The 57671-nt window shown below is 54.0% G+C and carries 55 protein-coding genes and 1 riboswitch (2 of these 56 only partly in view); of the genes, 37 read left to right on the top strand and 18 right to left on the bottom strand.

Features of this window, described 5'->3' with window-relative positions:
- The 3 genes from AUQ41_RS18030 to ribB all read left to right on the top strand — a co-directional run.
- A protein-coding gene (locus tag AUQ41_RS18030) for an aminotransferase class IV (RefSeq protein WP_063089653.1) crosses the window boundary here: on the top strand, window positions 1–578 show its 3' portion. The gene continues 280 nt to the left of window position 1, outside the view; only the last 578 of its 858 coding nucleotides appear in the window; the start codon falls outside the window, past its left edge; the stop codon is at window positions 576–578.
- Window positions 579–634: 56 nt separating this feature from the next.
- Entirely contained in the window at window positions 635–1912 is a 1278-nt protein-coding gene (locus AUQ41_RS18025; RefSeq protein WP_063089652.1) for an EAL domain-containing protein, read from the top strand.
- 104 nt (window positions 1913–2016) lie between these two features.
- Window positions 2017–2167: riboswitch (FMN riboswitch) on the top strand.
- A gap of 132 nt (window positions 2168–2299) precedes the next feature.
- Window positions 2300–2968 (top strand): 3,4-dihydroxy-2-butanone-4-phosphate synthase, encoded by a 669-nt coding sequence (gene ribB, locus AUQ41_RS18020; protein ID WP_063089650.1) that lies wholly within the window; start codon window positions 2300–2302, stop codon window positions 2966–2968.
- An 83-nt stretch (window positions 2969–3051) separates the two neighbouring features.
- Here ribB and xth read toward each other — a convergent pair whose 3' ends face one another.
- Together xth and erpA are read right to left on the bottom strand one after the other, a co-directional pair.
- On the bottom strand, window positions 3052–3831 hold the full coding sequence (gene xth / locus AUQ41_RS18015; RefSeq protein ID WP_063089649.1) for an exodeoxyribonuclease III: 780 nt from the start codon (window positions 3829–3831) through the stop codon (window positions 3052–3054).
- Between the two features lie 91 nt (window positions 3832–3922).
- Window positions 3923–4264 (bottom strand): iron-sulfur cluster insertion protein ErpA, encoded by a 342-nt coding sequence (gene erpA, locus AUQ41_RS18010; RefSeq protein WP_008890980.1) that lies wholly within the window; start codon window positions 4262–4264, stop codon window positions 3923–3925.
- Window positions 4265–4497: 233 nt separating this feature from the next.
- Between erpA and argS the strand changes: the two genes are divergently transcribed.
- From argS to AUQ41_RS17940, 14 genes are all read left to right on the top strand, one after another.
- A complete protein-coding gene (gene argS, locus AUQ41_RS18005; RefSeq protein ID WP_063089647.1) occupies window positions 4498–6249 on the top strand; it encodes an arginine--tRNA ligase in 1752 nt (583 codons plus the stop codon).
- 3 nt (window positions 6250–6252) lie between these two features.
- Window positions 6253–7137 carry an SPOR domain-containing protein gene (locus tag AUQ41_RS18000; protein ID WP_063089645.1) on the top strand — a complete coding sequence of 295 codons (885 nt, stop codon included), beginning with the start codon at window positions 6253–6255 and terminating at the stop codon, window positions 7135–7137.
- Complete coding sequence (gene nagZ / locus AUQ41_RS17995) at window positions 7124–8194, top strand: beta-N-acetylhexosaminidase (protein WP_232308447.1); 1071 nt, start codon at window positions 7124–7126, stop codon at window positions 8192–8194. Before AUQ41_RS18000 ends, nagZ begins: the two co-directional genes overlap by 14 nt.
- Entirely contained in the window at window positions 8191–8874 is a 684-nt protein-coding gene (locus AUQ41_RS17990; RefSeq protein WP_063089642.1) for a site-2 protease family protein, read from the top strand. Before nagZ ends, AUQ41_RS17990 begins: the two co-directional genes overlap by 4 nt.
- Window positions 8875–8907: 33 nt before the next feature.
- Entirely contained in the window at window positions 8908–9777 is an 870-nt protein-coding gene (locus tag AUQ41_RS17985) for a ScpA family protein (RefSeq protein WP_008890985.1), read from the top strand.
- A gap of 18 nt (window positions 9778–9795) precedes the next feature.
- Entirely contained in the window at window positions 9796–10632 is an 837-nt protein-coding gene (gene scpB / locus AUQ41_RS17980; protein ID WP_063089640.1) for an SMC-Scp complex subunit ScpB, read from the top strand.
- Window positions 10633–10737: 105 nt separating this feature from the next.
- Window positions 10738–11781, top strand: a complete 1044-nt coding sequence (locus tag AUQ41_RS17975; RefSeq protein ID WP_063089639.1) for an ABC transporter ATP-binding protein — start codon at window positions 10738–10740, stop codon at window positions 11779–11781.
- 174 nt (window positions 11782–11955) lie between these two features.
- Window positions 11956–12192 (top strand): twin-arginine translocase TatA/TatE family subunit, encoded by a 237-nt coding sequence (gene tatA / locus AUQ41_RS17970; protein WP_044829067.1) that lies wholly within the window; start codon window positions 11956–11958, stop codon window positions 12190–12192.
- A gap of 35 nt (window positions 12193–12227) precedes the next feature.
- Window positions 12228–12626: a Sec-independent protein translocase protein TatB gene (tatB, locus tag AUQ41_RS17965; protein WP_063089637.1), complete on the top strand. Its 399-nt coding sequence runs from the start codon at window positions 12228–12230 to the stop codon at window positions 12624–12626.
- A 2-nt stretch (window positions 12627–12628) separates the two neighbouring features.
- A complete protein-coding gene (gene tatC / locus AUQ41_RS17960; protein WP_232308476.1) occupies window positions 12629–13624 on the top strand; it encodes a twin-arginine translocase subunit TatC in 996 nt (331 codons plus the stop codon).
- A gap of 100 nt (window positions 13625–13724) precedes the next feature.
- Window positions 13725–14999 carry a serine--tRNA ligase gene (gene serS, locus AUQ41_RS17955; protein WP_063089634.1) on the top strand — a complete coding sequence of 425 codons (1275 nt, stop codon included), beginning with the start codon at window positions 13725–13727 and terminating at the stop codon, window positions 14997–14999.
- A gap of 12 nt (window positions 15000–15011) precedes the next feature.
- Complete coding sequence (gene surE, locus AUQ41_RS17950) at window positions 15012–15779, top strand: 5'/3'-nucleotidase SurE (protein ID WP_063089633.1); 768 nt, start codon at window positions 15012–15014, stop codon at window positions 15777–15779.
- A complete protein-coding gene (locus AUQ41_RS17945) occupies window positions 15776–16429 on the top strand; it encodes a protein-L-isoaspartate(D-aspartate) O-methyltransferase (protein WP_008890993.1) in 654 nt (217 codons plus the stop codon). Before surE ends, AUQ41_RS17945 begins: the two co-directional genes overlap by 4 nt.
- 81 nt (window positions 16430–16510) lie before the next feature.
- Window positions 16511–17566: a peptidoglycan DD-metalloendopeptidase family protein gene (locus AUQ41_RS17940; RefSeq protein ID WP_232308446.1), complete on the top strand. Its 1056-nt coding sequence runs from the start codon at window positions 16511–16513 to the stop codon at window positions 17564–17566.
- A 59-nt stretch (window positions 17567–17625) separates the two neighbouring features.
- Here AUQ41_RS17940 and AUQ41_RS17935 read toward each other — a convergent pair whose 3' ends face one another.
- A complete protein-coding gene (locus tag AUQ41_RS17935; protein ID WP_063089630.1) occupies window positions 17626–18489 on the bottom strand; it encodes an ATP-binding protein in 864 nt (287 codons plus the stop codon).
- Between the two features lie 235 nt (window positions 18490–18724).
- On the opposite strand from AUQ41_RS17935, the gene yajC reads away from it, so the two are divergent.
- From yajC to AUQ41_RS17910, 5 genes are all read left to right on the top strand, one after another.
- On the top strand, window positions 18725–19102 hold the full coding sequence (yajC, locus tag AUQ41_RS17930) for a preprotein translocase subunit YajC (RefSeq protein WP_063089628.1): 378 nt from the start codon (window positions 18725–18727) through the stop codon (window positions 19100–19102).
- A 142-nt stretch (window positions 19103–19244) separates the two neighbouring features.
- The gene (gene secD, locus AUQ41_RS21080; RefSeq protein WP_063089626.1) at window positions 19245–20810 is read left to right on the top strand and encodes a protein translocase subunit SecD; all 1566 of its coding nucleotides are present in this window, start codon (window positions 19245–19247) and stop codon (window positions 20808–20810) included.
- Between the two features lie 19 nt (window positions 20811–20829).
- Window positions 20830–21759, top strand: a complete 930-nt coding sequence (gene secF / locus AUQ41_RS21075; protein WP_008890998.1) for a protein translocase subunit SecF — start codon at window positions 20830–20832, stop codon at window positions 21757–21759.
- A 152-nt stretch (window positions 21760–21911) separates the two neighbouring features.
- Window positions 21912–22823 (top strand): DMT family transporter, encoded by a 912-nt coding sequence (locus tag AUQ41_RS17915; protein WP_063089624.1) that lies wholly within the window; start codon window positions 21912–21914, stop codon window positions 22821–22823.
- Between the two features lie 53 nt (window positions 22824–22876).
- Entirely contained in the window at window positions 22877–23257 is a 381-nt protein-coding gene (locus AUQ41_RS17910) for an Mth938-like domain-containing protein (protein WP_063089623.1), read from the top strand.
- Between the two features lie 3 nt (window positions 23258–23260).
- Here AUQ41_RS17910 and AUQ41_RS17905 read toward each other — a convergent pair whose 3' ends face one another.
- Window positions 23261–24610, bottom strand: a complete 1350-nt coding sequence (locus tag AUQ41_RS17905) for a hypothetical protein (protein ID WP_063089621.1) — start codon at window positions 24608–24610, stop codon at window positions 23261–23263.
- Window positions 24611–24718: 108 nt separating this feature from the next.
- Here AUQ41_RS17905 and AUQ41_RS17900 point away from each other — a divergent pair, with 108 nt between their 5' ends.
- The 3 genes from AUQ41_RS17900 to AUQ41_RS17890 all read left to right on the top strand — a co-directional run bounded on the left by AUQ41_RS17900 (window position 24719) and on the right by AUQ41_RS17890 (window position 27470).
- Window positions 24719–25891 (top strand): mechanosensitive ion channel family protein, encoded by a 1173-nt coding sequence (locus tag AUQ41_RS17900; protein WP_063089620.1) that lies wholly within the window; start codon window positions 24719–24721, stop codon window positions 25889–25891.
- Window positions 25892–25896: 5 nt separating this feature from the next.
- A complete protein-coding gene (locus AUQ41_RS17895) occupies window positions 25897–26742 on the top strand; it encodes a phytoene/squalene synthase family protein (RefSeq protein WP_063089618.1) in 846 nt (281 codons plus the stop codon).
- A gap of 146 nt (window positions 26743–26888) precedes the next feature.
- Window positions 26889–27470 carry a hypothetical protein gene (locus AUQ41_RS17890; protein ID WP_232308445.1) on the top strand — a complete coding sequence of 194 codons (582 nt, stop codon included), beginning with the start codon at window positions 26889–26891 and terminating at the stop codon, window positions 27468–27470.
- A 61-nt stretch (window positions 27471–27531) separates the two neighbouring features.
- Here the strand turns inward: AUQ41_RS17890 and trmFO are convergent, their stop codons facing one another.
- Window positions 27532–28878, bottom strand: a complete 1347-nt coding sequence (gene trmFO, locus AUQ41_RS17885) for a methylenetetrahydrofolate--tRNA-(uracil(54)-C(5))-methyltransferase (FADH(2)-oxidizing) TrmFO (protein ID WP_063089615.1) — start codon at window positions 28876–28878, stop codon at window positions 27532–27534.
- A 203-nt stretch (window positions 28879–29081) separates the two neighbouring features.
- On the opposite strand from trmFO, the gene AUQ41_RS17880 reads away from it, so the two are divergent.
- Window positions 29082–30062, top strand: a complete 981-nt coding sequence (locus tag AUQ41_RS17880) for a hypothetical protein (protein WP_063089613.1) — start codon at window positions 29082–29084, stop codon at window positions 30060–30062.
- A gap of 39 nt (window positions 30063–30101) precedes the next feature.
- Here the strand turns inward: AUQ41_RS17880 and uvrA are convergent, their stop codons facing one another.
- The 3 genes from uvrA to nagA all read right to left on the bottom strand — a co-directional run bounded on the left by uvrA (window position 30102) and on the right by nagA (window position 35524).
- Complete coding sequence (uvrA, locus tag AUQ41_RS17875) at window positions 30102–32930, bottom strand: excinuclease ABC subunit UvrA (RefSeq protein WP_063089612.1); 2829 nt, start codon at window positions 32928–32930, stop codon at window positions 30102–30104.
- 209 nt (window positions 32931–33139) lie between these two features.
- Window positions 33140–34219 carry a class II fructose-bisphosphate aldolase gene (gene fbaA / locus AUQ41_RS17870; RefSeq protein WP_063089611.1) on the bottom strand — a complete coding sequence of 360 codons (1080 nt, stop codon included), beginning with the start codon at window positions 34217–34219 and terminating at the stop codon, window positions 33140–33142.
- A 156-nt stretch (window positions 34220–34375) separates the two neighbouring features.
- The gene (gene nagA / locus AUQ41_RS17865; protein WP_063089609.1) at window positions 34376–35524 is read right to left on the bottom strand and encodes an N-acetylglucosamine-6-phosphate deacetylase; all 1149 of its coding nucleotides are present in this window, start codon (window positions 35522–35524) and stop codon (window positions 34376–34378) included.
- A gap of 574 nt (window positions 35525–36098) precedes the next feature.
- On the opposite strand from nagA, the gene AUQ41_RS17855 reads away from it, so the two are divergent.
- From AUQ41_RS17855 to AUQ41_RS17825, 7 genes are all read left to right on the top strand, one after another.
- Window positions 36099–37397 (top strand): extracellular solute-binding protein, encoded by a 1299-nt coding sequence (locus AUQ41_RS17855; RefSeq protein WP_008891010.1) that lies wholly within the window; start codon window positions 36099–36101, stop codon window positions 37395–37397.
- 84 nt (window positions 37398–37481) lie between these two features.
- Entirely contained in the window at window positions 37482–38360 is an 879-nt protein-coding gene (locus AUQ41_RS17850) for an ABC transporter permease subunit (RefSeq protein WP_063089606.1), read from the top strand.
- Window positions 38361–38374: 14 nt separating this feature from the next.
- A complete protein-coding gene (ugpE, locus tag AUQ41_RS17845) occupies window positions 38375–39229 on the top strand; it encodes a sn-glycerol-3-phosphate ABC transporter permease UgpE (RefSeq protein ID WP_008891012.1) in 855 nt (284 codons plus the stop codon).
- Window positions 39230–39286: 57 nt separating this feature from the next.
- Entirely contained in the window at window positions 39287–40357 is a 1071-nt protein-coding gene (locus AUQ41_RS17840; protein ID WP_063089605.1) for a sn-glycerol-3-phosphate import ATP-binding protein UgpC, read from the top strand.
- Window positions 40358–40501: 144 nt separating this feature from the next.
- Entirely contained in the window at window positions 40502–40975 is a 474-nt protein-coding gene (locus AUQ41_RS17835) for a GAF domain-containing protein (RefSeq protein WP_008891014.1), read from the top strand.
- A 59-nt stretch (window positions 40976–41034) separates the two neighbouring features.
- On the top strand, window positions 41035–41562 hold the full coding sequence (ssb, locus tag AUQ41_RS17830) for a single-stranded DNA-binding protein (protein WP_008891015.1): 528 nt from the start codon (window positions 41035–41037) through the stop codon (window positions 41560–41562).
- Window positions 41563–41764: 202 nt separating this feature from the next.
- Window positions 41765–42193 carry an NUDIX hydrolase gene (locus AUQ41_RS17825; RefSeq protein WP_063089603.1) on the top strand — a complete coding sequence of 143 codons (429 nt, stop codon included), beginning with the start codon at window positions 41765–41767 and terminating at the stop codon, window positions 42191–42193.
- Here the strand turns inward: AUQ41_RS17825 and AUQ41_RS17820 are convergent.
- Entirely contained in the window at window positions 42190–42687 is a 498-nt protein-coding gene (locus AUQ41_RS17820) for a YchJ family protein (protein WP_063089600.1), read from the bottom strand. The two genes, AUQ41_RS17825 and AUQ41_RS17820, sit on opposite strands and share 4 nt — an antisense overlap.
- Window positions 42688–43268: 581 nt before the next feature.
- Here AUQ41_RS17820 and rpoH point away from each other — a divergent pair.
- On the top strand, window positions 43269–44138 hold the full coding sequence (gene rpoH / locus AUQ41_RS17815; RefSeq protein ID WP_008891018.1) for an RNA polymerase sigma factor RpoH: 870 nt from the start codon (window positions 43269–43271) through the stop codon (window positions 44136–44138).
- Window positions 44139–44228: 90 nt separating this feature from the next.
- Here rpoH and AUQ41_RS17810 read toward each other — a convergent pair whose 3' ends face one another.
- Window positions 44229–44681 carry an NUDIX hydrolase gene (locus AUQ41_RS17810; RefSeq protein ID WP_063089598.1) on the bottom strand — a complete coding sequence of 151 codons (453 nt, stop codon included), beginning with the start codon at window positions 44679–44681 and terminating at the stop codon, window positions 44229–44231.
- Window positions 44668–44937, bottom strand: coding sequence for a hypothetical protein (locus AUQ41_RS17805; protein WP_063089597.1), 270 nt, complete (start codon window positions 44935–44937; stop codon window positions 44668–44670). Before AUQ41_RS17805 ends, AUQ41_RS17810 begins: the two co-directional genes overlap by 14 nt.
- A 201-nt stretch (window positions 44938–45138) precedes the next feature.
- Here AUQ41_RS17805 and AUQ41_RS17800 point away from each other — a divergent pair, with 201 nt between their 5' ends.
- Window positions 45139–46011: a DUF502 domain-containing protein gene (locus AUQ41_RS17800; protein ID WP_008891021.1), complete on the top strand. Its 873-nt coding sequence runs from the start codon at window positions 45139–45141 to the stop codon at window positions 46009–46011.
- Between the two features lie 65 nt (window positions 46012–46076).
- Here AUQ41_RS17800 and recG read toward each other — a convergent pair whose 3' ends face one another.
- The gene (gene recG, locus AUQ41_RS17795; protein WP_063089595.1) at window positions 46077–48164 is read right to left on the bottom strand and encodes an ATP-dependent DNA helicase RecG; all 2088 of its coding nucleotides are present in this window, start codon (window positions 48162–48164) and stop codon (window positions 46077–46079) included.
- A 226-nt stretch (window positions 48165–48390) separates the two neighbouring features.
- On the opposite strand from recG, the gene AUQ41_RS17790 reads away from it, so the two are divergent.
- Together AUQ41_RS17790 and mfd are read left to right on the top strand one after the other, a co-directional pair.
- Window positions 48391–48663 carry a succinate dehydrogenase assembly factor 2 gene (locus AUQ41_RS17790; RefSeq protein ID WP_063089593.1) on the top strand — a complete coding sequence of 91 codons (273 nt, stop codon included), beginning with the start codon at window positions 48391–48393 and terminating at the stop codon, window positions 48661–48663.
- 7 nt (window positions 48664–48670) lie between these two features.
- Window positions 48671–52168 (top strand): transcription-repair coupling factor, encoded by a 3498-nt coding sequence (gene mfd, locus AUQ41_RS17785; protein WP_063089592.1) that lies wholly within the window; start codon window positions 48671–48673, stop codon window positions 52166–52168.
- Between the two features lie 58 nt (window positions 52169–52226).
- Here the strand turns inward: mfd and AUQ41_RS17780 are convergent, their stop codons facing one another.
- The 6 genes from AUQ41_RS17780 to AUQ41_RS17755 form a co-directional block, all read right to left on the bottom strand.
- Window positions 52227–52913 carry a DsbA family oxidoreductase gene (locus AUQ41_RS17780; protein ID WP_063089590.1) on the bottom strand — a complete coding sequence of 229 codons (687 nt, stop codon included), beginning with the start codon at window positions 52911–52913 and terminating at the stop codon, window positions 52227–52229.
- 6 nt (window positions 52914–52919) lie between these two features.
- Window positions 52920–54143, bottom strand: coding sequence for a phosphopentomutase (locus AUQ41_RS17775; RefSeq protein ID WP_063089589.1), 1224 nt, complete (start codon window positions 54141–54143; stop codon window positions 52920–52922).
- 59 nt (window positions 54144–54202) lie between these two features.
- Window positions 54203–55036, bottom strand: coding sequence for a deoxyribose-phosphate aldolase (gene deoC / locus AUQ41_RS17770; protein ID WP_232308444.1), 834 nt, complete (start codon window positions 55034–55036; stop codon window positions 54203–54205).
- A 181-nt stretch (window positions 55037–55217) separates the two neighbouring features.
- Window positions 55218–56357 (bottom strand): succinylglutamate desuccinylase/aspartoacylase family protein, encoded by a 1140-nt coding sequence (locus tag AUQ41_RS17765; protein WP_063089587.1) that lies wholly within the window; start codon window positions 56355–56357, stop codon window positions 55218–55220.
- Window positions 56358–56472: 115 nt separating this feature from the next.
- Window positions 56473–57219, bottom strand: coding sequence for an ABC transporter permease (locus AUQ41_RS17760; protein ID WP_063089586.1), 747 nt, complete (start codon window positions 57217–57219; stop codon window positions 56473–56475).
- A gap of 3 nt (window positions 57220–57222) precedes the next feature.
- Window positions 57223–57671, bottom strand: the 3' portion of a protein-coding gene (locus tag AUQ41_RS17755; protein ID WP_008891030.1) for an ABC transporter permease. The gene runs 244 nt beyond the window's last position; the window shows 449 of its 693 coding nt (coding positions 245–693); the start codon falls outside the window, past its right edge — the gene reads right to left on this strand; the stop codon is at window positions 57223–57225.

Below are 57671 nucleotides of genomic sequence, written 5' to 3'. Positions count from 1 at the left end.
CACGCGGCCCGGGCGAACGTGGATTGTTGCCACCGGGTTCGCCGGATCCGACCATCCTGATTACCGCAGAGCCCTTTGATCCGCTTGACCCGAATATCGGGCTGACCCTGGCGACGTCGCAGAAAGTGCGCCGAAACCCGCATTCGGTCGCGGGCAGCATCAAAAGCACCAACTATATGGACAACATCGCGGCTAAACAGGAAGTACAGAAATACGGTGCACAAGACGCGCTTATTCTGTCGGCTGACGGCCATGTGGCAGAAACGACGGTTGCCAATCTGTTCGGGATCACCGGGGAAACCCTTTGGACGCCGGATGAGGATACCGGGATCCTTTGCGGGCTTGCCCGCGATTACGTGCTGCAAGTTGCCGAAGAATCCGAGATTGAGGTGACTTTCGAGCCGAAGGCACCAGAAGAGCTCAAAGAGTTCGATGCCGTGTTTACCGCCAATGCACTGCAAGGATTGCGTGTTGTTGACCGAATTGATGGCTATGTTGTCGGTGTGCCGGCGAAGACGTTCTTTACCGACCTTGCCCTAAGGGTGGAGGCGGAACTATGCGATGGTATAGTAATTTAGGTTGAATTCACCACTTTAGTGACGTATGTTCAGCTGCAATTCAAACTGGAATGCATATGAACGCGCACACCACCAAACCACCTGTCACGATCAATCGCTTTGTCGAAAGCCTGCGTAAAAACGCGGCCAAAGGCAAAGCGATTTCGTTTGGGATCCTGAATATTCCGGCTGACTTGCGTCTTGGCACCGATGACTATCAGGCCATTACCCGGGATGCTTTCCACAATCTCCCCGAGAACACCAAGGTCCATCGCCTGGAAAACGGCATGGTGGCTTTTGTACATGCAGGATCGTGGACAAACGACGACAACACCTTTGTCGAGCATATCCGAGAAATTCTGACCGATGTCCTGAACCGTCAGGGCCTTGGCCATATTCCAACCAATCTCTGGAACCGCTTTGAATGGCCCAAAGATCAGGAGAAGCTGGCAGATTTACTCGGCATCACACTTGCAGAAAGACCAAGTAGTGACATTTCCGTGCGTTTCGATATGGCTGATATGCTGCGTGGCGCGATCACCACAGAGGCTGTCTTTGACTCATGTCGGCGCCAGGCCATCGTCTGTTTTGATGACACCCGACGCGAGGTGTTAGGCCACGAAATCTATTGTTCGCTTGATTACCTGCGCCAAAACCATCTTGCCAGTTTCCTGTTGGAAGGGCCGGGCGAGATCGAAATCCTGTCGCGTGTTCTCGATGAAAAAGTCATGGATGTTACGGCAGCACTGGCACCGTCCATTTTGCCAGACCGACTGCATTTGAACATGCAAATCCAGACGGTTCACAGCGACAAGTTTACCGATTTCATCGCCGAACATGACGGTAAACTGATCGAAAACATGGCCATCGAGTTTTCCATGGAGAACGCGATCGCAAACTGGTGGGAATTTGAAGACGCTTGCGAATTCCTGCATTCCTTGGGGATACAGGTTGGTCTGGACCGTATCACGTTGCCAGCACTCGAATTTTTGTCGCCACGCAAAATGAATGTCGATTTCATCAAGGTCATATGGGACCAGAATATCGTCGGATCGCGTCGCGCGGAAGTCGCCGAACGACTGCGGGAGTTTGCTGTTTTGTTTGCCGACCGCAGCCTGATCCTTACGCGTTGCGACAGCCGAACGGCGTTACGCATGGGCCGCAGTCTGGGTGTGGATGTCTTTGAAGGCAGCTATATCGACGCGATGCTTGGCGGCTATCTTCATCGGGAATGTAAATTCAAAAGCAGATCATCGGACAAAAAATGTGCCGTTTGCCAATGGGCGCCGCGCGAAGCCCGCAATAACGGATGCGATTTCCATTTCCGTGCAGGCAAATTGCTTTCAGACATTTAAACCACAAGGTTTTAAGGGTTTTATGGCGTTTGACAACACTGGCGCGCTTTCATAAAGTGCGCGTGTTGATCAATTGTGGTTAACGTTTGTCGTTGAAACACGGCGCTTATTCTCAGGGCAGGGTGAAAATCCCGACCGGCGGTAAACCAGTTTTGGTAAGCCCGCGAGCGCCCACAGGTCGCAAGACTTTTGGGGTCAGCAGATCCGGTGAGATTCCGGAGCCGACGGTAACAGTCCGGATGGGAGAGGATAAAGCGTGACGGTCGTGACAGTAACGCCTTGGCGTGACTGGTATGCCGTCTGCCTGCGACCGCATTGTGACATTTGTCGCAAAGCGGGCCTTTCTTTGTTGCCCTGGTTCGTAAGCCCCATCCGTAGAGGACGGTTATGAATCAGAGTATTGAAAAACAATCCGATCTTTCGATCTTTGGCGATCCGCATGCGCGCATGGAACGTGCGCTTGATGATCTGCGCCAGGGAAAAGGTGTTCTGGTTGTTGACGATGAAGATCGCGAAAATGAAGGCGATCTGATCTTTTCAGCAGAAAATCTGACCAATGAACAAATGGCGATGCTCATCCGCGATTGTAGCGGTATCGTCTGCCTTTGCCTGACCGACGAGAAGGCAACTGAACTTGAACTGCCGCCCATGGTTGCTGACAACACATCCAGCATGGGGACCGGTTTCACGGTTACCATCGAAGCCAAGGTTGGTGTCACAACCGGTGTATCGGCCGCAGATCGTGTCACCACGGTAAAAACGGCCATCGCCGATGATGTCAAACCGGACGATCTGGCGCGTCCGGGCCATGTCTTCCCGCTGCGCGCCCGGCCGGGTGGTGTTCTGGAACGTCGCGGCCATACCGAAGGCACGGTTGATCTGATGCGCCTGGCAGGGTTCAAGCCCGCTGGTGTGCTGTGTGAAGTCACCAATCCGGATGGCACAATGGCGCGGCTGCCGGAACTGATCGAATATGCCAAGACCAACGATATGGTCGTAATCAGCATCGAAGATATCGTCGCCTATCGCATGGCGATGAAGCAGGCGGCTGAATAAAGCCAATCTGTTGCCATTGATAAAAGAAAAGGGCCGCATCCTGATAGGTGCGGCCCTTTTGCTGTTTTGGTGATCGAACGCGATCAGTCGTCAATCATGCACCAGACTGGTGTGTGATCAGATGCCTTTTCCTTGCCGCGTGGCTCCCGGTCGATATCCGATGCGCTCAGTCGGTCTGCCGCCGCCGGGGTCAGAAGGAGGTGGTCAATACGAAGACCGTTATCCTTGTTCCACGCACCGGCACGATAGTCCCACCAGCTATATTGATGACCTTTCGGGTTGAAGGTCCGGAACGCGTCGGTAAAGCCCATATTCATCATGGTGCGCAAACGTTTACGTTCAACCGTCGTGCACAGCACCGTTTCGCGCAGTTTCACGGGGTCATAAACGTCCATGTCGTCGGGGGCGATGTTGTAGTCCCCGCCCATGACCGCAGCGTCACCACTGGCACGAATTTTCTCAAACCGGGTGATCAGGCGATCCAGGAAGTTCAGTTTGTAATCAAACTTCTCGTCGCCAACGGCTGTTCCCATTGGAACATAGATCGATGCAACCCGGATCGGACGATTGGATCCGATGGTTGCCTCGATATAGCGGGCTTGTTCGTCATCATCATTGCCGGGCAGGCCGCGTTCGACATCTTCGATCGGGAATTTGGAAAGGATCGCAACGCCGTTATAAGTCTTTTGACCGTGAATGGCGATGTTGTAGCCAAGGTCCTCGATCTCCATCGCCGGAAACGCATCATCAACCGTCTTGGTTTCCTGTAACAGGACCACTTCGGGTTTCCCGTCCTGCAGCCAGTCAAGAATGTTTGGCAGGCGTGCCTTGATCGAGTTGACATTCCAGGTGGCGATTTTCATTCGGGCCTCGGTTTTTTTGGGGTGTTTGGTCAAACAAAACGGGGTTCGCCAATAACGAACCCCGTTTTATAAATCGGTTTGTCGATCCGGATCAAATCGAGAAACTTGATCCGCAGCCGCATGAAGAGGTGGCATTCGGATTATTTACACGAAAAGCTGAGCCAACCAACTCACGCACGAAATCGATCTCTGCACCGCCGAGAAGATCCAGCGATACTTCATCAATCACCATTTTCGCACCGTGGTTTTCGAAGATACGATCTTCGTCAGTGGTGTCTGAATCGAGCGAGAACTCATACTGGAACCCACTGCAACCGCCGCCAGACACCTGCAAACGCAGCATGGTGTTCGCAGCACCTTCGCTGGCAATCAGTTCCTGAATGCGTTTTGCAGCACTTTCAGTCATTTGAACTTGCCGAGAAGAATCGGTCATTCAACACTCCTTGGTCTTGTCCTGCCGGGGCAGGTGTGTTTGCGATCCTTGATCACATCATAGCATGATCCGAACGCAGTATTTGAGTCAGTATTTAGCGCGCATGGCTGAAATGTCAAAACCTGTAATGTCTCTAAATACGGGTGACTTGCGTTTTGAGGTGAAATGGCTCAAAACAGGCGCCAGTCAATTGGCCGGTCCGGTCAGAACCAGAAATTACAAAGTTCCAAGTCATGAATGTTTTCAGCCTGTTGAAAAGCGACATCGAGAACCAGATTCTCGCCCTTGAAAAAGACGGTGTTCTCCCTGCGGGAATAGACACTTCGCGTGTCACGGTGGAGCCGCCGCGCGATGCGTCTCATGGGGATGCCGCAACAAATGCGGCGATGTTGCTTTCAAAGGCTGCTGGCATGAAGCCACGTGATCTAGCGGAAAAGCTGGCTGAAAAACTGCGTGGCCTTGATCACATTGAAGAAGTCGAAATTGCTGGCCCGGGTTTCATCAATCTGCGGATGGCCGAGCGGTTCTGGCTTTCACAAATCAGCCAGATCCTTGAAGTCGGCACTGCCTATGGCAATAGTGACCTTGGCAAAGGCGAAAAGATCAACGTCGAATATGTTTCGGCAAACCCGACCGGCCCGATGCATGTTGGCCATTGCCGCGGGGCGGTTGTTGGTGACGTACTTGCCAACTTGCTTGCAAAGGCGGGCTACGCCGTTACCAAGGAATATTACACCAATGATGCCGGTGCGCAGGTGGATGTGCTCGCACGCTCGCTTCATTTGCGCTATCGCGAAGCTCTTGGCGAAGAGATCAGTGAAATTCCGCAAGGCCTGTATCCGGGTGATTATCTTGTCGCGCCGGGCAAAAAGCTGGCGGAACGCGATGGTAACAAGTGGCTGAATGCCCCGGAAGATGAATGGCTTGAAGAGTTTCGTGCTTTCGCCATCGTCGAAATGATGGCCCTGATCAAGGAAGACCTTCGTCTTCTTGGTGTTTCCCATGATGTCTTCACATCCGAAGACGGCTTGGTTAAGGCGGGCAAGGTCCAGTCGGCCTTTGAACATCTTGAGAAAAAAGGCGACATCTATGTCGGCGTTCTGGAACCGCCAAAAGGCAAGAAGCCTGATGACTGGGAACCGCGCCCGCAAACCTTGTTCCGTGCAACAGAATTTGGCGATGATGTCGACCGGCCTTTGAAGAAGTCCGACGGTAGCTGGACCTATTTTGCGTCCGACATTGCCTATCACTTTGATAAGTACGAACGCGGCTTTAACCTGATGATCGACATCTTCGGTGCCGACCATGGTGGCTATGTCAAACGCATGAAGGCGGCCACCAAGGCGATCACGCACGGCGAGGGCGACCTTGATGTCAAGCTTTGCCAGCTGGTCAGCCTGTTTGACAATGGTGAACCGGTCAAAATGTCGAAACGTGCCGGAACGTTCGTCACCCTGCGTGATGTGGTTGAACGCGTTGGCAAGGATGTCGTGCGTTTCATCATGCTGACCCGCAAAAATGATGCCGCGCTTGAATTCGATTTTGCCAAAGTGACCGAGCAGTCCAAGGACAACCCGGTTTTCTATGTTCAGTATGCGCATGCACGCGTGAATTCAGTCTTCCGTCAGGCCGCAGAAGCCTTCCCGGGACAGGATCTGTCGGAGAAAACGCTGGCGACCGCGGACCTGTCACTGCTGAGTTCGGAAGATGAAAAGCTTCTGGTGCGCCGTATGGCCGAATGGCCGCGGATTATCGAACAGGCGGCCGTTGCCCATGAACCGCATCGCATTGCCTTTTTCCTGACAGAAATTGCCGCAGAATTCCATGCATTGTGGAACAAGGGACGTGACAACACCGCGCTGCGCTTCATCATTGCCGATGATTTGCCTGCGACTCTGGCACGTCTTGCGATGATCCGTGCCGTTGCCACGGTCATTGCTTCCGGTCTTGAGGTTGTGGGCGTTAAGCCTGTCGAGGAGATGTAAGAGATGAGCGAAGAACACGGTGCCGACCTTCATGCAGAGCGTGCAGATCACTATGGATCAGAAAAGCCCGCCAGCAAGAGCATGATCAAAGGGCTGGCTACCGTGTTTCTTGGCGTTGTCGTGGTTGGTGGCGCGCTGGGCGGGGCAGGTTACTGGTTTTACAATCAGGGCCAACCCATTCAGGACGATGGCAATTTGCCGATCCTGCTTCCTGATCCATCACCGATCAAAATTCGCCCGGAAGATCCGGGCGGAATGGAAGTACCCCACCGTGAGACGACAGTCTACGACCAGCTAAGCGACGTTGATCCGGATGCAAATGTCGTGTTGCAGGAACTTCCCGATATGCCGCGCGCACCGGAAGTCTCCGCAACGCCCAAGGCAACCCAGCCAAATCCAACGGCCGAGGCGCCGGCAGATGCGGGCGCAACCGAAACAGCGGATGCACGGCAAAACGCCGAATCTGACGGCAATGCAGAGCCTGCTGTTAAAGCACCGGAAATTGCAGCTCCTGAATTGACTGACGCCGAGAAGGCGGTTGCCGCTGCTGAAAACCGCACGGCCGAAGCCCCGGCCAAGGAACAAGCAGCAGCCGAACCGGCGCCAGCACCGCAAACGACGACCGCACCAGCCGCGTCTGGCGCGTTCCGTGTCCAGCTGGCCTCTGTCCGCGAAGAAAGCGGCGCGGCAGCAGAATGGAAACGGTTGTCATCGAAAAACAAAGACTTGCTTGGCAATCTTGAGATGTTTGTGCAACGTATTGAGATCGAAGGCAAAGGTGTCTTCTATCGGTTGCAGGCAGGCCCACTTGGTGATGCCGGGGCTGCCGAAAAGCTTTGTGCGGATTTGAAAGAACGCAATGTGGGGTGCCTCATTGTCCGGCCTTGAAGTCAAAAAGCCACGTGCCTGCATTCTTGGTGTTTCGGGAACGGAACTCAGCAATTGGGAAAAAGGCTTCTTGCGTGAAGCCGATCCGTTCGGGTTTATCCTGTTTGCCCGCAACATCGAAAACCGTAATCAGGTCCGTGCCCTGACCAACGCACTGCGCGAAACCGTTGGCAACACCAATGTGCCGATTCTGGTCGATCAGGAAGGCGGCCGCGTGATGCGTTTAAAACCGCCACATTGGCGCAGCATTGCGCCGGCAGGTGTGTTTGGTGATCTGTTTGATCGAAACCCGGATGATGCACGCGAGGCGGCCTATACCAGTGCGCGGTTGATGGCCATGGACCTGCGCGAAGCCGGTTTTAATACAACCTGCGCCCCTGTTCTTGATCTTCGTCTGCCGGGTATGAGTGACGTGATCGGTGACCGGTCATACGGGGCAGAGGTCGGCAAGGTCGTGATGCTGGCCAGTGCCGTGGCCGCAGGCCTTCTGGATGGCGGTATTGCACCGATCATCAAGCATATCCCGGGACATGGCCGCGCGACGGTAGACAGTCACAAGGACCTGCCGATTGTCACCGTATCGCACGAGACACTGTCCGAGTTCGATTTTGCGCCCTTTGCGCACATGAAGGACGTGCTGGCGGCAATGTCGGCCCACCTGCTGTTTACCGCCATCGATGATCAACGGCCCGGCACAGTTTCCTCGACTGTTATTCAGGACATTATTCGTGGCGAGATCGGCTTTGAGAACCTGCTGATCAGTGATGATCTGTCCATGGAAGCGCTGGGTGGGTCCATCGCCAGCCGGACGCATGAATGTCTGCGTGCCGGGTGTGATATTGCGCTTCATTGCAATGGCAAACGCACCGAGATGGAAGAGGTGGTCTCAATGGCAACGCTTTTGACCGGTACGTCCTTGCAGCGCGCACAGAGCTTTACCAATCAAATTGCCACCTTCAAACACGACGCGCCAAGCAGCACCCAGATTACCGATTGGCAGGCCCGGCTTGCCGATCTTCTGGCGCCGGTTTGGTCCGCAGGAGATGATCAGAAGTGAATGACACCATTGACCTGATCGTTTCGGCGACAACCTGGATCATTCCGGTTTTGCTTGCTGTGACGTTGCACGAAGCAGCCCACGGTTTCGCAGCCAAGCTGTTCGGTGATGATACGGCCCAACGCATGGGGCGGCTCAGCCTGAACCCGATCCGTCATATTGACCCGGTCGGCACCATCCTGATCCCGGGTTTGCTTTTGATAACGGCTGCACCGTTCCTGTTTGGCTATGCCAAGCCGGTGCCCGTGGCGTTTCACCGCCTGCATCCGCAGCGTTTGGGCGTGATTGGTGTTGCGATTGCAGGTCCGGCGACCAACGTGGCACTCGCCATTGTATCAATCCTGCTTCTGGTGTGGCTGCCAAGCTTCTCGCCAGCGGTCAATGACTGGCTTGCGACCATGCTTAATCAGTCACTTTGGCTGAATTGCATTCTGGCGGTGTTTAACATGTTGCCGATCCCGCCACTTGACGGTGGGCGGGTTCTGACCGCAATTTCACCGATTCCGATTGCACGGGTCTTGGCGCGTATGGAAAAAACCGGCATGATCATATTGATCGGATTGGTCTTTCTGTTGCCCTATGTCACGACGCAACTTGGTATAGACCTGCCGGTGTTCCAGTGGTTGGTGCTTGAACCGGCCAATGCACTGGTCAGGCTTCTGGCAGATATCTTTGCCTGAACGCCGACAGACGCGGGGGATAGTCGGGGATAGATGGCAGACCAGTTCGAATTCGAAATTCCAGATGATGTGTTTGACAAGAAGCCGGTCGATGAAGAACCGAGCCTTGCCGAACGCCTGATTCTTGATCTGGACGGGTTCGAGGGGCCGCTTGATGTCTTGCTTGAACTGGCACGCGACCAAAAGGTCGATATCATCAAGATTTCCATTCTCGATCTTGCCGAGCAATATCTTGAATTCATCAATACCGCACAGGGTTTGCGCCTTGAACTGGCGGCTGATTATCTGGTGATGGCCGCCTGGCTTGCTTACCTGAAATCCCGCCTATTGCTTCCAAAACAGGAAAGTGACGAGGAAGAACTCAGTGCCGAGGAAATGGCAGAACTTCTTGCCTTCCAGCTAAAGCGCCTTGAGGCGATGAAAGCGGCCGGTGAGAAACTACTGGAACGCCCCAACTTGGGACGTGATTTCTTTGGTCGCGGCGATCCTGAGGAAGTCCGCGTTACAACGGCGTCTGTCTATGACGCGTCGCTTTATGACCTGCTGAAGGCTTATGCGCGGATCATGCTGACATCGGAAAGCAAAACGCTTGAGATCGAGGCATTTGATCTTTACGCGATGGATGACGCCATCCAACGATTGCGCGATTTGTTTGGCCGTCGCGTGGTGCCGACATGGACACGGCTGCTTGAATTCATGCCGCGCGGACTTGGAACGCCGCTTAAGGCACGCTCGGCACTGGCGGCACACTTTGTTGCCAGTCTTGAAATGTGCCGCGATGGCGAACTGGAAATCTCACAAGAAGAGACCTTTGGGCCGATTCTGCTGCGATCACCACAGACTGTGCGGGAAGGGGATCTGCCGCGCAATTATGACTACGACGCAGACACGTTTAAGAAATAAGTTGGGCAGGGGCACGCAATGAGCGAAGAAACGCAGCTTGAAATCGAAGGCGTCGAATCCGGTCCGGAGATTGACTTTCAACATATTCGCATTGTTGAGGCCGTTTTGTTCGCCTCTGCCGAACCGGTCAGTGAACGGGTGATTGCCGCGCGCTTGCCCGAGGGCACGGATGTTGGCGCCATCATGCACGCGCTTGCCGAAACCTATGAGCCGCGTGGCGTCAACCTTAAACAGATTGGCGACAAGTGGGCATTTCGTACCGCGATGGACCTGGCTGGGGACCTTCATATCGAGGTCGAAAAGGCCAAGAAACTGACGCGTGCGACATTGGAAACCCTTGCCATCATTGCCTATCACGAACCGGTCACAAGATCTGAGATCGAGGAAATCCGTGGAGTTGCGCTGTCCAAGGGGACACTTGATATCCTGCTTGAATCCAAATGGATCCGTCCGCGCGGGCGCAAACGGGTGCCGGGGCGGCCGGTTCTTTGGGCGACAACAGATAACTTCCTTGATCACTTTGGGCTTGAAAGCCGTGACGACCTACCGGGGCTGGCGGATCTCAAGGCGGCAGGGCTGCTTGATAGTCGACCGGGTATGGGCCGTTATGGTGCAAGTTCGGATGATGAAGCCTTGCCCGACCTGATTGACGATGGTGAGGTCACCGATTCTGTCGTCGAAGAGGCCCTGACCACCCGCAATCTCGAAGATCTGGATGAAACCATCTATTCAGACAATCCGAACCTGTATGACGATGATGAACAGGTGCCGGGCAGGGCACGTCAAAGCGACTTTGAGGACCTTGGGGACGACGAAGACGCCCCAATGAGCGATCACGATCACGAAACCAGTTGATCCATCTTCTTGCATCACACGGGCGCTGACCTTAAGTTCCACGAAAGATTTCGCAAATCATTTGCACCTGCGGGTGCCCGATCCCTGTTGTAAGAAGAGTTTTCGATGACCGACGGCCTGAAGATGTCGCATGTTTCTCACCTTTTCGGCGAGAACCGCGTTTTGCGCGATATCAGCTTTGATGTCGCCCCCGGCGAGTTGGTGTGTCTACTTGGCCCGTCGGGGTGCGGCAAGACCACAGCACTTCGTTTGGCTGCGGGCCTTGAAAAGCTTCAGGTTGGTGCGATTTCCGTAGATGATCAGATTGTCGCCCAGCCGGGTGGCTATGTAGAGCCAGAAAAGCGCGGTGTTGGCATGGTCTTTCAGGACTATGCCCTGTTCCCGCATTTGAATGTGGCGAAGAATATCGGCTTTGGCCTGCGTCATTTCAGCGAAACCGATCGCATGAGTGCAATCAAGGCCGCACTCGAACAGGTCGGCATGTCCGAATACCTGAATGCCTATCCGCACGAGCTTTCTGGCGGTCAGCAGCAGCGCATCGCCTTGGCGCGTGCGCTTGCGCCGAAGCCGCGGATCATGCTGCTTGATGAACCTTTTTCCGGTCTTGATGTCGCACGACGCGCAGATTTGCGCGATACCACCTTGCACGTTCTGAAGGATGCCGGGATCGCCACTGTGATGGTCACCCACGATCCGCAGGAAGCCATGTATATGGCCGACCGGATCATCATCATGAATGAAGGGCAGATCATGCAGGACGGATCGCCGGAAACACTGTATTTCCGGCCAGAAAACCGTTTCGTTGCCTCATTCTTTGGTGAGGTAAACCGTTTCCCGGGGACAGTTGTGGATGGCAAGGTTGCAACACCGTTTGGTGATGTCGATAGCCAAAGCATCGAAAACGGCACTGAGGTGGAAGTCCTGATCCGGCCAGAAGGCCTGCATATCGGCGAAGCGCTGAACGGGCATGACGTTCTGGCGCATGTCGATGCGGTGCGGGTCCTAGGTGAAGTCAATCTGGTTCACCTGACACTTGAGGCAGGTGCGCACATTCACGCGCGTGTCCCGCGACGCTTTTCACCGATTAATCAGCCATCTGTCGCTATTACGCTTGATCCCGACATGGCCTTCGTGTTTCCTATGACCTGATGCGTCGTCGCGGACCGGGTTTCGGCCTGGTTCGACAGACAGAAAGACGCACATTAAACAGGTATTTTGCACTGCATGGTTATTAACCAACCGTCGCATTGCACAGTGGGGGGCTTTCTGCCATTATCCGGGCAAGTCGCCGGCAGGCAGAATGGATCTTTGGAGATTTAAGTTATGGGTATTGGCGTTTGGCAAATCGTTCTGATTCTTGCGATTGTCCTGATCATCTTCGGCGCAGGCAAGCTTCCGAAAGTGATGGGTGACATGGGCAAAGGCATCAAGAGCTTCAAAGCGGGCATCAACGAAAAAGAAGAAGATGCGGGCGCTTCGGCCAAGACCATCGAAAACACGACCTCTGCTTCGGTTTCCTCCGAGAGCAAGGACAATGAAAAGGATTCTGTGAAATCCTGATCGTCTGTCGGATTTCCTTCAGATAGGCGTGTCATATGTTTGATATCGGCTGGACCGAAATGGCTCTTGTGGCCGTCGTCGCACTGTTTGTCGTCGGCCCCAAAGAGTTACCGCATCTGCTGTACAAATTGGCGGGCTACTGGAAAAAAGTGCGCGGTATGGCGCGCGAATTCCAGAGCGGAATTGATGACATCATCCGTGAAGCGGAACTTGATGATCTGCGCAAGCAGGTCAACAGTTCGCATAGCAATCCGACCGATTTTCTGGAAAACAAAATCTCAAGCCCCAAAAGCGACGGCAAAAAGACCGAGTCCAAGCCGAAAGCAGAGAAACCGGCCGAAAAGGCTGATACCCCTGCTGCAAAACCGGCAACGACAACGGGTGCGCCCGCAGATGACAGCAAGAAAAAAGATCAGCCGGAGAGCCAGGCGTGAACATGCAATCGCATGACAAACAGATGCCGATCATGGAGCATCTGATCGAGCTGAGAAACCGCCTGACTTGGGCGGTTCTTGCTTTGTTTATTACCTTTGGTGTCTGCTATTACTTTGTCGAGGATATCTACGGGTTCCTCGTCCAGCCGCTTGCAGAAATCATGGGGCCCGACAGGCGCATGATTTATACCGCCTTGACCGAAGTGTTCTTCACTTACGTCAAGGTATCATTCTTTGCGGCCTGTTTTGTCTCTGCACCAGTATTCCTCGGACAGTTTTGGGCGTTTGTCGCGCCGGGTCTTTACAAGAATGAACGTTCGGCGTTCATGCCGTTCATCTTTGCGACCCCGATCCTGTTCCTGATGGGCGGCGCACTGGTCTATTACCTGATCATGCCGCTGGCTTGGAAGTTCTTCCTTAGTTTCGAACAGGCGGGTGGCGCGTCAAACCTTGCGATCCAGCTTGAAGCCAAGGTGGGTGAATACCTGTCACTGGTCATGAAGCTCATTTTTGCGTTCGGGCTTTGCTTCCAGCTGCCGGTACTGCTGACGTTGATGGCGCGTGCTGGCATCGTCACCGCGGATGGTCTTGCACGGCGCCGGAAATACGCAATCGTCATTGCATTCGGGTTTGCCGCTGTTCTGACCCCGCCGGATCTGATTTCCCAGATCGGGTTGGGCATTCCGATTATCATTCTTTATGAAATCTCGATCATCATGGCGCGCATTTCCGAGCGCAAGCGTGCGAAAGCCGCCGCGGACGATGACGCGGATGAGGATGACGAGACGGACTCAGATGATGACGACGGAGAGGCAGAGGCCGGAACCGCAGTCGCAACGGCGCAAGACGGTGTCGACGCACAAGGTGAGGCGGCTGCATCCTATGATGACGGTCAGACTTCCTTGACCCGATCCTCTGACGATGAGGGGGATGCGCCCAAGCTGTCCGGACCGTCTAACAATGATGACGGCGAGGATGATTTCAACAACGCCCGTTGATTGAAATCCCCCGCCTAAACCGTCCGATTTGACGGGGTGGACCTTGTGTCCACCCCATCGTATAAAGCCACAAACAGATAGACTGACAGGGTGCTCTTCGATGCACGACATTAAATGGATTCGGGACAATCCCGAGGCTTTTGACGCAGCAATGACTGCGCGTAAACAGGACGTTACCGCACAGCGTCTGATCGATATCGACGTTGAACGCCGCAAACTGATGACTGAACATCAGGAAATGCTGGCCCGCCGCAAGACGATCTCTGGTGAAATCGGCAAATTGCGCAAGAATGGCGAAAATGCCGACGACCTGATGGCCGAAATGGGCACGCTCAAGGACAAGATCAAGGAAGCCGAAGACGGTCAGGCATCCCTGAACGATCAGCTTGATCTTTTGCTGTCGTCTTTCCCGAACATTCTTGATCCCGAAGTCCCGGTTGGCGAAGACGAAAACGACAATGTCGAAGTCAATCGTTGGGGCACGCCGGGTGAGTTTGATTTCCAGCCGCTCGAACATTTCGAGATCGGCGAGAAACTTGGCATGATGGATTTCGAAACCGCAGCCAAACTGTCTGGTTCGCGGTTCGTCATTCTGCGTGGCGGTCTGGCCAAGCTCGAACGTGCGCTTGCACAGTTCATGCTGGATCTGCACACAGGCGAACATGGTTACCAGGAAACCATCACGCCGATGCTGGTCCGCGATGATGCCATGTTTGGTACCGGCCAGTTGCCGAAATTCGCCGAGGATTCGTTTAAAACCACCAATGATTATTGGTTGATCCCGACGTCAGAAGTAACCCTGACCAATCAGGTTGCCGGTGACATTATCGATCAGGCAAAACTGCCGCTGCGCTATACGGCATTGACCCAGTGTTTCCGTTCTGAAGCGGGTTCGGCAGGGCGTGATACACGCGGCATGATCCGCCAGCACCAGTTTTCCAAGGTGGAAATGGTTTCGGTGGTCGAAGCAGAGAAATCTGACGAGGAACTGACCCGCAAGACGCGCTGTGCGGAAACAGTCCTTGAACGTCTTGGCCTGCCGTATCGCACGGTTATTCTTTGCACCGGCGATATCGGGTTTTCGGCAGCAAAAACCTATGACATCGAAGTCTGGTTGCCGGGACAGGGCAAGTATCGCGAAATCTCGTCATGCTCGAACACGCGTGATTTCCAGGCGCGCCGCATGAACGCACGTTATCGTGCCGCCGGTGACAAAAAGACCCAGTTTGTTCACACCCTCAACGGGTCTGGCCTTGCCGTTGGTCGTTGCCTGATTGCCGTGATGGAAAACTATCAGCAGCCGGATGGCTCGATCCGTGTTCCTGATGCGCTCAAACCTTATATGGGCGGGTTAGAGGTAATCTCGGCGGGCTAGGACGATACCGACATGATGGATCTCACCAAAGCACGCATCCTGATCAGTAATGATGATGGCATTGACGCGCCCGGGATCAAGATATTGGAACAGCTCGCACGCGAGTTTTCAGATGATGTGTGGGTGATTGCACCGTCGATGGAACAAAGCGGGGCGGGGCATTCCCTGACCCTGCGCCGTCCATTGCGTATTCATAAACGTGATGAACGGCACTTTGCTGTAGATGGTACGCCAACCGATTGCATTCTGCTTGGCTTGCAGCAGGTCATGCGCGACAACCCGCCAGATATTGTGCTTTCGGGGATCAACCGGGGTGGCAACCTTGGTGAAGACGTGACTTACTCGGGGACGGTTGCCGCCGCCATGGAGGCAACATTGCTTAATGTGCCTGCGGTCGCGTTTTCACAGTATTTTTCTGGCGACATGATCGACTGGACGATTGCCGAGAAATACCTAAAGGATGTTCTGGCAACTTTGGTCACGACAACTTGGCCCAAAGGCGTTCTGATCAACGTCAATTTCCCGGATCACGAAGCCAATGGCGGTGCTGAGATAAAAATCTCAAGGCAAGGGCAGCGCAAGATCGGTGATCACATCGCCGAACGCCTTGATCCGCGCGGAGAGCCATATTACTGGATCGGGGCTATTCAGTCTGAACTGCCAGAAGACAAAAAGTCTGATCTGCGCGTGATCGAGCAGGGCAACGTTTCTGTCACCCCGATCAGCCTTGATTTCACCCATTACGATACGTTTGAAAAACTGACGAAGGCCTTTCCGTGAACGAGCCGGTGATTACGCGCGAAACCGCCATAGCCAATCTGTTGCAGATCCTTCGTGATGATGGCATTCACGATGAAGCCGTGCTGTCTGCACTGGCCGACATCCCGCGTGAGATCTTTGTCGCCGACCCATTCGTCAGCCGTGCCTGGGAAAACGTCGCATTGCCGATCAGCAAGGGCCAAACGATTTCACAGCCCTATATCGTGGCCCTGATGACACAGGCGCTTGAGCTTAATGATCGTATGAAGGTGCTGGAAGTCGGCACAGGTTCTGGTTATCAGGCGGCGATTCTGGCCAAGCTCGCCCGGCGTGTTTATACCCTTGAGCGTCACAAGCCACTGCTGCGCGAGGCCGAGGACAAGTTTCGCGAGTTGGGCCTGCACACCATTTCGACATTGCATGCCGATGGCGGACTTGGGTGGAAAGCACAGGCACCGTTTGATCGGATTATTGTCACGGCTGCGGCACAGGACGTTCCGCCGGTGCTTGTCGATCAGCTTGCGGTCGGTGGCATCATGGTCGTGCCAGTGGGGGAAGTATCCCACACACAGCTATTATTGCGTGTCTTGCGGACGCCCAGTGGTGTCGATGTTACCGAACTGATGCCAGTCCGGTTCGTTCCCATGCTTCCGGGCACCGAGGAATTCTGACACCTGTCAGGCCATTTAAATCCATCCTGAACGCCTTGATGCTTACTGATTGTTAACCGCTGATCGGAGACAATCAGAAACATGATGGAAAATTGTGTCAAAAGCGCTGTTTATCACGGAAAACGCCTGTTGCTTGTTTGTGCAGCAAGTGCGGCGCTTGGTGGCTGTTTGCTCAATTCCGTGCCGGTACCGGTGGTTTATGGCGATGGGGCGAGCTACAGCCCCTATAGCATGCCAAAGCTCAAGAACGGGGAACGGGTCATCACGGTCGAGCCGGGCGACACAGTTTCGCAGCTTGCCGTGCGCTATCACATGGACTTTATGCAGTTCACCCGCCGCAATGACCTTCGCGAACCGTATGTGATCTACCCGGGGCAGCGACTTGTCCTGCCGCCGTGGACACCGAATTACGACAGCCTGCCACCAGACACAGCGGTTGCGTCGAGATCTAGCACGCCGACCAAAACCGTCACGATTGGCGGCAGACGTCAGGTCGTAAGCGTTCCGGCGAAAGCAACCAGCGCACCAATACAGACTGCGCGGCCTACGGCGACGGTCGCACGCGTTTCACCACGCAATGGCGGAAGCATTCCGACACCCGGACTGAAGCCACAGGACTATGCCGCCGCTGCCGAACGTCAGATGGCCTCCGCCCGCAGCTGGCAGACGGACAGCAAATCGACACCGATTGCCGGGCAGGGCAGCTCTGTGCGTCAGAATGTCACCTTGGCAGATCCATCTGCACGTAAAGGGTTCATCTGGCCGGTTCAGGGCCAGGTTGTTCTGAAATATGGTGCTGGGACCGGTGGGCTGTTTAATGACGGTATCAACATTCAGGCCAATCGCGGTACGCCCATACTTGCCGCCGACAACGGTGTTGTGACCTATGTCGGCAACGAGTTGCGCGGTTTCGGCAACCTGATCCTGATCAAGCATGCCGATAATTTTGTTACTGCCTATGCACACACCGAAAGCCCGCTGGTCGCCCGTGGTGATGTTGTGACGCGTGGTCAAAAGATCTCGACGGTTGGCACGACTGGGGCCGTGACCTTCCCGCAGCTTCACTTCGAAGTCCGCCAGGGTCGCAAATCATCCGACCCGATCAAGTTCCTGCCAAGCGTGATGGTGTCGCGCTAACAAAAACACCCGGACAATTGGCCCGGGTGTTTTCCGTTCTTGCGCTGTTTCAGTGTTGGCTAATCGATCGATTTGCCAAGTTCGCCAGCGACTTCCTGAATAAACTGCCAGGCAACACGGCCCGAACGGCTGCCGCGTGTAACGGTCCATTCCTTGGCACGTGCATGCAGCTCTTCGGTCGGGATATCGATCCCGAATTCCTTGGCATAGCCTTCGATAATCTCGAAATAGACGTCTTGCGAGATATTGTGGAAGCCAAGCCAAAGACCGAACCTGTCCGATAGGGAGACCTTTTCCTCGACCGCCTCGGACGGGTTGATCGCCGTGGAGCGTTCATTTTCAATCATGTCACGCGCCATCAGGTGGCGGCGGTTTGACGTCGCATAGAAGATCACATTCTTTGGACGGCCTTCAATACCGCCATCAAGGACCGCCTTCAGTGACTTGTAGCTTTCATCATGCATGTCAAATGACAGGTCATCGCAGAACAAAATCGTGCGGCGACCGCCTTCTTGCAGGATGTGCAAAAGGTCGGGCAGGGTCGGAATATCTTCACGATGAATTTCGACCAGTGCCAGCGATGCTGGGCTTTCGGCATTGATCTTGGCATGCATCGCCTTGACGATGGAGCTTTTACCGGTTCCACGCGCGCCCCAAAGCAATGCGTTGTTGGCAGGCAGGCCATCGGCAAAGCGCTTGGTGTTGTTATACAGGATTTCCTTTTGCTGCCCGATACCCTGAAGAAGCCCGATATCGACCCGGTTCACGTTCCGAACCGGTTGCAAGTAGCTTGTTCGTGCCTGCCAGACAAAGGCATCGGCAGCGCTCAGATCATTTTTGGCGCGCGCGGGCGGTGCCATGCGTTCAAGCGCTGTGGCAATTCGTTCGAGTGTGGGCAAAAGTTTATCGAAATCGCTACTCATCGGGGCCTCTTGGGTGTTTCTTTTTTCCGGTGACGTTTTTTGTTGGCCGGAAAGCTAGCACATTAGGATGCCAATGGAAGTGTTTGTTCTAAGGGCCTTCGTGCAACACAAGGTGAACAAAAGCACACAAGTGCCGATTTTACCGCTTTGAAACCGGTTCTCCCTTGCTTTGGCGTAACACCCCGTTATATTCCGGCAGTTGATATTTTTTGTTCTGAGGAATTAGGAGTTCCTAATGTTTATTTCGACGGCTTACGCTCAGGCCGCTGGTGGTGCAGATGGTGCTGGTGCACTGATGCAGTTTGCGCCGCTGATCCTGATTTTTGTTGTTTTCTATTTCCTGCTTATTCGTCCTCAGCAGAAAAAGCAGAAAGAACATAAGGCAATGCTTGAGGCGATCCGTCGTGGCGACAAGATCGTCACCGCTGGTGGCCTGATTGGTACCGTTGCCAAGGTTGTTGGCGACGATGAACTGTCGGTCGAGATCGCCGAAGGTGTGAAAGTCAAAGTCGCACGTGGCATGGTTTCAACGGTTCTTTCAAAAACCGAACCGGCCAAAAGCGATGCCAAAGACGAAAAAGAAGAAAAAGCAGAAGAGACCAAGAAAGACTAATCTCTTCGTATCAAGTGAGGCGGGGCAGTTGGCTCCGCCTTCTTGCTTTTTGCCGGTGGCCTGAAGCGGTACCAAATACCCGTTGTTCCAAGAACCTTGGAACCAGACCAAGGTTGACCCTGACAGATCCGGTCACAAACACATGCTTTATTTTACCAAATGGAAAGCAGCACTGGTCCTTCTGGTGTGTGCTTTGGGCGCAATCTACGCTGCGCCAAACTTCCTGCCGGCGGGCACTCTGGCGACTGAATCCAGTTACCTGCCGGGCAAACAGATCAATCTCGGCCTCGATCTTCGTGGCGGCTCGCACATGCTGCTTGAAGTCGACACCGACAGTGTCCTGCGCGAACGTTATGACGCGCTTGCCGATGCGATCCGCACTGAACTGCGTCAGGAACAAATCCGTAACCGTCCGCGTGAAGCCACGGCCAACGGTGCCGAGATTACCATTCTGCGGGCCGATGACGTTGAAAAAGCGCGTGAAATCGCGCGCACCGCGGAACCGAATACCGAACTAAGCGGCGAGGGGAACAACATCGTTGTGACCTATAACGAAGTCGCTTATCGCGAACTGATTGACCGTGCGATTGCACAGTCGCTGGAGGTTGTCCGTCGTCGCGTTGACGAACTGGGCACCACCGAGCCATCCATCCAGCGCCAGGGCGAAAACCGCATCGTTGTTCAGGTTCCGGGTCTTGATGATCCGTCGCGCCTGCGCGACATCCTGGGCCGTACGGCAAAGATGAACTTCCATCTTGTGAATAACGAAAAAACGGCAGCCGATGCACGTGCGACCGGCCTTCCGCCGGGAACCATGATCCTGCCGTCTGCAGATGAAGGCGATGGTATCCGTGAATATCTGATTGATCGTCGTATCGTTGTCTCAGGTGACAACCTTGTCGACTCTCAGCCGACCTTCAGTGACGGCCGCCCGGTTGTTTCCTTCCGCTTTGATGCGGCGGGTGGCGCGCGATTTGGCGATATCACAAGCAAAAATGCCGGTCGCGGTCTTGCCATCGTTCTTGATGGTGAAGTCATTTCAGCACCGCGCATTAACGAACCGATCCTTGGCGGTAATGGTATCATTACCGGCCAGTTCAGCGTGCAGGAAGCCAACGACCTTTCCCTGCTTCTGCGTGCTGGTGCATTGCCTGCACCGATGCAGATCCTTGAAGAACGCTCGGTTGGTCCTGGCCTTGGTCAGGATTCGGTCGAGGCCGGCGAATTTGCTGCCGTGCTTGGTCTGGTCTTTGTGATTGCCTTCATGGTGATCAGCTATGGCCGGTTTGGCGTCTATGCCGACATCGCGCTTATGATGAACCTGATCCTTGTTCTGGCGGTGATGTCTGTTCTTCAGGCGACCCTGACCTTGCCGGGGATTGCGGGTATCGTTCTGACCGTCGGTATGGCGGTTGATGCCAACGTGCTGATCTTTGAACGCATCCGCGAGGAACGCCGCAACGGCCGTACAATCATCAATGCGATCGATGCCGGTTATCGCAGCGCCATGTCGACCATTCTAGATGCCAACATCACGACGCTGATTGCAGCCCTTGTGCTGTTTAGCTTCGGGTCTGGTCCGATCAAGGGCTTTGCCGTGACACTGGCCATCGGCATTATCACCTCAATGTTCTCGGCGATCTGGCTGACCCGACTGCTCATCGCAGCATGGGTAAAACGCAGCCGTCCGACCGAGTTGGTCATTTAAGGAAGGGAACAGGGAAGATATGAAACCTTTACATCTTATCCCGGATGACGTGAATATCCCGTTCCTTAAATTCCGGAAGATATTCTATATCGCGTCTTTGCTGATGGTGCTGGCCTCGGTCGGTTTGTTCTTCACCAAGGGCCTTAACTTCGGGATCGATTTCCGGGGCGGCATTCTGGTTGAAATCAAGACCAATGGTCCGGCCGATATCAACGCACTGCGTGACAATCTTGGTAGCCTCGGCCTTGGCGATGTTTCCATTCAGGAATTCGGCGAGCCGGATGATGTCCTGATCCAGTTGCAGCGGCAGGATGGGGATGAAGAAGCCCAGATGGCGGCCCTTGCGGCTGTCACCAACGCACTTGGTGATGACGTCACCATTCGCCGTAGTGAACTTGTCGGTCCGAAAGTCGGTGGCGAGCTCAAGGAAGCCGGATTCTATTCGGTCGTGATCTCGTTGTTCCTGATCATGGTCTATATCTGGGTTCGGTTTGAATGGCAGTTCGCTGTCGCATCGGTTGCAGCCTTGCTGCATGACGTCCTGATCACCATTGGTTTCTTTGTGATTACCGGTGTTCAGTTCGATCTTGCGACCTTGGCAGCGGTTCTGACGGTGGCGGGTTATTCCATTAACGATACGGTTGTTGTGTTTGACCGTATCCGCGAATACCTGCGCAAGTTCCGCAAGATGGAAATACCGGATTTGCTGGATCTGTCGATCAACTCGACGCTTTCGCGCACGACCATGACGTCGTTTACGACGTTGTTGGCACTCATTGCCTTGTTCGTGTTCGGCGGCGAAGCGATCCGTGGTTTCACCATGGCGTTGATATTTGGCATCGTGATCGGGACCTATTCATCGATCTGTGTCGCGTCACCGCTACTGATTGTGCTTCGCCTCAAACGTAAAATTCCCGAGGCAGAGGAAGGCCAGGAAGCTGGCGCCTGATCCACCGGGTTGGATTTATAGACATTTACACTATGGCCGGGTTTGTGAGAAAACAAACCCGGCCATTTCTTTGCGGGATTTGATCGTTTGCGGTCTTTCGTTTCCGTGCCTAGAGAGCCGATAAAAAGTCCACTAAGAACTGGCTGCAACCGATGAAACCCCATATCGCATCAACTCCCGAACATCGCGCAAATTTGATCGGTAGCATCTGGATGATGGCTGCTATGGTGGCGTTTTCCTTTGAGGATGCGTTTGTTAAGGCTGTTTCGGAAACCCATGCCGTCGGTCAGGTCCTGGTTGTGTTTGGGGTCGGTGGGGCGCTGCTGTTTGCAGTTGTCGCGCGGATCAACAAACAGCGCTTGCTTAATCCTGACGTGCTGTCGCGTGCGATGGGCATACGGATCGTTTTTGAAGTTATTGGCCGGTTGTTTTATGTCCTCGCACTGGCATTAACGCCGCTTTCATCGACGACCGCAATTCTTCAGGCAACGCCGATTATTGTCGTTCTTGGAGCCGCCGTTCTGTTTGGCGAAAAGGTGGGCTGGAGAAGATGGACGGCAATCATCGTCGGATTGATTGGCGTTTTGATTATTTTGCGTCCGACAGCTGACAGCTTTTCTGCGTTATCCCTGCTTGCCGTGATTGGCACGATTGGCTTTGCCGGGCGTGATCTTGCCAGCCGTGCCGCTCCTGTATCACTAAGCACCTCCATCCTCGGTTTCTATGGCTTTGTGGCCATTATCCTGGCTGGCATCGTGTTTTCATTGTGGGATGGAAAAGCGTTCACATGGATGAATCCGCAAAGTGCTCTGTATTTCGTTGGCGCAATCCTGATGGGGGCGTTTGCCTACGCCGCCTTAATGAAAGCGATGCGCAGTGGCGATGTTTCCGCAGTTACGCCATTTAGGTACACCCGCTTGTTGTTTGGTATTGCATTGGGCATGATCCTGTTTGGCGAGGAACTGGACATGCTGATGATGATCGGTTGCGGTATCGTCGTTTTATCCGGATTGTTCATTCTTTGGCGTAGAAAAATTACCGAAGAGCACCTCGACACTCCGTGAAATCCAGACTAAGTCCAATTCAGATTAATCGAACAACCGCAAATGGGGCCAGCATGTCTCTTGAAGTAAGTACCTTGGTCGCCGAAGGCAGTAAAATGGTCACCAGCTATGGCGACGGCATTTTTCGATTTGGCGAAGAAACGGTTACGGGATCAATCCTGCTGTTTCCTGAAGCCGTCTATTCATGGAACGTCACGACAAAGGACGACATCACGCCGGAATCTTTTTCCCGGGTGATCGAAAGGGCCGACGAAATCGAGATCCTGTTGCTTGGCATGGGGACACGTCTAACACCTGTCCCGCTTGAGTGGCGTCAGGTGCTCAAGCCGCATGGCATTGTCATTGAGCCAATGGATACCGGTGCTGCTTGCCGGACCTACAATGTTCTGGTGTCTGAAGCACGCCGCGTTGCAGCGGCCATGATTGCTGTCTGACGCTTACGCAAAGAACTTCTGCAGTTCATGGCGGATATCAAGCACGCTTGAAAAAAGTGCCGCCGGCCCCGGGGCCTGATCAATTGGGAAGACATCCCCACACAGAAATACGTTTTTCCATGGTGCTCGTAGTTGCTGTCGGCTGGCAGCCATTCCCGGCGTCATTTCAGGAAACGGAGCTTCGGCGTTGATGAACAAGTGGTTGGGATGCAGTGCATTGTCCGCATTATCCGATCGCGTTTGCAAATCAAGATTAAGGTACTGGTCGCAGAGCCAAACACAACGTTGCCAGACAAGCTGTGCAAATTGATCGGCGTTCTGGGTATCTTGCAGCTGCAAGCTGCTGTTCAGGCTTACCTGAAGATGACGACGATTGCAGTAGATCGCACGCACGATATCATCACTGACCAACAGAGCTTGTGGCTCAGCAAATGGTTTTCGCATTTCAAACGTCATGCAGCGCCGATGCGCAGGTGCGGGAGATATCCCGATATCGGGCACCGCATCGCATAATGGTTTGGGGTGCAGGGCCAGAACAACGGCATCATCAGGGTTCAGAACAATCTGACTGTCATCTTCGAACAGCAAATCGGTCGCGTAGTCCGAAGTGCTGTCAATATCGCCGAGTTTTGTTCGACTTTTGATGGTCCCACCCGCAGCAAGGAACCGTTCACGCAGGGCAGGCAGGGCGATATCGTTAAGGATAATCGGATCAATCGCCGCAAACACCGGTTCATGATGGCGCGCCAGCATCCCGCGCAACCTTGGCACCAGAACCCGTGCCAACAGGGACTTTGAACATCGATGGGCAGGCATGGAAAACAGAACTTCGGCCAGAACAGTAAGCGCATCACGATGATAGGTGCCGGGCTGATGGGCTTTGTCGTCAGAGTCAAATGCACCCGATGAGAACGTGCTGTCGAGCCGGTTTTCTTCACTGGCAGATCGTTGTTGCCAAAGTGTCAGTGCGGTATAGGCACGCGCCGCAATGCTTATACGCCGGGAAATCAGCGCCCGCGATATACCCTGGTCAAGCGACACAATAGCGGGTTTGCGACGCCCCCGTTTCAATCCCATCACACAATGGGCCGGTCTGATCAGTTTTGCGGGGATTTCCGGGTAGCCCGCAAAGAAGTCGGCGACCAGCCCCGACGGATCATAAAATATCTCTGGCTCTGCTGTTTTGTGGCTTTCGGGTGCTGTATGCATGCCGCGCGTCCAGCGGCTTTCAAATGGTTCGGCTTCATCATACAGCGTTACGCCAAAGCCGCCCTCGGCCATGCAGGTGGCAAGTGCCGAACCTGCCAGACCGCCGCCGATAATGTGTAAGCTTCCGGACGCAAATGATGCCATATGCCTGAGCCAATTTAGTTGTTATACAGAGGCCAGAGAACGATGTGCTACATAGTCGTACCAAGTCAGAAGTCATAATAACCTTAACATCAGAACAGCTTACAAGCCATGGATGAAATCACGACCGAACTTGACAACCTGAACGAAGAGGTGATCGGCCACATGAATTCGTGGGTCGATATGCTTGGCGGCGGGGAGATCGGAAGGCTTGTTGGAGCTGCCTTGGTGCTGCTTGTTTTCTTTATCTTCAAGCGGGTTCTGGTGCGTGGTGCGCTTGCTATCTTGCGTCGGATTGCACACCAGCGTTCAGAAAGCATGATGGGCAATGTGCTTGATGCCTTTGCCCTGCCTTTGCAGGCTTTGTTCATGCTGCTTGGCGTTTATTTCGCGACCGAGGTGCTAACACTCCCCGAAGAAATTGATGCCTTTGCTGTTGAGGCTATTTCAGTCGCGGCTGGTTTCTGTGTCTTTTGGGCGCTGTTTCGCGCTGTTGAGCCGTTGGGGGTATCGTTAAATCGGCTGGTCGGCCGGTTTGGTGCCGGGCTTGGCGATGATCTCAGGCAATTCTTCATCCGTGGGGTAAAGACCCTGATCGTCGTTATTGGCGGCGTTATCATTCTTGAAAACTGGGGCATTGATGTTTCAGCGTTCCTGGGTGGTCTTGGTCTTGCCGGGATGGCGGTTGCGTTGGCGGCAAAGGATTCCGTGGCCAATATTTTTGGTGGGCTGACGATTTTCGCCGACAACCTGTATAAGCGCGGCGACTGGATCGAAACACCGCACTTCGAAGGAACGGTTGAGGTTGTGGGCCTGCGGGCGACCAAGGTACGTACCTTTGCCAAGGCCTTGGTTACGATGCCGAACGCCCAGATCGTTGATTCGCCCGTGATCAACTGGTCGCGCATGACACATCGTCGGATCAAGATGGTGATTGGTCTGGAATACCGAACGACCGCCAAACAAATGGAGGCGATCGTCGACAAGCTGCGCGATTTTCTGAAGAACGATGAAGATGTCGCCCAGACCGATGTCGCCCAAATGGTGCATTTGTCTGACTTTGGTGCCAGTTCGATCAATATTGATCTTTATTACTTCACCACAACCACCGACTGGGTGACATGGCGCGATATCCGCAATCGTCATATCATTGCTTTCAAACGTATTGTCGAGGAAGAGGACGCAGCTTTCGCATTCCCGTCGCAATCGCTATATGTCGAAAGCATGCCGGAGATCATCAACAGCCAAAAAGACGATCAACGTTCAGAACGTAAGATCGGTTAGGATAAATGCCCGATACGCCAAAGCTTTCCCACTGTGCCGACTATGTCAGGCGCCATGACCGGGACCGTTTCCTGTGTGCGCTGTTTGCGGCGCCGGAAAAACGGGAATCACTGTTCACGCTGTACGCCTTTAATCAGGAAGTCTCCAAAACGCGCGAGATGGTCAGTGAAGTCATGCTGGGCCATATCCGCTTGCAATGGTGGCGTGACACCCTGACCGAATTGGGCGAGGGGCAGGTGCGCAAGCACGAAGTTGTTGAGCCACTGGCTGATCTGGTGAAGGACGGGCATCTTGCGATTGCCGACCTTGAGGCGATTGTTGCCGCGCGCGAGTTTGATCTTGAAGATCGCCAACCTGCCACACAGCAGGAACTTGATCGCTATATTGATCAAACGTCCGGGCAGATCAGTGTTCTGGCGTCAAGGCTGCTTGGGGCAGGTGGCGACGATGCAGACCATGCGGCACGGCTTGCAGGCAATGCGTATGGCCTGGTCGGCATCATGCGGGCCATCGTGTTCCATGGCCGATCAAAACGCCTTTATCTGCCCAAGGATCGGATGGAGCATCACGAAGTCGCGCAAGGCGACGTTTTCGAGTTCCGTAAAAAACAGGAAATTCGGGAATTCATTCGCGAACTGGCTGAATTGGCGCGTGCCCGCATTGCCGAAGCCCGCAAACATCGCAGCGCGTTGCCAAAACAGGCCCACGCCGCCGCATTGCCGGTTGTTCTAGCCGACGGGTACCTCCGCAAGCTTGCCAAATCCGGATATGATCCGTTTTCTGCCGAATTCGGTTTGGCGCGACCGGCAAGTCTTCGGTTGACCCTTAACGGGATGCTCAAGAGATATTGATCCGATATCGCTTGTCTCATGACCATTGTATAAATATCTCTTAGAGTGACAACAAAGGTCAGGACAGCACTGAACTGTACGTGGTAGCGTTGGTAACCCTTTGATATCTGGCGCAAGATGCGGGCATGCCCGACATGAGGACCAAGATGGCACATTTGATAAAAAAGACCCGGAAACGGTGGTTTAGCGGCCTGATGTTTGTCGGGATGCTGTGCCTGTCTGTCATGATTGTTTCTCAGGCCCGTGCCGCAAGTATTGAGCCGTTCGTGGGTTCCTATCATGGCACGACCATCGAGCATGCTGAAAACGAGCTTCAAGCCCGTGATCTTGATGTGGTCATCAAGGAGACCGAACGCGGCTTTATCGTCGATTGGTCAACGGTCATCCACAAGCCAGACGGACGTGAAAAAACCGTCTCTCTGGATGTCGAGTTTTACGCAACCGAGCGTGCTGACATCTATGGCAGCGCCATGCGTTCGGGGCTGTTCGGAAAACGCATTCCCAATGACCCGCTCAAAGGCGAACCATTTTTCTGGGCACGGATTGTTGATAAGACCCTGACCATTCACGCGCTTTATATCAATGATGAAGGCGGATATGAGATGCAGGTCTACAAGCGCACGCTCGACGATGATGGCAATCTTGATCTGATCTTTCGCCGGTTCCGTGACGGGGAACAAATCCGCGATGTTACGGGCAAGCTGACACGCCAACCTGATCGCTATTGATCGCTCCTGTCGGGTCGAAGAAAAAAAAGCCGCATCGAAAGTGATGCGGCTTTTTTGATTTTCAGGCGGCGTTCACCGTGCTGAGCCACTCATCAAACAGCGGAATGGCACGATCACTATAAAGCTTTTTACGATCACGGCCCTTGACCCGTTTCTTGAGATCAAGATCCGGGAAGAGGCCGAAATTCACATTCATCGGCTGGAAGGTGCTTTCATCGGCACCGCCGGTGATGTGGTTCAATAGGGCGCCCATGGCGGTTGCAAGCGGCGGCGTCGGGATGGTTTTTCCTGCTTTTTCGGCTGCGGTAAACCGTCCAACCATCAGACCGACGGCTGCACTTTCAACATATCCTTCACAGCCTGTAATCTGACCGGCAAAGCGGAGATCAGGACGTGATTTAAGGCGCAGATTCCCATCCAAAAGTCGTGGCGAGTTCAGGAAGGTGTTGCGGTGAATGCCACCAAGACGGGCGAATTCGGCATTTTCCAGCCCCGGAATGGTGCGGAAGACTTCAACCTGTGCGCCGTATTTCAGTTTGGTCTGGAAACCGACCATATTGTAAAGCGTGCCAAGCGCGTTGTCCTGACGCAGCTGAACGATTGCGCGTGGCTTTTCTTTCGGATTATGCGGGTTGGTCAGGCCAACCGGTTTCATCGGGCCGTGACGCAGCGTTTCGCGCCCACGTTCCGCCATGACTTCGATCGGAAGGCATCCATCGAAATAGGGGGTGTCTTTTTCCCAGTCCTTGAATTCGGTTTTTTCGCCCTCGATCAGGGCATCGATAAAGCGGTTATACTCATCTTCATACATCGGGCAGTTGATGTAGTCCTTGCCGTCGCCCTTGTCATACCGCGACTGGAACCATGCCTTCTCGAAATCAATACTGTCCTTGTAGACAATCGGTGCGATCGCATCGAAGAAGGCAAGGCTTTCCTCGCCGGTTGCCTTGCGAATGGCATCGGCAAGCGCACCGGATGTCAGCGGTCCGGTCGCAATGATGGTATGTTCCCATTCTTCTGGCGGCAGACCATCAATTTCGCCGCGCTCCATCGTGATCAAAGGATGGTTTTCAAGCGCGTTTGTGACGGCCTCGGAAAAACCTTCGCGGTCAACGGCCAGTGCACCACCGGCAGGTACCTTATGCTGATCAGCGCACCGCATGATGATCGACCCGGCACGGCGCATTTCATCATGGATCAGGCCGACAGCATTGTATTCCTTATCATCGGAGCGGAATGAATTCGAACAGACCAGCTCAGCACATTTGTCGGTATGGTGTGCATCGGTCGGGCGCGTCGGGCGCATTTCATGCAGGATGACGGGCACACCGGCTTCTGCCAATTGCCAGGCGGCTTCGCTGCCTGCCAGACCGGCGCCAATAATATGAACAGGCTTGACCGTATTCACGTGTGCGAACTCCTTGCCATAGTGGGTTTTGATAACGTGGCACACACATAGCGGTCCATGGGGGCAGATTTCAAGTCAATTGCACCGCAAGCAGAGCAAACCTGTTCACATTGTCCTGCATAACCGAAATTTTCACACCACCACATCCCAACCGTCTTACAGGACAGAGCCGTTCTGTCCCGATAACGTGAAGATGGCATTCCATGAGCTACCCGCATCATCCCTATGGCTACGAACCTACCCATTGTCCGGTGATCGGCCTTGTGCCGCGTCGACGGCACGTCATGGATGCAGAGTTTGTCGGGGGCACAAAAGAGCCCGAGAGCAGCGATGGTGACGCGCACAGCGATCACAAGGAAAGACGTCTTGGATTTCCATTCGGCGGCGCGGGCGAGGGCGCATTTGGCCCCGCCGATATCGAAGGCATGATCGAATATGTGGTTGCCACCCGTCAGGGATGGCGATCCTCGATGGTGATCCGGTCTTTCCTGCGTTGGTGGCGCGAAGATGATGATGCCGATACCAGGGCCGCACAGGATAGAAAGCAATCAGATGCCATCATCATGCTTTTGGCTTTGAACCAGGGCCGAGATGGTTTCGTGCAGGGATATCTAAACGATCTCAAACACGAACAGCTTGATCGGCCCAGGTTGGTGCCACCGGCAAATCCGGTTGAGGTGGCCTTTAACAAAAGTCTGCGTATCGCCGCCCTTGCCTTGGCACTTTCGCCGATTGTCCTTGTCTTCGCGGTCCTGTTTTTTGTGCAGGTCGACAACCTTATCAGCACCGGTAATGGCAAAGTGTTTGGTTTCAGCTACGACCTGTTGTTCGTGGTCGGCAGTTTTGGTGCCATCGGCGCCCTGACCAGCATGATGATGCGCCTTGGCAAGGATGTGCCGTGGGGGGAAATGGAACCGGCTTCGGTATTCTTTAATTTCTTGTTCCGGCCCTGTATGGGGTTCTGCTTTGCGATCATCGTCCTTCTGGCGCTTAGGGCCGGGATGTTGCCAATCCCCCTTGATGAGCTGCACAAGATTGATGATCTCGACCAAATCAGCCAATCAGCCGCCGCAGGTCAGCAGATATCCATCGTGCTTGTCTTTGCCTTCCTGTCGGGATTTAGCGAACGGCTGAGTACTGCGCTGGTCAAGCGGGTTGAAGACAGGGTCACGAATTCGGGCTAAGCCAAAACGAAAAGGGCAGCTTTATGCTGCCCTTATGTCTTATTCCAGTCCGAGATGGCGTTTTAGATAGCGCCCTGTGTAACTGCGTTCATTGCCCATAATGTCTTCCGGTGTTCCGGCACCGACCAGTTGGCCGCCGCCATCACCCCCCTCAGGGCCGATATCAATAATCCAGTCCGCAGTCTTGATAACATCAAGGTTGTGTTCGATCACGACAACCGTATTGCCCTGATCGACAAGCGTATGCAGCACTTCCAGAAGTTTGCGGATATCATGGAAATGAAGCCCAGTTGTCGGCTCATCAAGGATATAGATCGTCCGGCCAGTCGCCCGTTTTGACAGTTCCTTGGCAAGCTTCACACGTTGGGCTTCGCCACCCGACAGGGTCGTGGCCTGCTGCCCCAGATGGATATAGGAAAGCCCGACCTGTTTAAGGGTTTCCATCTTGTCACGGATGGACGGAACGGCCTTGAAGAAATCGGCACCTTCTTCGACTGTCATATCAAGGACGTCGGATATCGATTTGCCTTTAAACGATATTTCCAATGTTTCGCGGTTGTAGCGATGGCCTTTGCACTGGTCACATTCGACATAAACGTCGGGCAGGAAGTGCATTTCAATTTTGATGACGCCATCGCCCTGGCATGCTTCGCAGCGTCCGCCCTTGACGTTGAATGAAAAACGACCGGGCTTGTAGCCGCGTGTTTTTGCCTCTGGCAATTGGGCGAACCATTCACGGATGGGTGTGAACGCACCGGTATAGGTCACCGGGTTGGAACGCGGGGTTCTGCCAATCGGGCTTTGGTCAATATCAATGATCTTGTCGATCAGCTCGACACCCTTGATCTCGTCATGCGCGCCAGGGTGATGGCGGGCATTATGCATCCGCTTGGCCAGCGCCTTATACAGCGTCTCAATCACAAGGCTTGATTTACCGCCGCCCGAAACCCCGGTCACGCAGATGAACTTGCCGAGTGGGAAATCTACATCAATGCCCTGCAGGTTGTTGGCAGTCGCCCCTTTGATGGTAATCGCCTTGCCATTGCCCTTGCGGCGTTCCTTTGGAACTGCGATCTGCTCAACACCAACAAGGTATTTACCCGTCAGGCTGTCTGGGTTTTGCTGGATCTGTTCCGGGGTACCTTCGGCAACGATACGGCCGCCATGAATACCCGCACCCGGGCCCATATCCACAACATAGTCGGCCGCCCGAATGGCGTCTTCGTCATGTTCAACGACAAGAACCGTGTTGCCAAGGTCGCGCAACCGTTTCAGCGTTTCAAGCAGGCGGTCATTGTCGCGCTGATGCAGACCTATTGAAGGCTCATCAAGCACATACAAAACACCTGTCAGGCCCGAACCGATCTGGGACGCCAGCCGGATACGCTGGCTTTCGCCGCCGGAAAGGGTGCCGGATGTGCGCGACATCGATAAGTAATCCAGGCCGACATCGCGCAGGAATCGCAGACGATCATTGATTTCGCGAAGGATACGACGCGCAATCTCGGTTTCTTTTGCGTTCAGCTTATCTTCGAGTGCCAGGAACCAATCGGCGGCCTTGGCAATCGAAAGATCCGTGACCTGCGAAATGTCGCAGCCATCAACCTTTACCGCCAGTGCTTCGGGTTTCAGGCGTTTGCCCGCACAGGTCGGGCAGTGCGATACCATCTGGTATTTGGACAGTTCATCACGGGCCCACTGACTGTCGGTTTCACGCCAGCGTCGCGACATATTGGGAATGACACCTTCAAACGGACGCGAAACCTTATAGCTGCGTGATCCGTCATCATAGGTGACAGTCACTTCTTCGTCGCCAGATCCATGCAGGATGATGTCCTGTGCTTTCTTGGGCAGTTTTTCCCACGGCACATTGGTTTTGAAGTCGAAGTGCTTGGCGACCGATTTCAGGGTCTGGAGATAGTATTTCGATGTTGTGCTGGCCCATGGGGCCACAGCGCCGCCTTCAAGTGTTTTGCTTTCATCTGGCACGACCAGCATCGGGTCGAATTCCATTTGGGTTCCGAGGCCATCACAGGCCGGGCAGGCACCAAACGGGTTGTTGAATGAAAACAGTCGCGGTTCGATTTCCTCGATGGTGAAGCCGGATACCGGGCAGGCGAACTTTGCCGAAAAAACAGTGGTTTCGCCGGTTTTGGCATCTTCGGTCAAAACGATACCGTCGGTAAGTTCAAGCGCTGTTTCAAAACTGTCCGCCAGACGGGTTGAAATGCCATCCTTGACGATCAGGCGATCAACCACGATTGAAATATCGTGTTTGAGCTTCTTGTTCAGTTCTGGAGCTTCGTCGATGTCATACATTTCGCCATCGATTTTGACACGCTGGAAGCCGCGCGCGCGAAGTTCACGCAGTTCTTTTTTGTATTCACCTTTACGGCCACGCACGATCGGGGCCAGAAGGTAAAGACGCGTACCTTCCTCCATCTCCATCACGCGGTCGACCATTTGCGAAACGGTCTGACTGACAATCGGCAGACCTGTGGCGGGCGAATAGGGGATACCGACACGCGCCCACAACAGACGCATATAGTCATAAATCTCAGTCACGGTGCCGACGGTCGAACGCGGGTTTTTCGAGGTCGTCTTTTGTTCGATAGAAATGGCTGGTGACAGCCCGTCGATATATTCGACATCGGGCTTTTGCATTAGCTCAAGGAACTGGCGGGCATAGGCCGACAGGCTTTCGACATAGCGGCGCTGACCTTCGGCATAGATCGTATCAAAGGCCAGAGAACTTTTGCCTGATCCCGACAGACCGGTAATCACCACAAGGGAATCGCGCGGCAGTTCAACATCAATGTTCTGAAGGTTGTGTTCTTTCGCACCGCGAACCGAGATTTTCGTCAGCATGTCGGGCCTTTTGTTCCTGAATTGTTCGGAAAGTGTATAGAGGAGCCGTAAGCTATACGCAAGCGCACCCCTGACAGTTCCTGTCAGTATTTGTCAGGAGATCCGCAATTAACAACCCGATGCATGACAAAGCCACGAAAAAGCCCGCCGAACAAGACCGGCGGGCTTCATAAATCCTGTGACCGGAACGGTCAGGTTTTTGATCTGGCTTAGCCTTTGGTAACCGTACGACCGGTTGCACCGAGATCCTTGAAAGCTTCTTCGAGGCGTGCTGCCATCGACAGTTCAGCTTCGCGGATCCAGACGCGCGGATCATACTGTTTTTTGTAGGGCTGATCGGTTTCCGGGTCGACCTGATACTGGAACGCACGTGCGTTGGCTTCGACATACTCGCCAACCGGGCGGGCATAGGCGAACTGGGTATCGGTATCGATATTCATCTTGAAGCAGCCATAGCTGACAGCTTCTTCGATTTTCTCTTTTTCCGAACCGGAACCGCCATGGAATACGAAGTCGAGCGGGCGATCACCCAGACCGTGCTTTTCAGCCACGTATTTCTGGCTTTCCAGAAGGATCTCTGGGCGGAGCTTCACGTTGCCCGGCTTGTAAACGCCGTGCACGTTGCCAAACGCCGCCGCGACCGAGAAGTGACCAAGCGGCGAGAGACGACGATAAGCTTCTTCGACTTCTTCCGGGCGGGTGTAAAGGCGCGGATCGATTTCCTCAACCGAGGTATCAAGCTCATGCCCGATACCGTCTTCTTCTCCACCGGTGACGCCCAGTTCGATCTCAAGGCTCATCTCGATGGCGGACATCCGTTTCAGGAAGGTCTCGCAGGTCGCAAGGTTGTCTTCGACGGATTCTTCGGACAGATCCAGCATATGAGAGCTGTATAGCGCCTTGCCAGTTTCGGCATAGGCCTTTTCGCTCCATTTCAGCATTTCATCGACCCATGGCACAAACTTGCGGTTTGCGTGGTCGGTATGCATTACAACAGCAACGCCGTAATGTTCGGCCAGAAGCTGTGCATGACGCGCAGCAGATACGGCGCCGAGAACACGGGCCGCAGCAGCGTCCTTGATGCCCTTGCCGGCAAAGAACTGTGCACCACCATTCGAAAGCTGAATGATAATGTCAGAACCGGCATTTGCAGCAGCTTCAAGGGCTGCGTTCATCGTGCTTGAAGACGTAATATTGACGGCGGGAAGGGCGTAACCGTCCTGCTTGCAGGCAGAAACGAGTTCGCGATAGGCAGCACCGGTAACAACACCGGGTTTAACGGAAGGCATGTGGGTACTCCTCCTGGGGGTCAGAGTAAAAACAGATCAGCAGCAAAATCACCTGAAGACCCTGCATACAAACTGTTACAGAGCCCAATGCATCTTCGAAATGCTGTCTCAGGTCAAGGCTTTCCGTCATAGACTTTCGGAAAATATTGCGTTTGCTCAGGCGTAACTCTGTTGCACGCCCTTGATCCAGCTTCGCGTCACATTGAACTGATCATCAAACAAGATCATATCGGCCTGATAGCCAGGTGCCAAGCGCCCGAGAATATGACCAAGCCCCAGGAACTCCGCTGGATAAAGCGACGCCATGCGAAGTGCTTCACCAAGCCCGATTTCGGCCATTTCCATGCAATTGCGCACAGCTGAAATCATATCAAGGTCCGAACCCGCCAACGTCCCATCCGCAAGCGCGCACCGCCCATTAACTGCGATGATTTCCTCATCACCCAGCTTGAAGCGTTTATCGGTGGCGCCAACCGTTGGCATGGCGTCGGTGACCAACATCATCTTGCCCTTGGCTTTGGCACGTACGGCGGTTTTTATTACGGCAGGATGGACGTGAAACCCATCCGCAATCAGGCCACACCATGTACGATCATCAGAAAGGGCTGCACCGACAACACCCGGCTCCCGATGGCTCAGGGGGCTCATGGCATTAAATAGATGCGTAAAACCCTGCATGCCTTCATCGATTGCCGACATGATATCGTCGTAGGTGCCCGCGGTGTGTCCGGCGCAAACACGAACATCGCGGGCAACGAGCTTTGCGATTACACCTTTATCAAGCAGTTCCGGCGCAAGGGTTACCAAAGTGCATCCATTCCGAAGCCGGGAGACGAGTTCGATTGCATCAGGCTCCATCGGCCTGATCTGGTCGACCGAATGCACACCACGGCGCTTTAGATTAAGATACGGTCCCTCAAGGTGAATACCGATGACACCGGCAGCGCCGTTATCCAGCGCGCCTTGAACGGCGGCAATCGCGGCCTCCATCGTGTCACGAGAATCGGTAATCAGGGTTGGTAGCATGGATGTCGTGCCAAACCGGCGATGCGCAGCGACCATGGTTTTAATGGTTTCAAAATCGGGTGCATCATTCAGCAAGACACCGCCGCCGCCATTAACCTGCAGATCAATCAGACCGGGGGAGAGGGTTTGGCCACTGCCATCTATTGTTTTGATACCAGCTGGTAGATCGCTATCCGCAATAATTGCGTCGATCTTGCCATTCGCGACCAGAACAGAATGCCCGGACAGGAAGCGTGTTCCGTCAAAGAGTCGGGCATTTGATATGGCAAAGTCACTCACGCCTGGGTCTCCGGTTGCTGCGTATCCAAGTACGGTGGTCGCAGGATCAGCCCTGCGGTCGTGGACGGTTGGGCATCGTAATTGGATGATTTGATAGCGGCAACGACCTTAACGAACAATTGTGAAGAAGTCGTCTGCACCGCCCATTTTCGCGGACCGGCGAAATATTCGAACACGAACATTCCATACAACAAGGTTAACCATAAGCGTCGCTGGACGATCTTCATGGTTTGGTCGCAAAACTTTCACTTGTCTGCAACACTCGGCGTCTGGTGCATCTCTCTATTTCACGGCACTTTCGCTGCCTGGTTGCCGGAACACCAGGCAAACACTGGATCTTTGATCTTTTCAAAACTGCGCCCGCGATGAGCTTCATAGTGAACATATACGATGTTCACTTGATCATTTATTGGCGAGTTTTGTGTCATTTCGCCGCCCATTCGCACATCAAAAGTAAGTTTCCGAAAACTGTCACTTGAGCAAAACGGTCCTCAAGAACAAAACGAACGCCTAGCCGGTCGCCGAATTACGGGCGGCGTTCCGTGCCAAGTTTTCAATAGGGAGTTACTTGACCATGTTCCGCAAAACACTGATGGCTGCTGCTGCCGTGTTTGCCATTGGCAACACTGCACAGGCTGCAACCGAGATCACCTGGTGGCATGCAATGGACGGCGCACTTGGCGACGTTGTCAACCAGATCACCGAAGACTTCAACGCGAGCCAGGATGAATACAAACTCGTATCCATCAACAAGGGCGGCTACGAAGACACCATGACGGCCGGCATCGCAGCGTTCCGCGCGAAGAACCAGCCGAACATCATCCAGATCTTCGACGCAGGTGCTGCAACCATCATTAACGCCAAAGGCGCTGTTAAGCCGGTTCAGGATTTGCTTGAAGCAAACAACGTCAATTTCGACATCAATGATTACATCCCGGGTGTTCGTTACTTCTATGCCGATTCAGACGGCAAGATGATCGGCATGCCGTTCAACAGCTCGACCCCGCTTCTGTATTACAACAAAGAAGCGCTGGACAAAGCAGGTGTTGATGTTCCGAAAACCTGGCAGGAATTCGAAGCTGCTGCTCCGAAGCTGAAAGAAGCTGGTTACACCGCGCTTGCGCAGTCGCACAGCCCGTGGATCTTCTTCGAAAACTTCATGTCGCGTCACAACCTGCAGATGGCAACCGCCAACAACGGTTATGACAGCACCGATGTTGAAATCCTTTATAACAATGACGCTCTGAAAGATCACTGGCAGCACGTCAAGGATTGGAAAGACGCGGGTTACTATGGCTATTATGGCCGCGCATGGGGTGCGAACCAGGACGCGTTCGTGCAGCAGCAGGTCGCAATGTGGATCGGTTCTTCCGGTTCGTTTGGTGGCCTTCGCAAGTCCGCACAGTTTGACTTTGGCGCATCGACCCTTCCGTATTGGGAAGGTACCGGCGATGCACCGAAATCGACCTTTATCGGTGGTGCAGCACTGTTCGCATTCTCCGGTCATGATGCCGCGCAGGATGCCGGCGTTGCCGAATTCTTCAAATTCCTGACCAAGCCGGAAACCCAGTACTACTGGCACAAAGAAACCGGTTATGTCCCGATCACCAATGCCGCCTATGAGCTGGCCAAAGAAGATGGCTACTACAAGGAAAGCCCGGATGCAGAAGTCGGCATCACCCAGCTTTCTGAAGAAGGTGGCGAATGGACCAAGGGTTACCGTCTTGGCTTCTATGTTCAGATCCGCGAAGTGATTTATCGTGAAGTCGACAAGATCATGAACGGCGAAGAAACCGTTGATGCTGCCTTTGCGACCATCGAAGAAGAAGCAAACGGTCTGCTGAAGCGCTTCAACGATACCTACTCGAACTAATCTGCTTTTCGCCAAAGCGGGGCGGCCGATGATTTGGCCGCCCTGTTTTGCATTTTCTGATTTTGCTCTGAGGTTGCGTTCCCGATGAAGCGCGTACAATTTGAACACAGCGCGGTGCCATACCTATTTATCGCACCCCAAATTCTGATTATTTCCATATTTTTCCTGTGGCCTGCGGCCCAGGCGCTGTATCAGTCGTTTTTGCTTGAAGACGCCTTTGGCATGTCTTCGCAGTTCGTCTGGTTCCGCAATTTTGAAGATGTGCTGACAAGCAGTTCGTGGACACGATCTGCCATCTTTACCGTCGTGTTTTCCGTTCTTGTCTCCGTGCTTTCGATCGCGATTTCACTGTTTCTCGCAGTGCGTGCCGACGAGGCCATCCGCGGGGCAAAATCCTATAAAACGCTTCTGATGTGGGGCTATGCCATTGCGCCGCCGGTGGCGGGCCTTCTTGGCATCATGATGTTCAACCCGTTGATGGGGGACCTCTATAAGGCCTTCAACAGTTTCGGGTTTGAATTCAACCACATCGAAAACGCCAATGACGCGGCCTTCATCGTCATTCTGATCGCGGTCTGGAAACAGGTCAGTGTGAACTTCATCTTCTTCCTCTCAGGCCTTCAGGGGATTCCGAAGTCGGTTCAGGAAGCAGCGACCATTGACTGCAAGAGTCCTGAGCGTCGCTTCTGGACCATCACATTCCCGCTTCTGGCACCGACGACCTTCTTCCTGCTGGTGATCAACCTGACTTACGCTTTTTTCGAAACGTTCGGCATTATCGATGTTTCAACGAAAGGTGCCCCGGGTGGTTCAACCGCTACCCTTGTTTACAAGGTGTATGTCGATGGCTTCCTTGGCGCGGATATGGGCGGCAGTGCTGCGCAGTCAGTCTTGCTGATGATCATGGTCAGTGTCCTGACCGTGTTCCAGTTCCGCTTCATCGAACGCAAAGTGCATTATTAAGGGGGAACGTCATCATGTATCAGTCCAAATGGCGTATTTTTACCAACCACACCATTCTGGTGCTTGGCTCACTTTTCATGATCCTTCCGGTCTGGATCGCCTTTGCGTCATCAACCCACACCCGCGAGTATATCTTCCAGAATGGCCTGCAATTCTTGCCAGGTGGGGAGTTCTTTACCAACTATGGCGCGATCCTGTTTGATGCAGAGGCGACAAAGGGCAGGGTGACGGCGCTTGAGATGCTGTTTAACAGTATGGTGCTTGGACTTGGCTTTGCGATCGGCAAAGTCATCATTTCGATGATGGCGGCCTATGCGATTGTCTATTTCCGCTTCAAGCTGGCTGTGCCGCTGTTCTGGATTATTTTCTCAACACTTCTGTTGCCGCTCGAAGTGCGCATCGTCCCGTCCTATGAGGTCGTGGCGAACCTTGGGCTGCTCAACACCTATACCGGTCTGATCCTGCCGCTGATTGCGTCCGCAACTGGAACGTTCTTTTTCCGGCAGTTTTATCGGTCGGTCCCGGACGAACTTCTTGAAGCAGCAAGGCTGGACGGGGCAGGGCCGATCAGGTTCTTCATCGACATTTTGGTTCCCCTGTCGGTGACCATGATTGCTGCGATCTTCATCATCATGTTTGTGGTTGGCTGGAACCAGTATCTTTGGCCGCTCCTGATGACTACCGATGATCAGCTCTATACCATCGTGATCGGGATCAAGCAGGTATACAATTCGCTGTATGAGGGCGGACAGATACCTCAGTTCCCCAAGGCATTCGCACTGACAATCATGGCATCGGTCCCACCCGTACTGGTGGTGGTCATCTTCCAGCGCATGTTCGTCAAGGGTCTGGTTGAGACGGAAAAATAACCGGTCTTCCCTGATCCCTGCATTGAAAATAATTGATCCGAATACAGGATAACCAAGATGGCAACTGTAACGCTTAATCAGGCCCAGAAAACCTACCCGAACGGCTTCAAGGCCATTCACGGCATTGACCTTAAAATCGAACATGGCGAGTTCACCGTCCTTGTCGGGCCGTCTGGCTGTGGCAAATCGACACTGCTGCGCATGATCGCCGGTCTGGAAGGGATTTCGGATGGCGAAATCATCATTGATGATAAGGTCGTTAACACCGTCGCACCCGCAGATCGCGACATCGCCATGGTGTTCCAGAACTACGCGCTTTATCCGCACATGAACAACTACGACAACATGGCCTATGGCCTGAAAAACCGCGGCTATAGCAAGGCAGAAATCGATGCCAAGGTCCGCGAAGCCGCCCGCATTCTTCAGCTGGAAGATCATCTTGAGCGCAAACCGCGCCAACTATCTGGTGGTCAGCGCCAGCGCGTTGCCATGGGCCGCGCGATTGTTCGTCAACCCAAAGTCTTCCTGTTTGACGAGCCGCTTTCAAACCTTGATGCCAAACTGCGTGTCGATATGCGCCTCGAAATCAAGAACCTGCAACAGCGGCTTGGTATCACATCGGTCTATGTCACCCACGACCAGGTAGAAGCCATGACCCTTGCCGATCGTCTGATCGTCATGAATGGCGGCGTTGCGGAGCAGATCGGAACCCCGATTGATATCTACGAAAAGCCGGCCAGCCAGTTTGTCGCAGGTTTCATCGGCTCGCCCGCGATGAACTTCCTGAAGGGCAAAGTGTCTGATGACAAAAAACACGTCACGGTGGGGGATGGCGTGATGCTTGATCTTGATCATGACGTCGAGGCTGGTCGCGATGTCACGGTTGGCATTCGCCCGGAACATCTGGAACTTCTCAAAGACGGGGAAGGGCGGATTAATGCCGGTGTGCGCATGGTGGAGTCTCTTGGCGCAGAAACGCTGGCTTATCTCGATTTCGGGGCCAATGCAGACAATGTCACGTTGCGTTTGCAGGGAACACACAAGTTCGAAAAGGGTGAAAAATTAAGCCTTTCGGTTCCTGCGTCGCAAATCCATCTGTTTGACATCGAAAGCGGTCAGCGCATCTGATTAAACCAGATCAGCTAACACCAAACGCCTCTGACAAATTCAGACTGTCAGAGGCGTTTTTGTTTTCGGATTGGGGCACTTTACCCTTGTCTCACACAGGGTGAACGGGGTAGTTCCTATGCGCGAAAGTTAAGGGAGTTTGATGTGCAGACCGACCAGAAAAAGGCGCTTTACGAAGAAGCGCAAAAAGAACTGATCAGCATCACCGAAGGCGAAACCAACGTTCCCGCCCTGATGGCGACCGTATCGTGCGTCTTATCGCAAAAGTTCGACTATTACTTCTGGACGGGCTTCTATAATGTTGATCCGGAAAAGGAAAACGAACTTGTCGTCGGGCCTTATCAGGGCACGCTTGGCTGTCTTCGTATCCCGTTTGGTCGCGGTGTTTGTGGTGCAGCCGCATCAACCCGCGAAACGCAGGTGGTCGCGGACGTTCACGCTTTTCCTGGTCATATTGCGTGCGACAGCCGGACCAATTCCGAGATTGTCGTGCCGGTGATCAATGCGGATGGACAGTTGATCGCCGTGCTTGACGTCGATAGTGTCGAGCACAATTCGTTCGATGAAACGGATCGCATTGCACTTGAAACTTTAATGCAGCGCATTTTTGCGCAATGATAACCCACAAGTCCCGACCAATCGGGACAGCGGACAACACAAACTTTGGAAGATAACCCATGGCTGGCAGTGTCAATAAAGTCATTCTCGTCGGGAACCTTGGCCGCGATCCTGAAATCCGGTTTACCCAGGCTGGCAAAAAGATCGCCAATTTCAGCATCGCAACCTCCGAACAGTGGCGTGACCGTCAGTCCGGTGAGCGCCGCGAGCGCACCGAATGGCATCGCATCGTTGTTTTCAACGAAGGCCTTGCCGATGTCGTTGAGCGCTTTGTGAAAAAAGGCAGCAAGCTGTATATCGAAGGCCAGCTTCGTACCCGCAAATGGCAGGGGCAGGATGGCAAAGACAACTACACCACCGAAGTTGTGCTTGAAGGCTTCAACTCCAACCTGACCATGCTTGATAACCGCGGCGAAGGCGGCGGCATGGGTGGCGGTTCATCCTCTGGTGGTGGCTATGGCGGCGGCCAGGATAGTGGTGGCGGCTACGGCGGCGGTTCTGACGCTGGTTGGGGCAATGGTGGTTCTTCCGGTGGTGGATCCGCACCGGCTGGTGCCCCGGACCTCGATGACGAGATCCCGTTCTAAGCAATCGCTTAATGATATCGATCTAAAATCCCTCCGAAACGCTGGTTGTTTTGGGGGGATTTGTTTTGGTGAGGTTCTTCGTGTAACCATCCCGACGCGTCCATCACAAAATCACCTGAAGTTGGTCTACAAGACTATAACCAAGCGATAAAATCTGATTTAAGAACGAGAATTCAGCCAATCGCGAAACAAGGAAGACCTGTTGACCGGTCCAATATTTGGAACCCCGCGCGTGGGGCAAAGCTATAACGTACAGGACTGTGTCTATGCCGTGATCAAACGCGAAAACGGCGACGTTGCCGTTGCGCGCACCCCCAAGGGTATTGTTCTTCTTGGCGGCGGCGTTGAAAACGGTGAAAGCGAACAGGACGCGCTTTGTCGTGAAGCCTATGAAGAATCGGGTTATCGGGCGCGCATCATCTCGCGGCTCGGTTTTGCGTCGCAATATGTCAATAACCCGGCCAAGGATCGATATCGCCTTAAGCGTGCTACCTTTTTCCTGTGCGAATTAACTGAAAAGCTTGGTCCTCCGGTCGATCAGGATCACGAACTGGTCTGGATGCCATACAAAGAAGCCCATGAAAGCTTACTTCGGCCATTTCATCAATGGGCACTGGAATTTGTGGGCTAGCCGCAGCATTTTTTGAATTTTTTGCCCGATCCACAAGGGCAGGGATCATTTCGACCGGCTTTGACTGACGACGCGTTGCTTTGGCTCACGCCCGGAAATATCCCGTCAACATAGAACCACTTGCCGTCACGACGTTCGAAATTGGATCGCTCGTGCAGTTGGTGTTGTTTGCCGTTCTCATCAAAATGGGCAACGAATTCCACGATTCCGGTTTGATCAAGAATATCGCCAGCAACGCATTCAATGATGTCCAATCCAGTCCAGCGCGTTGTGTCCTGCGCAATACTTTCTGCATCAAAGCCGGAACGATTTTCCTCTGCAAGCGTTGATAATAGGTAGTCCCCATTGCGCAGCACGAAGGCAGAGTAGCGTGATCGCATCAATTTTTCGGCCGTTTCGGCACTTGCCGTCCCGGAATGATACTTCTCACAGCAGACGCCGTACTGTTTTAGGCTGCCACAGGGGCATAAAGTGTCTGCTGGTAAGGTTGGCATGATGAACTCCGGTCAAATGGCATTTTGAAGTCACAATACAGCAGGGGCCACTGGCACGCCACTTTGCCAAGCCCCGGAATTTCGCCTTGAACCTTTACACATGCACAAATTGCCTTTGTTTCGCCGTATATCGATCCTAGCGTGAAGGATCGGCATTTTACTTACCCGACTGTTTTTGTCGGTTATAATTGCTAGGATGCTGATATTGAGTGATTAATATAACTGAAACACTGGTCAGAAGTTCTTGACGAATTTGGTCGGGTTTAGATATATTAATAAATGCGGGTGGGGGCCCAAAGGCACCGCCGGATCAACGTCCGGCCAATTGGCGGACATGTAAATTGTCGATTTGCTTCGAGTAAGGATGAGACACGATGAATGAACTTCTTATATGCGTCTACTGTCCTCTTCCATAGGTGACCTTGGAATGAGTTACGACCGGACCACGCTTCTTTTCTGACAAAATCCGGTCGTCCACGTGAATTAATTCACAACCGATAGTGTTTGCACGTCATCTAGCTTCTGACGGACTCCGTATTAAGAATAGATGCCGACGTGTAAACCTCTCAGGAGGACATAGAATGAGCGCCATTAAATTACCTGCCGTTTCCCAGGAAGAGGGTTTCTCGGGCTATCTCCGTGAAGTCTGGAAATTCCCGATGCTTACGGCGGACGAAGAATATATGCTGGCCCACCGTTATCAGGACCATGATGACACCGAGGCCGCCCACAAACTTGTTACCAGTCACCTGCGTCTTGTTGCCAAGATCGCGTTTGGTTATCGCGGTTATGGTCTGCCGATGGCGGACCTTGTCGCAGAGGGCAATACCGGCCTGATGCGTGCGGTGCAGAAGTTCGATCCGGAACGTGGTTTCCGCCTCTCGACCTATGCGATGTGGTGGATCCGTGCTGCGGTGACTGAATACATCCTGCAAAGCTGGTCGATGGTCAAACTCGGCACCATGGCAGCACAGAAGAAACTGTTCTTTAGCCTGCGTAAAGCCAAGCGTCAGCTTAACATTTATGACAATGGTGAACTTTCGCCAGAGGAAGCTGATCAGGTTGCCGAAAAACTTGGTGTGACCGGTCGTGAAGCGCTTGAAATGAACCGCCGTCTTGCGGCGCGCGATTTCTCGCTCAATACGCCGATGCCGAAAGACGAGGGGATGGAATATCTTGATACCCTGTCGTCTGACGCACCGAGCCCGGAAGCACTGGTTGCCGATGCCGAAGAACGTGTTCTTCATAACGGCATGCTGAAAAACGCACTTGGCGAATTGCCTGAACGTGAACAGGAAATCATCAAGGCCCGTTTCCTCAGCGATGATCCGATCACGCTGGAAAAGCTTGGTGAACGTTTCGGCGTCAGCCGTGAACGCGTCCGTCAGCTTGAAGCACGCGCCTTCAAGAAAATTCAGGAAAGCGTCCTGACGCAGCATTCAGCAGCGTAACAAAGCTTAAATAGACCAAATCAAAAGGCGGCATCCTAGTGGGTGCCGCCTTTTTCTCATTCCGTTCGTCTTGCTCAGCTTTTCAGCGGGTCATCCGGATGAGAGCACATCACGTGATTTCGCAATAACTTCAATGGTCTTGTTCCAAAGCGCGTATTTGGTCACTTCCTTGACGCTGACCCACTTGGCGTCAGCCGCATCACCCCCAAGCGTGATATCGGGATTAAGCGCCACCGCGACAAAATCAATCAGCGTGTAGTGATATTCGACCTTGTCGTCATCATTGGTGGAAATCATGTCTACCGCATCGACCAGGATCGGGCTTGAGATTTTGACCCCGGTTTCTTCCAGAACTTCGCGGCAAACGGCGTCGCGCACCGTTTCGCCCAGCTCCTGCGCACCGCCCGGAAGGCTCCAGGTGCCGGCATGCGGTTCCTTGCCGCGCTGGATCAAAAGAACATGGTCCTTGTGCCAGACAACGGCACCAACACCGACAAGAGGACGCGGTAAAAAGGTTCGCTGATCAAGTTCAGTAATCGTCATCGTCTTCTTCCAAATCATCGTCCGGGTCAGGGACCTCATGTACGACCTTGCCGGTCATTTCTCGGGCACGAATACCGGGTGTTCCAAGAAACTGTTCTTCTGACTCCGGATGGAGTGACATCACAAAATCTTTCGATGGCGCGTCACCGATGGCGAACTGCCGCGCGGTTTCGTAATCAGGAGCACGAACCTTGGCCGTCTTTATCCCGACCGAACCTTCATCATCGTAAATATATTCAACAATCCAGACCTGCAAAACGTCTCCACAACAATTCTGATCTGCAAATTACGGTTTGTTGGTTGCACCGCAAACTTGAATACTGCTATCACTTTAATAAGCGGGAATAACCCGGCTTTAAGTCCCAGCTTTGCCATATTCTCACGTACAATGACCAAAAGCCAAAGACTAATCTCAAGTTTCGGCTTTTGACATTTGGCTCTTCTGCACAGGTGCTCAATGAACGCCAAGCGCGACGATAACGATGATCCGGAAAACAAAGGTTCGGAGCATGTCCTCCCAAGCCCTGGTATGTTTGCCCGGATAAGAGCCTATTTCCTTACTGGTGTGCTGGTCAGCGCGCCTCTTGCGATTACCTTCGGGCTTGCCTGGTGGTTTATTGAATTCGTCGACAGCAAAGTCATCCCGCTGATCCCGGCGCACTACAATCCGGAATCCTATCTTCCCGTCGGTTATCAGGAATACGGGATCCCAGGCTTTGGCCTGTTGGTCATTATCGTTTTCATCACCGTAGTTGGCTGGTTCACGACAAACTTTGCCGGTCGGGCGTTAATCAAGCTTTATGAACGGATTCTTGGCCGCATTCCGGCGGTACGCAGCATCTATGGTGCGGTTAAGCAGATCCTCGAAACGGTTCTAGCCAACCAGTCGAATGCTTTTCGTCAGGCGGTGCTTCTGGAATACCCACGCCGCGGGATGTGGGCGATTGGCTTTATCACCGGCGAGACCACAGGTGAGGTGCAAAACCTGACCGAAGACAAGGTCATCAACATCTTCCTGCCGACCACGCCAAACCCGACATCGGGCTTTTTGTTGTTCGTTCCGCGCCGGGATGTTGTCATCCTTGATATGACGGTCGAAGAGGCCATTAAAATGGTGATGTCAGGCGGTATCGTAACCCCGCCGGATCGTCGCCCGGCCGAACAACGCAATCATCCGCAGGTCGCCGCCAAGACCTACGAGGATGTCGATACGTTGCGTGAAAAGGAAAATGTTCCGATTCTGGTATCGCGTGACATTCCGGCACGGATGGAAACATCCAAAACGTCCGAGCCGAAGTCAAAGGACGGTAAAACGCCCGAAGACGCGTGATACCGCTGCCTCTAATGGCTTGAAACTTAAAAGGGCGCATCCAACCGGTGCGCCCTTCGTCTTTGTTATCCGGACCGGAAATATCGAACCGCTTCATCGCGTTCAAACAGATACAACAACAGACGCAATGCATCGCCGCGCGCCTTCTGTAGATCGGGATCACGTTCAACGATCAGGCGCGCATCATCACGCGCAATCGCCAGCAAATCACCATGCAGCTCAAGATTGGCCAGCCGGTATTCCTGAAGGCCGCTTTGACGGGTGCCAAGAACCTCGCCCGCGCCGCGGAGTTTCAGGTCTTCCTCGGCAATGACGAAGCCGTCTTCGGTTTCACGCATGATCTTGAGGCGCGCCTTGGAAACCTGTCCAAGCGGGCTGCCATACAGCAACAAACAGGTCGATGCCGCATCCCCACGGCCAATCCGCCCGCGAAGCTGATGAAGCTGGGCAAGGCCAAAGCGTTCAGCATGTTCAATCACCATAATCGTTGCTTCGGGCACATTCACCCCGACCTCGATCACAGTGGTTGCAACCAGGATGGACGTATCGCCATGGGCGAACTTTTCCATCACCTCGTCCTTTTCCTTGCCCTTCATCTTGCCATGGACAAGGCCAACACGATCCTGACCAAACAGTTCTGCCAGCACCCGGTGCCGTTCATCGGCGGCTTGCAGGTCCAGAACCTCGGAATCCTCGACCAATGGACAGACCCAATAAATCTTGGTGCCGCTGCGCATCGCACGCCCGATACCGGAAATGACATCATCTACCTTGTCGATCGGCAGTACGCGGGTATCAACCGGTTTACGCCCCGGTGGCTTTTCATCCAGCCTTGAAACTTCCATATCGCCAAAGGCGGTCAGGGTCAGCGTGCGTGGAATAGGTGTCGCGGTCATGACCAACACATCAACCGCCTGACCTTTGCCTGCTAGCATAAGGCGCTGGTGCACGCCAAAGCGATGCTGTTCATCGACAACCGCAAAGGCAAGATCGTGGAACATCACGTCATCCTGAAACAGGGCGTGCGTTCCGACCGCAATCTGGACGTCCCCATTGGCAAAGCCTTCAAGCGCGGTCTTGCGCGACTTGCCCTTATCGCGGCCTGTCAGAATGGCGCATTTGATGCCAATTTTCTCCAAAAGCGGCGAAATCGTTTCAAAATGCTGGCGGGCCAGAATTTCTGTCGGCGCCATAAGGGCGGCCTGACGTCCGCATTCAACGGCATTTAACATCGCCATCAAGGCCACCACGGTCTTGCCCGATCCAACGTCGCCCTGCAACAGGCGGAGCATGCGGCCTTCGCTTGCCATATCGTCATAGATATCGCCAAGTGCGCGTTGCTGCGCGCTCGTCATGGCAAAGGGTAGGTGGTCACCAAGTGCTGCACGCAGGCGTCCATCCCCCTTGGTCACACGCCCGCCAAGTTTGCGCATCTTTGCCCGGATCAATGTCAGCGCCAGTTGATTGGCCAGCAACTCGTCATAGGCAAGCCGCTTGCGGGCAGGATGATCGGGTGACAGGTCAGTTTCATCTTGCGGATTGTGGATGGTATATAGTGCGGTTTTCAAATCGGGCCATTTATGGCGCGCAACCAGTGCCTGGTCATGCCATTCTGGCAAATCGGGAAGCGTTTCAAGCGCACCGCGCACCGCCTTGGTCAGCGTCTTGCCCGTAACCCCGGCCGACATCGGATAGATCGGCTCAACCGTCTGGATTTCAGCACGCTCGGCCTCTGTACCAATCCGGTCGGGATGGGTGATCTGATATTCCCCGCGATAATGATCGATCTTACCCGAAACAATCCGCTTCTCACCAACCGGCAAAACGTCATTGAGGTATTTGGCTCGCGCATTGAAAAACGCCAAAACAAGCGTGCCGCTTTGCGTTTTGCAGATCACGCGATAGGGGCGACGACGATTGGGGGCGGGCTCATGGCATTCGACCCAGACATCCACGGTGACGACCGACCCGTCGATGGTGTCGGAAAGATCCGGCGAAAACCGGCGATCAATAATGCCCGATGGCAAATGCCAAAGCAGATCTGCTACATGTTCCCCGCCAATCAGGCGCGATACCAGCGGCTTTAGCCGCGGACCGATACCGGCCAGCGTGTCAATTTCAGCAAAAAGCGGGAACAGAATTTCCGGGCGCATGTCGGTTTTCGTTGAAACTTTCGATGAGAACGTTAACAGAACAATTGCGTTTATGGCACGGGTATACAACAAAACTATCCCGCCACAACCATCAAGTCATCATTTGATACAAAATGACCCGATCACGGCATGGACCCGTAGGAGATTTTGCCGTACAAACCATGCCACAGAACAGGCTGCAGTGGCCGCCCGCAAGGCGCTGCACAGGAAGTCAGGAGATCGAAGAATGACCGACACCGTATCGGACCTTGAAATGCGCCGTAAGAAGCTGCTGTTCCGTGGAAGCCATCGTGGCACCAAGGAGAACGATATCCTGATGGGGCGTTTCATGGACAAGCATCTGGCGACCCTGACGGCAGAACAACTTGATAGATTTGAAATCCTGATCAACGAAGTACCGGATGCCGATTTCTTCAAATGGGCAACCGGCAAGGAAGCGGCACCTGCACAGTATGACACGGATGTCCTGCGCATGATCCGGGACCTGAGCAACGCCTGACAAGACATTGAACAAACTCAAAGAAATCATATCGACCAATGGTCGCAAACGGGTAGGCGGTGTGCCGGAAGGCGCAGACGCCCTGATCCTGCGTGAACTGCTTGATAGTGCGGGCAAGAACAAGACCGTTCTTCATGTGGCGCGCGATGACAAGCGCATGGCTCAACTGGCCGAAGCATTGCAATTCTTCGCCGGTGAAATCGAAGTCCTGACGCTGCCGGCGTGGGATTGCCTGCCTTATGACCGCGTTTCACCGATTTCGGAAGTCACCGCACGGCGCGTCGAAACGCTGACAACCCTTGCCGACAGCAAGGAATCCGCTGCCGGAAATGGCCGTATTGTTCTGACAACCGCCGCCGCGGCAATGCAGCGTGTCCCGACCGTTGAGGTTATGCGCAAGGGGAAGTTGGCGTTCAAGGCTGGCAGTGAATACGACCGCGCCGAGCTGACCGCCTATTTCGAGCGCATGGGTTATAACCGCGCAGAACAGGTGATGGAGCCCGGCGACTACGCCGTCCGTGGTGATATTGTCGATATCTTTGCCCCGGGCATGAAGGAACCGGTGCGGCTTGATTTCTTTGGTGACGAGATCGAAAGCATCCGTCGCTTTGATGTCGAAACCCAGCGCACCGTTGGCAAGGTTAAGGAAATTTCCCTTTTACCCGTGGGCGAGGTCTATCTTGACCCGGATAGCATTTCGCGGTTCCGAAGCAGCTATCGCGAGCTGTTTGGCGCGGTGTCGCAGACCGATCCACTTTATGAATCAATTTCCAATGGCCTGAAATATGGCGGGATGGAACATTGGCTGCCGCTGTTTCATGACGGGTTGGATACGATATTCGCCTATGTGCCCGAAACCATCGTCAGCCTTGATTATCAATATGGCGAGGTCATCGAAAATCGCCTTGAGATGATCGATGATTATTATCAGGCACGTCTCAATATCAAGGGCGGCGGGCTATCGGGTGACAACGTCTATAAACCGGTGCCGCCAGAACGGCTTTATCTTGATCAGGCAGAGTTTGACCGCATGCTGTCAGACCGCCCGGTTCTGGAATTCTCGCCCTATTACGATGATGAAAACCCCGAACGCGGCATTTACGATCTTGGTGCGCGGGCAGGGCGTGATTTCGGCGATGTGCGTGCGCGTGCGGACGTCAATCTGTATGACGAACTGCGTGATTTCATCACCACACAGCGCGGCAAGGAAAATCAGGTTGTTATCGCGGCCTATTCCGATGGATCGCGTGATCGCATCGTGTCATTGTTGCGTGAACATGGCGTGGGCAAAGTCGTTACCTGCGAATGCTGGGAAGACGTTACCGACGATCTGACCTTTGAACATGTCGGCGTGGTGATCCTTGATATTGAACGCGGATTCCGGCGCAAGGGTCTTTGGTTTGTTACCGAGCAGGATATCCTTGGCGACCGCATGAGCCGCCCGGGTGGACGCCGTCGCAAGGCCGACAATTTCCTGCGCGAAGCGTCCGAGATTTCCGAAGGCGACCTTGTTGTCCACCTTGAACACGGTATCGGGCGCTATTTGGGCCTGAAAACCGTGACGGCCGGCGGCGCCCCGCATGATTGTCTTGAGCTTGAATATGACGGCGGCGACAAACTGTTTGTTCCAGTCGAGAATATCGAGGTGCTGTCGCGTTATGGATCGGACGAAGGCATCTCGATCCTTGATAAGTTGGGTGGTGTTGCCTGGCAGGCGCGTAAGGCCAAGCTGCGCGAACGCATCCGTGACATGGCAGGCAAGCTGATCAAGGTTGCCGCCGAACGTCATCTGCGCAAGGGCGCCATGCTTCAGGCACCTGAGGGCGCCTATGACGAATTCTGCGCCGGCTTCCCGTTTGCCGAGACCGAGGATCAGGCACGCGCCATCCGCGATACCCTTGATGACCTGTCGGCCGGAAAGCCGATGGATCGTCTTGTTTGCGGCGATGTTGGCTTTGGCAAGACGGAGGTCGCCATGCGCGCGGCCTTTGCCGCCGTGATGTCGGGCAAACAGGTGGCTGTGGTGGCGCCGACGACCCTTTTGTGTCGGCAGCATTACCTGAATTTCAAGGAACGCTTTGAAGGCCTGCCGGTTCGGGTTGAACAGCTGTCGCGCCTTGTCACCGGCAAGAACGCCAAACTGGTCAAGGAGAACCTAGAAAGCGGCCATGTCGATATCGTCTGTGGCACCCATGCACTTTTGGGTACGGGTGTGCATTTCAAGGATCTTGGTCTTCTGATCGTTGACGAGGAACAGCATTTCGGCGTCAAGCACAAGGAACGCCTGAAGGAACTGAAATCCGATGTGCATGTCCTGACCCTGACCGCGACACCGATCCCGCGGACCTTGCAACTGGCCCTGACCGGGGTGAAGGAACTTTCGATCATTGCCACACCGCCGGTCGACCGTCTGGCGGTCCGGACCTATATCACGCCCTACGACCCGGTTGTCGTGCGCGAGGCCATCTTGCGCGAACGCCACCGTGGTGGTCAGATTTTCTATGTTTGCCCAAGGGTCAATGAACTTGACCGGGTTGCCAAGGAACTTCAAAACCTTGTGCCGGAAATCAAGTTTGATGTGGCGCACGGCCAGATGGGCGCGCGTGACCTTGAACAGGTCATGACCGATTTCACCGACCGTAAGTTTGATCTGCTGCTTGCGACCAACATTATTGAGTCCGGTATTGATGTTCCAAACGCCAACACGATGATCATTCACCGGTCCGACATGTTCGGCTTGGCGCAGCTTTATCAGTTGCGTGGCCGTATCGGTCGCTCCAAGCAGCGTGCCTATGCTTACCTGACCTTGCCCAATGGCAAGAAACTGACGGCAACAGCACTCAAGCGACTGGAAGTCATGCAGACCCTTGATAGTCTGGGTGCCGGGTTCAATCTGGCGAGCCACGATCTTGATATTCGCGGGGCAGGTAACCTGCTTGGTGAAGAGCAATCTGGCCATATCAAGGAAGTCGGGATCGAGCTTTATCAGCAGATGATCGAAGAAGCCGTGGCTGAGGCCAAGGGCGAAATTGATGCATCCGAAGAGGCAAGCTTCGTCCCGCAGATTAATATCGGTATGCCGGTTCTGATCCCGGATCGCTACGTGCCGGATCTTGGTGTGCGGCTTGGGCTTTATCGCCGTATTTCCGAATTGCGATCCCGTGAAGAGGTCGACCAGTTTGCCGCCGAAATGATTGACCGGTTTGGCAAATTGCCCAAGGAAGTCGAAAACCTTCTCGATGTTGTGACCATCAAACAATGGTGTCGGGTTGCCAATATCGAGAAGCTTGATGCAGGCCCGAAAGGGGCACTCATCACGCTACGAAACAACGAGTTCCCGAACCCGGCCGGGTTGATTGGGTTTATCCAGCAGCAGGTTGGCGTCGCCCGACTGCGCCCGGATCACAAGATCGTCTATTCCGCAGGCTGGGATGGCCCGACCGACCGGCTTGAAGGCCTCAAACGATTGATGAAACGGCTTTCGGATATCGCAGAAAACGCATAAAGAAAAGGCGGGTAACAAATTGTTATTCCGCCTTTTTTAATTCTCAGTGGGGTCTTGTTTAGACCGGAATTTCTTCCTGTCGCGCCAGTCGGATCATACGCTGAAGGATATCGGGTTCCTGTGCGCCGGACAGGGCATGGCGGCTGTTAAACAGGAAGCACGGTACACCGGTCACACCCATCTGATGCGCGACCCGGTTTTCCTGAGTGACAAATTCCCGATCCATATCTCCAGCAAGATATTCAAGAATTTCGTTTCTGTCTTCGCCATGGCGAACTGCGATGTCGGCCAGAAGTTCATGATTGCCGATATCCTGACCTTCAAGGAAATAGGCCACAAACAGATCTTCGACCAAATCATTGCCAACGGCGGGCCGTTCTGCGCACACCTTGTAGATCAGGCGATGAGAGTCCGTTGAATCCGGCGTCACGTTGATCAGATCAAACCTGAACGGGATACCGACTACTGCCCCGGCATCCTCGATCGCCTTGTAAACCCGTTCGGCACTTTCGCTTCCGCCGAACTTTGCGGATAGATAAAGTTTGCGATCAATGCCGCCGCTCGGCATATCCGGGTTAAGCAGGAAAGGGCGCCAATGAATGATCAGGTTATCAAGCTTTTCGCGTGACAACGCTTTTTCAAGGCGCTTCTTGCCGATATAGCACCACGGACAAATCGTATCGACAATCGCCTCGATCCTGATCGGCGAATTTGAAGCTTCACTTTGTCCGAACTGCCAGTTCATTCCACTTTATCCATTCAAGAAAGACGTTCCCGTCGCCAGCGGCGCAATCCCAAGATGGTCGGCAACCGTTTGCCCGATATCGGCAAAGGTTTCACGCATCCCGCATGGCCCGGGGGCAATCGCCGGCCCAAAGGCGAGGATCGGAACAAATTCGCGTGTATGGTCATTGCCGCGCCACGTCGGGTCACACCCGTGATCGGCGGTAATGATCACCAGATCACCGGGCTGTAACGCGGCACGTAGTTCCGGAATTCGTTCATCAAATTCCTCAAGCGCGTTTGCATACCCGGCGACATCACGACGGTGACCGAATTCCATGTCGAAGTCCACCAGGTTGGTGAACACAATGCTGTTATCCGGGGCTTCGGCGATTTCTTTCATCATGGCATCAAACAGCGCCATATTCCCCGACGCCTTGACCTTTTTGGCAATCCCGCGATGCGCATAGATATCGGCGATTTTACCAACCGAAATCACCTTGCCACCGGATTTGCTGAACAGATCAAGCAGCGTTGGTTTATGGGGCGGAACAGCAAGATCACGACGGTTTGAGGTCCGCTTGAAATCAGCAGGCGTTTCACCAACAAATGGGCGGGCAATTACACGCCCGATATTGTAGGGTTCAACCAGTTTGAAGGCGATTTCACAGACTTCATACAGGCGATCGAGACCAAAATGTTCCTCGTGGGCGGCAATCTGAAACACACTGTCGGCCGAGGTATAGCAAATCGGTTTACCGGTTTTGATATGCTCTTCGCCAAGCTCTGCGATGATTGTCGTGCCCGATGCATGGCAGTTGCCAAGAATGCCTGGCAATTTGGCCTGTTCGATCAGGGCATCGGTCAGTTCCGCCGGGAAGGTCGGGACGGTCAGGGGAAAATAACCCCAGTCGAAATCCACCGGCACACCGGCAATTTCCCAATGACCGCTTGGCGTATCCTTGCCGCGTGATAGTTCCTTGGCATGGCCAAATGCGCCGATCATTGCACCGCCATGATCAAGCCCAGGCGGGACACGACCAGTCGCATCCTTGGCGGCCTCGCCAAGACCAAGTGCGACCATGTTCGGCACATTCAGCGGACCACTGCGCTTGTCGCTATCGGCAAGGCCTTTGGCGCATTGTTCTGCAATGTGGCCAAGGGTATCAGAACCCTGATCACCAAATTTTGCCGCGTCCGGTGCCGAACCGATCCCGAAGCTGTCCGCCACGATAATGATGGCACGTGCCATTGATGTCTTCCTTCAAACCTTATCCGGGCAATGCGATGCCCAGCAGATAGTCATAAATTCTAGTAGTTGCCAGTCGCAGCCGGTGCATCACCCGGTTTGGAACCACAGGTTTCAAGCAACGCGGTCAAAACGCCACTTGCCCCGAAACGGAAGGTTTCCGGCTTTGCCCAGCCATCGCCCATGATGTGATCGGCAATTGCCAGATAAAGGGCGGCGTCCTCGGTGGACTTAACTCCGCCAGATGCCTTGAAGCCGGCATCAATACCATCCTCGTCGCGGGCATCACGAATGGCCGTCAGCATCGCAACCGCGGCTTCGGGCGTTGCGCCGACAGATACCTTTCCGGTTGATGTCTTGACGAAATTTGCACCATGCTTGATAGCAAGCCGGGCGGCGTCGTAAAGTTTGCCAAGGTCATCAAACTCGCCGCTTTCAAGGATGACCTTCATGGTGGTCATGGTCCCACACGCCGTGCGCGTGGCATCGACAACATCCGTTGCGGTCGCGACATCGCCTTCAAGAAACGCCTTGTAGGGAAAGACAAGATCGATCTCGTCGGCACCCTTGGAGACGCAATTTGCGGTCTCGTCGGCGACACGCTGGGCATTGGTGCCGCCTTCGGGGAAGTTCACCACAGTTGCGGTTTTCACACCTGACTGGCCCAGTGCCCGCCAAGAGGTTTCAATAAACGGGGCATAGACGCAAACAGCTGCTGTGTTTCCCTCGGGCGTTTGCGCGCGTTTGCACAGGGCTTCGATGATCTGTTCATTGTCATCATCATTCAGACTGGTCAAATCCAGAACAGAAATCGCGCGACGCGCCGTCTCGGCGTCTGCCAAGGCCTTGTTCTTAGCAACTGAAATGACTTCTGAAACAGTTTTCGGATCGAACATCAAACATTCCTTGCAACGCGCACTGCGCGGTTCGTCAATATCGGCAAAATCGGTGACCATCTGGCCCGAATGAGAAAGACGGATCAACGACGGCCTGAAGGGTATCCAACCTTCATTCGGCAATCAATCGATCCGTCTCAAAATACAGTTTCAATCAGAACGCGGAAACGTCAAAGGCCCTCTATTTCGACAGAAGAAGCTGACCTTCGCGTCCTTCAAGCGGCTTCTCACCCGCGACCGAGCACAGATATCCGCCCGGAACGACAAGCCGAATACCAATACGGGAATACAGCACCCCGTCGGTTCGGCTGGTGAACGGGGTTTTTTCGCCGGTTTCACAATCAAGAACATAACCAAGCTCCTGACCGGCTTTGACTTTTGCGCCTGCCTCAACCGCGAAAACAACCATGCCACCATGTGACGCCATCACGCGATCCACACCGGCAAGCGGGGTTGCATCACATTTGGCGTCCGGCAGTGGGCCCGGGTCGCCGGAAATCAGGCCACGGCGCTGCAGGAACTTGAACAGATTGGCGGCGTCTGCGATTGCGTACTCATCATACACATCGCGATCACCGCGCAGCTCGATCGTGGTGGCCAGTGTCGCCATCGGGATCGGGAATTTGTCGCCATAGGCACGGCGAAGTTCGACCCAGGGGCGGCTGAATGCCTCGTCAAACGGGTTGTCACCACTGATTTCTGCGATCAGGCTGCATTCCGATCCAATCTGTGCCGAAAGATCCGCGGCATCCGGCCAGTTATGGTCGCTGATGTAAAGATGCATCGGCGCTTCCCAGTCGCAATGCAAGTCCATGACGTAATCGGCATCAATCGCAAGCTCTGCCAAGGTCAGACGCAAATCCTGCAGGTCTGTCAGCGGGCTGACATCCTTGCGGTGTTCCTTGATAAGGCGGCGCAACTCGGTCCGGATCAATTCAACGTTGTCCTCGGAATCCTGACCTAGTTTGCCGTCAACAGCATTGATAAGTGCCGCACTCAGATCCGGATAGTGACGGTTAAAGTTCTGACCACTGCGCATTTCAAACCGGCCAAGAGGCTTCATATCGACATACTGGGTAAAACCGATCGGATTGGCGAAGGGAACAACAACGATTTCACCGGTGATGTCGCCGTTGGCGTCGGCTTCTTTCAGAAGAGCCTCAAGATGGTGCAGCGTAATAACGCCGGGCAATTCATCGGCGTGCAGGGCAGCCTGAAAATAGGCCTTTGGACCTTGGCCGGGTTTGCCAAAGCGCCGCACAGTCAAAGCGCGCGATGTGCCCATTTGCGGGCGGACGAGTTCAATGCGTTCTTCTTGCATTTCGATATCCTGAAAGGTGGTGGCGTGGGGCGAATCAACCCGGCCGGATCAAAGCACCTTCGACGCCACGCCGACAGGTGCCTATCTCCGAATACCGGGTTTGATCGGGTATTTTTTAGGCCGAGGTTGCTGCTTTTGCTCTGCCTGTTTTGGGTTCGTTGCGCTGCTCACTGCGACGCAGATAGCGCTCGATCCCCTTGAAACCAAAGGTCAGAGAGTAAACGATAATCAAATAGATCACACCGGCCGATATGAACGCCTCATAGGGAAGGGCGGTACGGGCAACGATCTTACGCGCAGCACCGGTCAGTTCCATCATGGTCACGGTCGATGCCAGCGACGTCGCCTTTAGGGTAAAGATCACATCGTTGGTGTAGGCAGGCCAGATCATCTGCCACATGCGGGGAAAGATAATGCGCCGATAGGTAATCCACGGCGACATGCCGCATGCACGGGCGGCTTCGAGTTCACCATTGGGCACGTTCTGGATGCCACCACGCATGATTTCGGGAACATAGGCCGCCGTGTTCAGAACGAAGGTCAGCAGGCAGTACCAATACGGGTCGCGCAGATAGGTCCAGGTCCAGTGATCTTGAATGCCGTCGATGTTGGCAATCAGTTGCCCGACGCCATAATACATCATGAACAACTGCCCGATCAGCGGCGTTCCACGGAACACATAGATGAAGGCAAAGGGCAGGGCCTGTATCCATACCTTTTTCGAAACACGCGCCACAGCCAACGGAATGGCCAAAAGCGTGCCAAGCGTCACCGAAATCACCAGCAGCTCGATGGTCAGCAAAAAGCCGCGCCATAGCCAGGTATCGTACTTGCCAAGAACGTATATGAAATCTTCAAACATCTGCTACGCCCTCGCCACACCGCGGGCAGCCCGCTTTTCAAGATAGTTGAAGACCAGCAGCGAAACCGTTGTAAATGAAAGGAACATAAGCATCGCCACCAGATAGAAGGTAAACGGTGCCTTCTCTGTTCCGGCGCCAATGGCGGCCTTTCGCATGATTTCCTCGACACCGACAACCGAAATAAGCGCGGTGTCCTTGATCAGGACCTGAAACAGGTTGTTAAGCCCGGGCAGGGCGAAACGCCATAGTTGCGGTAGCTTGATGCGCATGAAAATCTGCATCGGTGTCATGCCGCACGCTGTCGCAGCCTCGATCTGACCAATGGGGATCGATTGCATCGCGGCACGGAAAACCTCGGATGCGAATGCGCCCTGAACCAGGGCCAAGGCAGCAACACCTGACCAGAATGCGGGAATATCCACGCGGGTTTCCTCACCGGAAATCGCTTCGG

It is taken from the genome of Thalassospira sp. MCCC 1A02898 (assembly GCF_001618185.1).
GTDB lineage: Bacteria > Pseudomonadota > Alphaproteobacteria > Rhodospirillales > Thalassospiraceae > Thalassospira > Thalassospira tepidiphila.
The sequence above is the reverse complement of the archived record's forward strand: the minus strand, read 5'-3'. Positions and strand labels throughout refer to the sequence as shown.

Coding starts and splice junctions, on each gene's coding strand:
- AUQ41_RS18025 (WP_063089652.1), top strand. CDS start 635: ATGAACGCGCACACCACCAAACCACCTGTCACGATCAATCGCTTTGTC.
- ribB (WP_063089650.1), top strand. CDS start 2,300: ATGAATCAGAGTATTGAAAAACAATCCGATCTTTCGATCTTTGGCGAT.
- xth (WP_063089649.1), bottom strand. CDS start 3,831: ATGAAAATCGCCACCTGGAATGTCAACTCGATCAAGGCACGCCTGCCA.
- erpA (WP_008890980.1), bottom strand. CDS start 4,264: ATGACCGATTCTTCTCGGCAAGTTCAAATGACTGAAAGTGCTGCAAAA.
- argS (WP_063089647.1), top strand. CDS start 4,498: ATGAATGTTTTCAGCCTGTTGAAAAGCGACATCGAGAACCAGATTCTC.
- AUQ41_RS18000 (WP_063089645.1), top strand. CDS start 6,253: ATGAGCGAAGAACACGGTGCCGACCTTCATGCAGAGCGTGCAGATCAC.
- AUQ41_RS17985 (WP_008890985.1), top strand. CDS start 8,908: ATGGCAGACCAGTTCGAATTCGAAATTCCAGATGATGTGTTTGACAAG.
- scpB (WP_063089640.1), top strand. CDS start 9,796: ATGAGCGAAGAAACGCAGCTTGAAATCGAAGGCGTCGAATCCGGTCCG.
- AUQ41_RS17975 (WP_063089639.1), top strand. CDS start 10,738: ATGACCGACGGCCTGAAGATGTCGCATGTTTCTCACCTTTTCGGCGAG.
- tatA (WP_044829067.1), top strand. CDS start 11,956: ATGGGTATTGGCGTTTGGCAAATCGTTCTGATTCTTGCGATTGTCCTG.
- tatB (WP_063089637.1), top strand. CDS start 12,228: ATGTTTGATATCGGCTGGACCGAAATGGCTCTTGTGGCCGTCGTCGCA.
- tatC (WP_232308476.1), top strand. CDS start 12,629: ATGCAATCGCATGACAAACAGATGCCGATCATGGAGCATCTGATCGAG.
- serS (WP_063089634.1), top strand. CDS start 13,725: ATGCACGACATTAAATGGATTCGGGACAATCCCGAGGCTTTTGACGCA.
- surE (WP_063089633.1), top strand. CDS start 15,012: ATGATGGATCTCACCAAAGCACGCATCCTGATCAGTAATGATGATGGC.
- AUQ41_RS17940 (WP_232308446.1), top strand. CDS start 16,511: ATGATGGAAAATTGTGTCAAAAGCGCTGTTTATCACGGAAAACGCCTG.
- AUQ41_RS17935 (WP_063089630.1), bottom strand. CDS start 18,489: ATGAGTAGCGATTTCGATAAACTTTTGCCCACACTCGAACGAATTGCC.
- yajC (WP_063089628.1), top strand. CDS start 18,725: ATGTTTATTTCGACGGCTTACGCTCAGGCCGCTGGTGGTGCAGATGGT.
- secD (WP_063089626.1), top strand. CDS start 19,245: ATGCTTTATTTTACCAAATGGAAAGCAGCACTGGTCCTTCTGGTGTGT.
- secF (WP_008890998.1), top strand. CDS start 20,830: ATGAAACCTTTACATCTTATCCCGGATGACGTGAATATCCCGTTCCTT.
- AUQ41_RS17915 (WP_063089624.1), top strand. CDS start 21,912: ATGAAACCCCATATCGCATCAACTCCCGAACATCGCGCAAATTTGATC.
- AUQ41_RS17910 (WP_063089623.1), top strand. CDS start 22,877: ATGTCTCTTGAAGTAAGTACCTTGGTCGCCGAAGGCAGTAAAATGGTC.
- AUQ41_RS17905 (WP_063089621.1), bottom strand. CDS start 24,610: ATGGCATCATTTGCGTCCGGAAGCTTACACATTATCGGCGGCGGTCTG.
- AUQ41_RS17900 (WP_063089620.1), top strand. CDS start 24,719: ATGGATGAAATCACGACCGAACTTGACAACCTGAACGAAGAGGTGATC.
- AUQ41_RS17895 (WP_063089618.1), top strand. CDS start 25,897: ATGCCCGATACGCCAAAGCTTTCCCACTGTGCCGACTATGTCAGGCGC.
- AUQ41_RS17890 (WP_232308445.1), top strand. CDS start 26,889: ATGGCACATTTGATAAAAAAGACCCGGAAACGGTGGTTTAGCGGCCTG.
- AUQ41_RS17880 (WP_063089613.1), top strand. CDS start 29,082: ATGAGCTACCCGCATCATCCCTATGGCTACGAACCTACCCATTGTCCG.
- uvrA (WP_063089612.1), bottom strand. CDS start 32,930: ATGCTGACGAAAATCTCGGTTCGCGGTGCGAAAGAACACAACCTTCAG.
- fbaA (WP_063089611.1), bottom strand. CDS start 34,219: ATGCCTTCCGTTAAACCCGGTGTTGTTACCGGTGCTGCCTATCGCGAA.
- AUQ41_RS17855 (WP_008891010.1), top strand. CDS start 36,099: ATGTTCCGCAAAACACTGATGGCTGCTGCTGCCGTGTTTGCCATTGGC.
- AUQ41_RS17850 (WP_063089606.1), top strand. CDS start 37,482: ATGAAGCGCGTACAATTTGAACACAGCGCGGTGCCATACCTATTTATC.
- ugpE (WP_008891012.1), top strand. CDS start 38,375: ATGTATCAGTCCAAATGGCGTATTTTTACCAACCACACCATTCTGGTG.
- AUQ41_RS17840 (WP_063089605.1), top strand. CDS start 39,287: ATGGCAACTGTAACGCTTAATCAGGCCCAGAAAACCTACCCGAACGGC.
- ssb (WP_008891015.1), top strand. CDS start 41,035: ATGGCTGGCAGTGTCAATAAAGTCATTCTCGTCGGGAACCTTGGCCGC.
- AUQ41_RS17820 (WP_063089600.1), bottom strand. CDS start 42,687: ATGCCAACCTTACCAGCAGACACTTTATGCCCCTGTGGCAGCCTAAAA.
- rpoH (WP_008891018.1), top strand. CDS start 43,269: ATGAGCGCCATTAAATTACCTGCCGTTTCCCAGGAAGAGGGTTTCTCG.
- AUQ41_RS17810 (WP_063089598.1), bottom strand. CDS start 44,681: ATGACGATTACTGAACTTGATCAGCGAACCTTTTTACCGCGTCCTCTT.
- AUQ41_RS17800 (WP_008891021.1), top strand. CDS start 45,139: ATGAACGCCAAGCGCGACGATAACGATGATCCGGAAAACAAAGGTTCG.
- recG (WP_063089595.1), bottom strand. CDS start 48,164: ATGCGCCCGGAAATTCTGTTCCCGCTTTTTGCTGAAATTGACACGCTG.
- AUQ41_RS17790 (WP_063089593.1), top strand. CDS start 48,391: ATGACCGACACCGTATCGGACCTTGAAATGCGCCGTAAGAAGCTGCTG.
- AUQ41_RS17780 (WP_063089590.1), bottom strand. CDS start 52,913: ATGAACTGGCAGTTCGGACAAAGTGAAGCTTCAAATTCGCCGATCAGG.
- AUQ41_RS17775 (WP_063089589.1), bottom strand. CDS start 54,143: ATGGCACGTGCCATCATTATCGTGGCGGACAGCTTCGGGATCGGTTCG.
- deoC (WP_232308444.1), bottom strand. CDS start 55,036: ATGTTCGATCCGAAAACTGTTTCAGAAGTCATTTCAGTTGCTAAGAAC.
- AUQ41_RS17765 (WP_063089587.1), bottom strand. CDS start 56,357: ATGCAAGAAGAACGCATTGAACTCGTCCGCCCGCAAATGGGCACATCG.
- AUQ41_RS17760 (WP_063089586.1), bottom strand. CDS start 57,219: ATGTTTGAAGATTTCATATACGTTCTTGGCAAGTACGATACCTGGCTA.